Here is a 54473-nt window from a genome sequence, read left to right on the forward strand (position 1 = left end):
AGTCGGGCTTTTTGTGTTATTGGGGTTGGCTGATGAGAACCGGGGTTCGATCCGGAGGAGCTTTAGGGCTGGGTCTGGGGCTTTGCCGGGCTAAAGCAATCCTGCCACCCCGACAGAAAAGCTCGACGAAAGTCGGGCTTTTTCTGTTATTAGGGGTTGGCTGATGAGAACCGGGGTTCGATCCGCAGGAGCTTTAGGGCTGGGTCTGGGGCTTTGCGGGGCTAAAGCAATCCTGCCACCCCGACAGAAAAAGCTCGACGAAAGTCGGGCTTTTTGTGTTATTGGGGTTGGCTGATGAGAACCGGGGTTCGATCCGCAGGAGCTTTAGGGCTGGGTCTGGGGCTTTGCGGGGCTAAAGCAATCCTGCCACCCCGACAGAAAAAGCTCGACGAAAGTCGGGCTTTTTGTGTCATTGGGGGTTGGCTGATGAGACCGGGGGTTCGATCCGTAGGAGCTTTAGGGCTGGGGCTGGGGCTTGGTGGGGCTAAAGCAATCCTGCCACCCCGACAAAAACGACAAATGGTGCCATTGGAAGACAAATGGTTCCATTTTTCATTTTAATTCCTTTTTTATTACTATAGCAAGGCTTCCTGTAAAAAATTCCCTTTAATTAAAGAATCACTATATCAGTGTTTTTGAGCTTATTTTGAGTCAAAAGGCAAGAATATGGGAATATGTTGAAAGGATTAGAACCATGTCCCCGCTTTTAAATATTTTCTTTTTTTCAACCGATCTTGATTTTGATAGAAATACAAATTTCTGCAAGTTTTAACAGGAAGGATAAAACCTTGGTGGCATTTTGAGTTGATATTTTATTTCCTTTGATCAGTTCAATTTCTATAATATTCGAGATTATCTCTTGTTGTTCTTTGCTAATGTTTTTAATGACCTCTGCTTCTTCAAAATTCTCTTTTGTATTAGAGTACTGAGATACATAAACGATCCGAACCTCATCTTTCAAGTGACTTGTAAAGTCGGCATTGCTATATACAAAATCTTTATTCAAGAACAACGAAGCAACTTTTAATTCTATGGAATTGTCTGTACCAAGAAAAATAAGAGCGGATTTTAAGAAACATTTCGTAAGCTTTTTTAAACTCTGCTTCTGCTGTACATCAAGTTTATAAACATCATTAAGTTGCGTGCCTAAGATGTCAATTCTATTCTCACAGTCTGTTTTTACTGAAAGATAGTCTTCTTCGTTAATAATACCTTTTACTAAAAGTTCCCTTGCATTAGCAACTCGTTCTATCATTTTATGTAATGATCTATTGATATTGGTTTTATCAATAGATTTTTGTTCATACAATTTGCTGTAAATCTTTCTGATAAGATCTTCGAAAATTGGAGTATATTCCAAATTTGGTTTTAGCAAACGAATCCCTGATAATAAGTTTTCATTTACTTGATCTGCCCTTACTCGATAACCACAAGAAGAAGAACAATGATAATAAAAGTACTTTTTAGACCTTCCCTTTGAACCACTTCCAGATATTTTTTTTGAACAAAGAGGGCAACTGAGTATTCCTCTAAACATAAGCTCACTATTCGCACTTTGTTTAATGTATTTTTTGTTACGTCGTTTAATTCTTGATTGTACTTCATCAAAAAGTTCTATCGAAATTAAAGGATTATGAATACCTTGAACTTCTACTATAGTTTTTCCATCTAAAGAAGGAACTCTTATTTTACCACATAGACCGGATTTTTAAGTATATTGAAGAATGCATTTAAACTACATTTTAACCCACTTTTAAGAACGGCTTTGTGGTAAGAACGAACTGATATATTTTCATCGAAGTCTCGAAATGCCTTTTTGATCAATGTTGCCTCTGGCTCACGGGGAACTATTGTTTTTGTTCCGTCTGGTAACGATATATTGAGATAACCTACAGGTGCTCGCCCCATATATCGTCCTTCCTTTTTAGCTTTGTGTATACCTTGCTTAATATTTAAAGATCTTCGGTCATTCTCTACTTCTGCTGTGACGATGTACATCGCCAATAATACTTTGTATCGACATGTCCAGAGGTTGGTCTGTAGCTTGGGATTCAATTCCAATCTTTTGAAGTTGGGTTATTGTGTAATATGCATTTGCTGTATTCCTACTAAATCTATCCCAGCGAGTAAATAGAATAAGGTTTGGTCTTGTAGATCTATTCAGGTTTAATTGTTTTATCATGGTAATCCAAGCCGGCCTTCGAAGTTTTTTGCTGAATGGTCTTCAAATATGGTCTGGACAATTTCAATATGATTGTCTTTACAATATTTGTTTAATTTTTCTTCTTGGCTACGCTGAGAATATACTTTCTGTGCCTGTTCGTCTGTGCTGACTCTGATGTAGATGATTGCTGATGTCATGTCTTTCTCATGATAACGTTAAAGTCCTCAAAGAGAATCAGCCCAGCGTTAAATAAGACACTCTTATTTACAACTCGAATACGGTTTTCCGTAATCGAGAGAGCTTTTATTTGGTTATATTTGTGTGAATTGCAATTTGTTACTTAGTAAATTGTAATTCAATCACCATTAATAATAACCTTGTGAATGAATTTGATGTAACATATGAAAATAACTTTACCCTCTCTTGAGTCAACTCTCTATCAAAAAACTGGAAGCAAAAATATTGTAAGGCAACTATTAGCCTCAAAGCGATCAATACCTATAAATGTATTGCAGGAAAATCGCTTTTACTCAGTGATAGAAGACAATGGGAATAAAATCTGTCTCACTACCAAAGAAGAATATATTCCCGAAGAAATTGAATATGCTCTTTTTACTAATGTGCTCCCTAGTAAACAACGGCTTGAAGAAGGTAAAATAGTTATAAAGGGGTGGGCGAAACACCCTCTTTTAAAAGAGTACTCATCTAGTGAGATTTTACAATCATGGAAAAATGATTTTGTATATAAAGAAGAAGATAAAAGCGAATCAGGATTAAGACAACCTCAGATTGCTGCATTACATATGATAATGGGACATCTGAAACTTCCATTGGATGCTGCAACAGTGGTAATGCCTACAGGTACAGGTAAGACAGAAACTATGTTGGCTACTCTAGTAGCTAACAGGTGTGAAAAGCTTTTGGTTACGGTACCTTCTGATTCTTTACGAAATCAAATAGCTGAAAAGTTTTTCAATTTAGGATTACTAAAACAATTTGGTATAGTTGGTGAAAAGTCTTTATATCCCATTGTTGGGGTTATTAAGAACAAATTCGAAAGTACTGAAGAGGTTGCTGAATTTTTAGAGGAATGCAATGTAGTTGTAAGTACAATGAGTTGGCTTACCAATCAAAATAATGAGATTCAAGATATTTTCGCCAAAACATTTAGCCATATATTTATTGATGAAGCTCATCATGTGAAAGCATCTTCGTGGAATGAGTTCCGGAATAAATTCGACAAGGAAAAGATTATACAATTTACAGCGACACCATTTAGAAATGATGGTAAGAGACTGGATGGGAAAATTATTTCCAACTTCCCTTTAAAGAAAGCACAAGAACAAGGTTATTATAAAAAGATAGAGTTTATTCCTATCCGTGAATATGAGAAAGAAAAAGCGGATCAAGAAATTGCAAAGGTGGCTGTTGAACGTTTACGTTCAGACTTAGCGGATTCTTACAATCACATTCTTATGGCTCGTTGTGCTACCAAAGAGCGGGCAAAAGAAATTTTTAAGTTATACCAAGTTCATAAAGACCTCAACCCTTTAGTAATTTATTCGGGAGTACCTAATTTTAAGAAAACTTATGATAAGATACTTCAAAAGAAAACGAGAATAATTGTTTGTGTGGATATGCTTGGTGAAGGTTTCGATTTGCCAGAATTGAAAATAGCTGCATTTCACGATATTAGAAAAAGTCTTCCCATTACATTACAATTAGCAGGTCGTTTTACAAGAACTAAATATGATGAAGAACTTGGTGATGCATCTTTTGTTGCCAACATTGCTGATCTCGACGTAAGGGCAGAATTAGCTGATTTATATGCTACGGATGCAGATTGGAATGAAATTCTTTCAGAAGCGAATTCAGGTCAAGTGAATGAACAGGTAGAATTTAAAGATTTCATGAGTGGTTTTAAAAAATTGGACAATGCCAACATTCCTTTTCAAAATATCAGACCTAAGCTAAGCACAGTTGTTTATAAGAATAAGACTAATGCCTGGAATCCGGGTGATTTTCAGAAAGGAATTTCCGGATATGATAATCTTGAATTTAAATTTCATGATGTCAATCGTGAGCATAATATGCTTGTGATAGTCATAGGTAAAAGGCTTGATGTAGAATGGGTACATGATAAACGGGAAATTTATGATATACAATGGGACATAATTATAGTTTATTGGGAAACCAAAAATAATCTTCTGTTCATAAACAGCTCCGACAATGGAAGCCTTTACACCGAATTGGCTCAAGCAATAATAGGCGATAATGCTGAGCTTGTTAAAGGAATAGATGTTTTTAAGACTTTCTATAATATCAAAAGAGTAAAACTGCAAAACGTTGGATTAAGACAGTTTTTAGGCAAAAATATCCGTTTTAGGATGATGGTAGGAAGTGATGTTGGAGAAGCGTTGAGCCTAGCCGAAAAACAAAGAGGAGAAAAAGCCTTTGTTATGGGTACAGGTTTTGAAGTTGGTAAACCAGTTAATATAGGAGCATCATACAAAGGAAGGGTATGGACAAAACTCCAGGGAGATTTAAAACAGTTTAAAAATTGGTGTATAGCATTAGGAGATAAATTAGTGGATGAAAATATTGACCCTAATCAAATTCTTAGGGAAACACTTATTCCAACCCTCAGAACAGATCTTCCAAATGTATTTCCTGTATGGATAGATTGGGATACGGATATTTACCTCGATGTCGAAACTAAATATAACTTCATTATAGACGGAATAAAATACGACCTCTCCGATATAGAATTATGCTTGGTCAATCCATCTATAGGAGGTGAATTGTTATTTTCTCTTAAATCCGAAACACAAGAAGCTGTTTTCAAGTTGGAACTGTTTGAGAAGAAAGATGGTGAAGAGTCGTTTGCGGATTTTATAATAACTCAACAATCAAAAGAACCTGTAGAAATTCAGTTTGGACGCGCTAAAATTGATGGAGTTACTTTCTTTGAAAAATTCATTCCTACTGTTTGGTATGCTGATGGTTCTGCCCTTACAGGAAACGAATATTATGAACTAAAACAACAAATAGGCATCTATCCTAAAGATGAACTTATATTCTGGAATTGGGATGGTGTGAATCTAAGAAATGAAGCACAAGGCATACAACCTAAGAAAGTTGATTCAATTCAGTACAAAGTCATTGAACAATTAAGGCAAGAAGATTTTGATATCATCTATGATGATGACTATTCCGGTGAAATTGCAGATGTTGTTACTATTAAAGCACATAGTGATAAAATTGAAATTAAGCTATATCACTTAAAATTTGCTTTGGATGGTGTTGTCAGCAACCAGATCAAGAATTTTTATGAAGTCTGCGGACAAGCTCAAAAATCTGTGCATTGGAAACATAAATCAGGTAAGGAATTCATCAACCACCTCCTTAGACGAGAAACTAAATCAAAGAAAGGCTTATCCTGTTCCCGGCTTGAAAAGGGTAACAAAAATGATTTGGTAAAACTGTTAGGAATATTGAAAAACGAAATTCCTGTAGAATATGAAATTTTAATTGTCCAACCAGGGCTATCAAAGGCAAAGGCATCTGATGATATTTTAACATTATTAGGAGTTACAGCTACCTATATCAAGGAGTTTGCAGATATTAATCTTAAAGTAATAACAAGTATATAAATAAAATAATGGCACAGCATAAAAACCCATACATATCAAGAGTTCAAATAAAAAACTTCCGAAATTTCTTGGATGTTGATGTAGCATTAGATCACAAGCAGGTAATCATAGGCGAAAATAATGTTGGAAAAACCAACTTTTTAAGAGCTATCCAACTCATTTTAGACAAAGACTATTCTGATTCAGATAGACAATTAACTACTGAAGATTTTCACGATAGTATTGATAAACCAATGGAAAATGGAGAAGAGATTGAGATTAATTTGGAGATCAAGGGTTACGAGCATAACAGCAAACTTAAAGCACAATTTGTTGATGCTGTGATATCAGATGCTCCTCCAACATTACGACTTACTTACAAGTTTATACCTAACAAAGATGAGTTTGAGAAAATAATCAACTATAAGTATATTATTTTTAAAGGTAATAATGAAGAGTATAAATTCAGGAATGAGGATCGAAGTTATATTAATATTTATGTTATAAGAGCATTGAGAGATGTTGAAAGAGAATTAAAATCAAATAGGAATTCCCCTTTATATAAACTCGTTAAACAATATGAAATATCTTCTGACCATTTAGAAGAAATATCAGATGCCCTTAAAGAAGCCGCTGAAGGAATTTTAGAATTAGATGAAATTGTACATATAAAAGATACTCTTTCCAATCGCTTTGCCTCCTTATCTGGCCTCCAAACCGACCATCAAATAACATTAAGAACGTTTGATATTGATACCGAAAGGCTACTATACACCTTGCAGGTATATATGGGGTTAAAGGAAAGACCTGTTTCTGAACTAAGTTTAGGATTAGCCAATATTCTTTACATCTCTTTGATGCTTATTTTATTGAAAGATAAAACGATATTACCAATAATAAAACCTGAGCAGTTTGACTCACTGGTGGCTGAGGATGAAAAAGGAATATTGTCCCAATTATATGAAGCAAGTGAGAAGGGAAATTATATTTTAAAAAAAGAAATAGAAGACGAGGACATTGAAGCTTTGTACAATTTTATGGATGAACATAATTACAGGCACCAGGCATTTACAATTTTAGCAGTTGAAGAGCCAGAAGCACATTTACATCCAACATTACAACGATTGATATACCGAGAGGTTCTTCACAATAGCAATACCTCAGTGATATTCACGTCACATTCCACCTATATCACATCCGTAACACCACTGAACTATGTTGTTCATATTCGAAAGGTAGATAATAGCAGCAAAGTTTTTTCAACAGTCAATTTATCTCTTCAGGATAAAGAGAAAAGGGATATTGAACGTTATATTGATGCTAAGCGTGGTGAAATTTATTTTGGTAAAGGAATTATACTGGCTGAAGGTATTACAGAAGAATATTTTATTCCTGCTGCCGCAGATCTGATAGAAAAGCCCCTAGATAATTATGGAATCGTGGTTTGTAATGTTGACTCAACGAATTTTAAGCCGTATATCCAATTACTTAATACTCTTAACATTCCCTGGGTACTATTTACCGATGGAGATTATTATGAGATTGAAGAATATTTCGATAAAGAAGGAAAGCCTAAGACTAAACGAATTTATCATATAATAGACGAAACTACAGGGAGAGCTTGGGGATATAAAGGCAATGAAAATATTTTAAACATTCTCTCTACACTCGGAATTATAGCAGAAGATGAGAAGTTAGACGAAGAAGAAATAAGAGATAATGGCTGTTTTATAGGACAATACACTCTCGAAGTTGATATGATGAATAATGCTGATGAAGACGGAATTGAAATACTCAAAAACATCTATAACGAGTTGAAGTCGGGAGGAGATGAAATGCAAGAGAATTTTGAAGATGCTCTTGATACAGAATATTACTGGTCTGCTCTTAGAAAAATTGAAGGTAATATCAGTAAAGGGCGTTTTGCACAGCGATTAGCTGATGAATTAATTCTTCAATTAGTTCCAGATTATATCAGTGAGGGTATCGAAGCAATAGTCCAAAAAGTCAAAGATTCTTATGAATAGTTTGTTTTTTCAAGATTTAGAACTGATAAAAAAGGACGATAAGCAGTATGAAGCTTATCGGTCGATGGAGAATTCCGTAATTATTGCCGGTCCTGGAAGTGGTAAAACACGTGTATTAACTCTAAAAGCGGTAACGCTTGCCAAAAGCCATATTCATAAACCTTGTGGATTGGCTTGTATCAGTTTTAGCAGAGAGTCTGTGAGAGAACTAAAAAAGAGATTAAAAAGTTATGGCTATATTCCAAGTAGCAAGGATTTCATAGGAACAGTTCATAGTTTCAGTTTATTGCATGTAATCCAACCTTTTGCACATTTATATCCCCAATACAATGTAATATATCCTATTAAAATCCTTCCTGATGATATAAAAGAGAGACTTTATAATTCTGTACTTCAAGAATTGAATATTGAGAATGATCGAGATTTGTCTTTGGTCGATATTAATAAACACAGATCACTTTCTTTAAAAGGACGCAGTGAGATTAATATGGAGTCGTCCGATTTAATCGCAAAGGCTGCTGAAATCTATGAAGCAAAAATCAGAGAAACTGAATTCATTGATTTTACCAATATTATCAATCTCTCTGCTAAAATAATAAATGAACAAGAATATGTCCGCGAAACATTAAGAAGCCAGTTCCCTTGGTTATTAGTAGATGAATATCAGGATTTAGGAAAAGCCTTGCATGAAATGGTTCTTGAGCTTGTATTTTATGCCGGAATAAAACTTTATGCGGTTGGTGATACGAATCAGTCTATTTACGGATTTAATGGAGGATATCCAGATTTTTTACTGGAACTTACCAGAAATGACAACATAAAAACTATTGAGCTTGTTTCTAATTATAGAAGTTCTCAACACATTATTGATGCCTCAATTGAGGCACTAAACCCCGTCCCTCCCTATCCTAAATACGTTGCAGGTAAGAGAAAAGATGATATTGCAGACTTCACTTTTATTACGTGTGAGGAAGAGATGGAGGCGCAATACGAAGTAGTGGCAAAAAAAGTGATATCCAATTTATTAGTTAAGGGGACTCCTTTAAACGAAATTGGGATTATTGCAAGTTCTAATGCGCAGATTCATAACATGGCTAATTACATGCAGCAACAAAAGATTCCTTTTTTCATTGTAAACTGGAGTTTTGAGAATAGTGCTGTCGTTGTATGGCTGCAAGACTGTGCATCATGGTGTAGCAACAAAAACACACAATCTTTTGAAGAATTATTTAAGTTCTGGAAAAATCTGGTAAATAACCATCAGGATCTTCGTGAAAATTGGGAGAATATCCGATTGAAATCACTCTTTTATAGAGTATTGACAGGAAGCATATCCAAAACTAACGTCTATGATTGGCTAACTTATACTATTAATAACTTAGACCTGAAAGATACACTAATTGATTCAGAGATTTATCCTAATGAGGTAGGAAATTTAGAGGCGTTGCTAAATGAAGCCAAACTCCGTAATTTAAAAGATGTAAATATAACACGATTTGCAAATTTGGGATTCCCAGAGGATCAGGTTACTATTACTACAAGACATAGTTCAAAAGGCTTAGAGTTTGAAGTTGTTATCCTCTTAGGAATGGAGGAAGAACATTTTCCAAGTTTCTATCATTTAGGAAATGAGACTGCTTTGGCTGAGGATCAGCGCCTATGTTATGTATGTGTTAGTCGGGCAAAGACGACTTGTATACTTCTGAGATCCCGAATTTTTACTATCCAGACAAGAAGAGGTCCTTGGAAAAAAGAATATGAAGCATCGCGTTACTGGAAAAGTTTGTATAATCGATTTGGCAATGAGCAAAATACTTTTACTAAGGATGCTTATCCATTAATTCAAGAGAATTAATTTTATGCTATCTAAAGAACTATATACCAAATACGACCTTCTTCTTCCCTCAAAATTCGACGGAGGTTATTTGGTTATTACTCTTTATGAAAAAATCAAAAGCCGTGAAATCGAAGATTACTTCACACAAAAGGAAATTAACGAAATTCTGACGGATCTAAAAGCTGAATTTAATCTTGATTCAATTCGTTCATGGAATAACATTAAAGACAACCTTTTTCATTACTTCCTGCGAAGTCATCCCGATGAGCCGTGGAAATATTATCTGACAGACTACGCTAAAAATGTAGTGGATTTGATGATAAGCAAATTAGAGAATCCTTACAAGAATCATCCGCTAAAAAAAAGTGTACAAGATTCATTTATAATACGGCATGGTGAAATAAAGACTATTGAAGAGCTTGAAAGAAAATTCGGAAGAATATTTATACAAGGCTCAAAGAAAATTATTACAGATCATTTGGAAGCATTAGAAGATGAATTGAGAGAGGCTTACAAAGAATTAAATGATATTCTCCGAAAAGAAGACGAACAAAGTGCAACTTCTTTAGTACGAGAGTTTACTGTTGTTTTTAGAAAGTTCGGAGAAAGAGCAGAAGATATTACCGAAGCCATTATTTCCAAAGACCAATTTCTTGGTAATTTACTAAATGTTGTAGATCATTTTTATCGAAACATGGAAGATGATGGAAAGTTTAATACCGACAATGTACAGAAAAGTAAAAGTGATTGGGAAAAAGCACAGGAAATGTACACAGATATCAGAGAGTTTTTCACTTCGGTAGATAATAAAGTTTACATTATCCGCAGACAAATCAACCACGCCAGTGAGAAATTGACGGAGTTACAGGAACAGTTTTCTTCCAGAGCTTTCTTTAGACTACAAATAAAAAAACTACACAGGACAGTGCTGGAAAGTTCGCAATACACTGCTGATGGGGTAAGGTTTAACAGTAATTTCCCACTAAAGGAATTGGTATATGAGCCTGTCCGAATGTTATACCCAAGATATTACGAGTTTGAGTCCCCAAAGCCCAATATCATTGTAAATGTTGAAGTTGATGAAACCTATGAACGTAATGAAAAACAAAAAATAGTAAAAGAAATCAACCGTCAACAACTCATCAATCAATGGGTTGATAAAGCCAAAGATATTCTGGAGAGCAAAAGGCAATTGTCTATAGATGAACTTATGAATAGTATAGTGGATGAAGAAAAAGATTTGTCTATTGCTTATCAGGTAGCATCTCGTATAACAGCTTATACTTCAGAGAATAACGATGTATTTATCGATGTAGAACAAAAAATCATTTCCTTGTCACAACAAAACCTATCCCTATGGAAAACGAAAATTATGAAGTAATCGGTTATTCTTTTCTGTCAGAGGAAAGTGTAGAAAAGCATTTTGCGGATATCAATATTCTGTTGTTGTCTGGTAAGCATATTGACCATAAATATTACGCAGAATATACCGTATTGGAAAGCTATGAATCACAGTGGAGAAATTTTTATAGTAACTTATACAAGCTTAATCTTGTTGCTGATATCTCTGATAGAAGTAGATATTATTATCTTGATTTCACGGAAAACGGGAAAGGAAAATTAAGCGATGCAAACCGTAATAAAGAGCTTACTGAATTACAAACACTTATTGGACTGACACTTTTGGATATGTATTACCAAAAGTATTTTGACGAGGAAAAGATTATTCGCTGGAACGACATCAAAACACAAATACTGGAGAGTGACCATCAGGAAGCATACAAAAGGATTTTGTTCAATGAGATAAGGGATTCTTATGATGAAAAAGAATGGAGTACAGTAGAAAACAAATTTAGCAAAACGATAGACAGCTTTGATAAATTAGGCTGGGTAGAAAAGCAATCAGGTAGGAATGAAGATTTAGTCTTTGAAATAAGACCTGCTATTCACCGTTTAACCAAATTATATCAGGAGGAGCTTCAGAATTTTGAGTCATTTAGCCAACAACTTAAAAATGATGAAGTGTTATGAGTTATCCAAGAATTTACTCCTTATCTACCGTCGGTATTCTGAAACACTATATACACGACTACCTCTTTCATCCAACAAGAACGGATTTTGTTGGTGCAAACGGTGTCGGAAAATCCATTATTGCTGATTTACTCCAAATGATTTTTGTCTATGATAAAGACCTTATCAAATTCGGCACTGATGGGGTAAAGAGAGAAGAACGACAAATCAATACCCTTCCATATAAAACAAAATGTGCCTATTGTTTCTTGAATATCGAAGTAAATGCTGGTAAATTTATTACCATCGGAATACAGATAAATAACCAGAAAGGAAAACGTATCATTCCTTTTGTAATTACAAAACAGGCAGATATAAGCCTAAAAATAAATGAACTGGCTCTTGAAAAAGAAGAGCTTATTTTCGCCAAAGATTTGTTAAAAGTAAAAGAAACTGGAGCGAAAGAAATAGTGGACATACAGGATTTGGCAACATTCCTTTATGAAAAGCATGGACTTCGATTGAACTTCTTCAGTAACAATGAAACTGTCAACACTTATTACAAATTCCTTTATGACAAAAATATATTACCTCTAAATCTCAGCCAAGACAAAAATCTAAAAGCTTTTGCTAAGGTCATGCAATCCTTCTCAAAAGCTAAAACACTAAATTTAAGTGGTAATCAAGCTTCCAGAAACTTAAAAGAATTTCTCTTTGAAGAATCCGATGAAGATATTCTTGTCAATTTTCAAAAAGAGCAAGCCGAGCTGGAAAAGATATTGAGAGAATATGAAAGTCTGAATAAAGACATTCAAAATCTGTCAAACAAGCAAAAAAGGTTAACCAATTTACGAGAATTGGAACAGTCCCACAAACTAAAATTCAAATATTTTAAAGACGCAGAATTACAAAACGCCTATATAGAATTAAAGCAATTAGAACAAGGAGAGTCAGAAGGAAGGAGGCTGATAACGAACCAAGAAACTGAATTAACTGAACTAAAAACGGCTATCGAAAATCTTCCAGAGGAAGAAGAAAAAATAAAAAAGAGTTACGAGGAAGCGGATGAAAATTTTAATATGTTCAACCGTTATCAAGATTTATCCATTAGTATAGAAAAGTTGGGTAAAGAAGTAGATGAACTTAAAATGTTTATTCGTCCTGAAGTGGATGATAGCTGGACGAATGAGATACAAAGAATTGATATTTTAAGCAGAAATAATGAAATTATTAAAGAAGAAATCACTTTTGTAAAACCTTATCTGGAAAAGTACAAAACACTTGAAAAAATTATCCAAAACCGCAAAGAACAATTGGAGATTTTGGATGAATTAAAGTCATCCTTAAAAAAGGAAAAAGAAACCAATGAAAAACTATTAGCATTATTGCAGGACAATGATGAAAATGGACTTTTACATTGGTATATTAAGAATCTACCCTCGTTAGATAATGAACAATTGCAGACGGTTTTGTATTACGCAACCAAACCTATTTCTGAAATTTCTAATCCTAACAATTCATCTCAATACATCAATCCTGATGAGCTGATTAATAATTTTAAAACAATCCCATCTGAAGAAGGTTTTTGGTTAAAACTGGGGGCATTAAACCAATTTATACAATTTAACCCTGATGCAGTGCTATTGGGAGACAGAACAAACCTGGAACAATCTGTACAACATTTAATTCAAAGTTTGAACACCGAAACCAGCTTCATAAATACCAAACTGCAAGCATTGGAGAATATCGTAGATGGAAAGCCTTACGATTTAAGTCTATTTGATTATTTCTTTGATGTCTCTATTGCTGTTTTTAGCAATATTGAAAGATTAAAAAATGCTGTAGCCTGTATTTTACAGATTGATGAAAAGACCTCTCAATTGCAATTACAAAAGAAAAGAGAGGAAGAAGAACTATTGGAAATCAAAAGTCTATTTAAAATTGAATATGATGAGCCGGAAGTCGTAAAAAAGGAATTATTGAGGGTTCGTAAAGAATGGAGTGAGAAGAAAGACCAGTTTTATGAACAAAAGGGAGCTAAACAAAGTAAGTTCAAATCTCTGGAAAGTAAAATACAACGTGATAAACAGGACTTGCTGATGATTATTAGTAATCTGACTAAGAAACAAACAGCATTCACTATGCTTAGTAGTTTTTATTATCAGCATTTTAAGGAGTCTGTAACAGACTTTTCATTAATAGCCAAAAACACTGAGGAATTGCAACAAGCCTATAATGGGCTGTGGGAAGAATATAAAACAGCATTTATTGGCATTTCGAATTCATTTGAAGAAACCGGGGATGAGAAGAATCCAGCAGTACAATTAACGATTAAATACCAGGATTTTTCATTCAGAGTTTTGGAAGAAGCATTATTGGGCAACAAAATCAAATCTACTGATGATATCACTACTGCGTTAGATGAAGCTAATCAAACCCGAACAACCATAGCTAATGGAATCAGGGATAATATGATTAAGATATTCAGTAAAACTACTGAGCGATACGAAAAATATGATGATCAGGTAAAAAGAATAAACGCATTCTTTGTTGATCGAAAGATTAGTAATAAGTTTTATTTCAAACTCGAATTTGATGGGAATAAAGAAATAAAGATTGATTATATCAAGCAGATAGCTTACGAGGTTCGTAATACAGCAACAAACGGAGAATTACAGTTTGGACAATCTATATTAGATTTCATTGAAGATTTTTTCAGGAAACAAGCAAAAATCAAAAACAAAGTTCCGATTGATAAATTACTAAATCCCAAAACATACTTTGAACTTTCAGCTAAGCTCACGGATCAATTTGGAACAGAAGTTCCCGGTAGTACAGGAGAAACTTATTCAGCTATTGCGTTACTGGGGATCGCAAGGCTTTCTGCCGTACAAAAGGAAAAACGTAATGGTTTAAGGTTTATCATTTTGGAAGAATTAGGAAGTTTGGATAATACCAATTTTAATACCTTTCCTGCTATCGCAGAGGAATTCCAATATCAGATAATAACAATGGCTCCTCATACATTCAATATCGGATTATCTGATGAATGGTATGCCCATCATTTGATTAAAGGAAAAGAGGATGAAAATATCAACTATTGCCCTTCAGCTTCCTATTTTAAAACAAAGGACAACAACGAAGATTTGAATATCTATATAAACAGAATAGAAAAATGAATTGGATTGAGTTAAGGGCATTAAATAATCTATATATAAATGGCGAGATAAAGCTAAATGATACCTTGGTAAAAAGTGGAGAGATCAATTATCTTATCAATTCTCTCAGAACACTTGACAGAACGCACGATAAGTTTTTTGTTTTAGAGGGCTTTGCAGAGCTGTATGAAAAAGATTATTTGGAGAAATATCACCGTTATGAAGCTTTTTTGTTAGATAATGAATTATTAAAACCTCAGCTTCGATTTGAAGAATCTGATATTCAAATTCTAATAGGGATAAAAGAGGATATGGACAATGGAAATTTAGAGCCATTGCGAGAACAGATTATAAAAAATGAAGCAACCGTCAGAATTGTATCTCTTATGTTTTTCAAGAATGAGAAGTATCTATTAGGAAAAGAGGCTTTGATCAATGCTGTTAAATTACTTTTGGATATTGATGAATTAGCTGATGATAAAGACTTACAATACAAGTATGTGTTGGAATGTGCTAATCCCAAGTGTATTGTGCTTTGTGAAAACATTGATTTTTTAAAGCGCCCTACATTGGCTCGCGCTAATAATATAGAATTATGGTATGCTGGAGGTAAGAATGTAAATAAACTGGATTTTTCTGATACAAGGGGACTACCTATTTATTATTCCTGTGACTGGGACTATGATGGTTTATTCATCATTTATGCTTTGGTAAAAGAAAAAATACCCAACATTCAACTACTTACGCCAAATGGTACTCCAAAAGGTATCATCGAAACAGAGCATAATAGCAAATGGGAGAAGATCAAGGATAGAAATATTGAATATCTATTAACAGGTAACCAATCGGATATTATGAAAAAGTTAACAGAGCTCAATCAATGGATAATTGAAGAGTCTAATGATTTACTTAATATGCTTAAGGAATTTTTCCTAGATCAAGTAGATTAGTTTTTGTGACTTATATGTAGCTTGTTAGTGTATGAGATATAACGTTTTAACATCTATTTTAAGCTTTAATGCGTTTTTTTATGCAAGAACGAAATTTTAAAAGATCAAATCATCCTCATTTTCGGAGACCAATTTCCTTAGATCTTCCAGAAAATGGTTCGAAAATTGTCCCGACAAGACGACAGAAAAAGCTCGACGAAAGTCGGGCTTTTTGTGTTATTGGGGGTTGGCTGATGAGAACCGTGGTTCGATGCGCAGGAGCTTTAAAGATGGGCTTAGGAGCCGATAAGCAAAAGGCGTATGAATGAGTAAATACAATGGAGCGCTATTTACACACATTTAAAAGCTAGATGCTGTTAATGAAACTTTCCAACGACTATCTCGAAAAACAAGGCCATCAATCTTTACTGGTGGAATAGAAGCGAATTCGTGTAACAAATTAAGGAAGCGCCGTAAATCGATTGGTACGGAAGTTCGAAATGGAAATTAATCCCGCTCGCCCTATCCGACTTTAATTGATATTAAGAAAACTGTAAGCCAAGAGAATAAATATCAAAAGCAACATAAAGACACTGTTAGCAATGAAGATCAAAACTCCCCTTAGGATCGTTATTCTTTTCCTGCTTTTGTAAACCTGATGATGTGCTACAAAAAAATAAAAGACGGTATAACAAATGATTAAGAAGGCGATGATGCTAAAAAGCGTATCTAAAAAAGGATAACTTACACTTTCAACCACGGTTTGCATCGCTGTTGTGAGCAGCGTTATAACCAATAAGAAGGAAAAATAGTGCAATGTAAAAATGCCGTGATCAAAATACCACCATCGTTTCTTGTTGTGAAAAACCCATAGGAACAAAGCAAAAAGAGGTAAATAGATGAAAAGAGCTTTCGGAACAGCTTTTGAAAATTTGTCAGATATTTTATCTTTAAGCTCACCCCTCGTCACACCTTTTTTGCTCAACTCGAAGAATTTAACAACAAATGGGCGGAAGAGTTTACCGAAGAATCTGTTTTCTTTTTCAACAGACTTGTCATAATCCTCTAGAGAACTGGAGCCGATAAGAGATTCGTTTTTTCTGTCACCTTCTTTTTCCTTCTCTATTTTTTCTATGGCAATTTTCGATTGTTGTTCAGTGAGAAGTCCTTGTTCTTTTAGTTGCAACATTTCCTTAATTGCCCCATTCCTGGATTCTTCATTGCTAACAGCCGATGTGAAATATTCATCTTTTTCCGTTTCGGATTTTTTTTCTGAAGGTAAAATGCTAAGAAAGAAAAATACAATAAAACTCACAAAAATGTAGAGTTTTACGGGAGGGACAAATTCTTGTCTCTTGCCTTCTAGATAGGTGTTTGTTAGCTTTCCTGGTCTGAAGATTAGATTTTTCATAGTTCCCCAGAATTGCCCATCGTAGTGCGTGAAGTCTTCTACAAAATGCGTGAATAGATAATGAAAAGGTTGGCGGGTTTGGATATTTTCTTGCCCACAGTGGGGGCAAAATCTTTGTTCGACTGTACGTCCGCAATTAAGACAATTTTTATCGGCTCTTCGTTTTCCGTGGCTCATTTAACAGATTTCGAGAAAAAATACAAAAACACTTCAATAAAAAGTGATATAAATAATTGAAAACAAGCAATGTGATTTGTTTAAAATAAAGTGTTTTAAGTTGTTGATAGTCAGTATTTTCGATTGCTTGTGATGGTTGTTAAAAATTGAGAGTTATCCCGTTTCAAAGATATTATATTTTCTGCATTTCTGGAAATTTAAGCGAAAATAGATTATAGAATCCCTGTGAAATGGTACCGAAAGAAGCTGCGATTGCTAATGTGATCATTTAATTTATCAGTATACAAATCTGAGTGTTGCTTTTGCGTTCTTCTCCGGATTATATTACGACATGTGCTATAAGGAACCGTATGTACCATGTCAACCTATGTTAACGATCTTGATTGGGCAGAGGTCAAACAAGCTCTCTAATCGAAAATTTCATGTAAAGACTTGAATTTACCGGTGTAGATCAGCGCAAGAACGCCAAAAGTTAAAACACCGTTAAAAGAGCATGGAAAACAAGTTTAGGTATCAAATATCAACCAAAAAGTTATCCGCTTTTGTCTAGGTTAACAAGTACTTAGAACTATTGTTCGACAAAAATCGTCGGAATAAAATCTTGGCCAATCCCCAAAAAAACGGAGCAGGAACGTGGTTCAGTTTCCGGTGTTACGGCGCTAACTTAAAGCCCCAGTTGATACATGATGGGAAGCCGAGCAAAAAATTAACCAGCTACCTGTTAATATTAGACCATCATTAGCTAAAATAATCGAAATAAGACAGCCGTAAACTGTCTACTTTTAGCATGAACGATTAACCACGAAGTTACTGAGTTGAATACATTGGTTTACAGGTTTTTATTGGGGTGTAGGACAACGTTCAGAAATTTGCGTCCATAGAAACACGCAGCAGAGATGTTGTAGCGACATCGTACATGCTATCAAGCCTTAAGCACCCAACCCGTCGAGGAAGACGTCTCCTAAACCAAAGCATACAAACAGTTACTATCGTGCTGAAAATAATGTAAATATGAAAATGCATAAAGTATTCTTGCGTGTTATTTTGCTCGCTGTTGTGTTGAACAATAGTTTGGGGAGTGCGCAGGCACAAAGTGGTGACCAGATACTGGATGGTATCGGCGAAACGGGAATGATTGCGCGCTATGTCTTTGATGGCGATGTAAGAGATTGGTCAAGAAACAACCTCCACGCTACCTATCATGCTGGTGAAGCGAGGTTTGTGCAAGATGAACAGTTTGGGAAAGTGTTATCGCTTGCTGGTGGAAGCAACGATTATTTGAGCTTGCCCGCAGAGGCATTGATGGATCTGGAATCCATCAGTATCTCCGGCTGGGTTTTCTTACGCTCGGATCAAGCAGGACAATACTATTTCGATTTTGGACAAGACAAAGGGCGGCATTTTTTTGCCGCGCCGCTAGGAACAAAAACACAGAAAGGCTTGCAAGTGCAAATTGAGGTCGGAAAGGGCAGCACGAAAGCGATGGTGTCACCGAATATAGCCATCAATAAATGGGTACACTTAGCTGTCGTAGTGGATATACCGTCAAAGTCATTAACGATGTATGTCGATAGCAAGCCGGTTGGCGAAACGAAAGATATACCGTCGGAGTTGACCGCGGTCTTCGGACAAGCAGACGCAAAAAAACAACTTTTTATTGGCAAATCGTTATTGCCTGATCATCCTGCTATAAAAGGCATGTTGCACGACTTTAGAATCTATCGGGTGCCCTTGAGCAGAAAGCAGATTGCCGGTATCTATTACAACGCGTTGAAAGATCTGCACGAAGATTCGGCCAATATGGGTAAAACCGAAGATGACCTGCCAAGCTTTTCGCTCAGCAAAGCACAGCTTTACAATGCCTACTTGCAACATGTCGGCAATGTAGCCGTGGAAACGGAAATTGGAGAGCTTCCTAGACTGCCGAGTTATGTGGCAGGTACATATAAAGATAAGATGGTTGGGCCGAAAGTGCGTGTGATATGGCCATCTCCTACCGATAATAGTGCGGTGTTGGAGGCCGGAACCTACACCATTACAGGCCGTGTGCCGGGTACGGATCTGCAACCCAAGGCTGTCGTTACTGTCAAAGGTAGAGGCAAATCCAAAACGCCAAGTTCCAAGTTGGCCGCATTTGATTTAAATCAGGTTGCGCTGAATGTGGATGCACAGGAGCATGAAACGAAGTTTATTGAAAATCGCGATAAGTTCATCTCCACATTAGCCACGACAGACCCAAACGCCTTTCTGTATATGTTCCGTCATGCTTTTGGGCAGCCGCAGCCGCAAGGTGCCAAGCCGCTGGGCGTGTGGGATAGCCAAGATACCAAGCTACGTGGACACGCAACAGGGCATTACCTGACGGCGATAGCGCAAGCCTATGCCAGCACGGGCTACGACAAAGCGCTCCAAGCAAACTTTGCGGATAAGATGGACTACATGGTCAATACACTCTATGACCTGGCAGAATTGTCGGGCAAAGCGAAAGAGAATGGGGGCATGGCCATTGCCGACCCTACAGCCGTGCCTACAGGACCCGGAAAAAGCGAATACGACTCAGACCTAAGCACCGAAGGAATAAGAAACGATTATTGGAACTGGGGGACGGGATTTATTAGTGCTTATCCACCGGATCAGTTTATTATGTTGGAGAATGGCGCGAAATATGGCGGACAAAAAAATCAGGTGTGGGCGCCTTACTATACCCTGCACAAAATTTTGGCCGGCTTGATGGATATCTACGAAGTGAGTGGAAATGAAAAGGCGCTTGCTGTGGCTACCGGAATGAGTGACTGGGTTTATGCTCGTCTCAGCAAGGTCCCGACTGAGACACTGATCAAAATGTGGAATACCTACATCGCGGGCGAGTTCGGGGGGATGAACGAATCCATGGCGCGTTTATACGCGATCACGAAAGATCCAAACTATTTGAAGACAGCACAACTATTTGATAACATCGCGATGTTTTATGGCGACGCTGAACATGCGCACGGGTTGGCAAAAAATGTGGATACCTTCCGTGGTTTGCATGCCAATCAGCACGTTCCGCAGATTGTAGGCAGTATCGAGATGTACAAAGTTTCGAATAACCCCGATTACTATAAGATAGCCGATAACTTTTGGTACAAAGCTGTTCATGATTACATGTATAGCATCGGTGGTGTCGCCGGCGCTCGCAACCCTGCCAACGCGGAATGTTTTATCAGCCAGCCTGCCACACTTTATGAGAATGGTTTTTCTGCAGGCGGACAAAATGAAACCTGCGCCACCTATAATATGTTGAAATTGACGAGCAACTTGTTTCAGTTTGACCAGCGTGGCGAATTGATGGATTATTATGAGCGCGGCCTATACAACCATATATTGGCTTCCGTTGCTGAAGATAGTCCGGCAAACACCTACCATGTGCCGCTAAGACCGGGTTCGATCAAGCAATTTGGTAATCCGCATATGACGGGTTTTACCTGCTGCAATGGTACAGCGATAGAAAGCAGTACGAAGCTCCAAAATTCCATTTATTTTAAAAGCAAAGATGATCAAGCATTGTATGTTAACTTATTTATTCCTTCCACGTTGGAATGGACGGAACGTAATATTGTGGTCGAGCAAACAACAAGTTTTCCGAAAGAAGATCACACGCAACTGACCATTAAAGGCAGTGGTAAATTTGATGTACACGTGCGTGTACCAGGCTGGGCGACTAAAGGTTTCTTGGTAAGCATCAACGGTAAGATGCAAAATGTTGACGCCACCCCAGGGACGTATTTGAAATTAAGCCGCAAATGGAAAGATGGGGACGTTATCGAATTGAAAATGCCGTTCGCATTTCATTTAGACCCGGTAATGGATCAGCAAAATATCGCAAGCTTGTTCTACGGACCAATATTGTTGGTTGCACAAGAACCAGAAGCGCGAAAAGAATGGCGTCAGGTAAGCTTCGACGCGAACGACATTGGGAAATCCATCAGCGGAGATCCACAGCAATTGGAATTCACCATTGATGGTGTGCTGTTCAAACCTTTCTATGAAACCTATGGTCGGCATTCGGTTTATCTCGATGTTACGTTGAAATAGCAGCGCGTATGACGAGTGTTGTAGAAACCTTTGTCTCCGCAATACGCCTGCTGTATTTCGCGTGTGCTAAAACAAAAACGACGTAGATAGAGGAATAGTTTTAATAAACTTATAAAATGCGTTTCGATCGGCGTATCTTTTGAAGATCTATGGCTTCTTCGAACTGAAAATGTAGTTGTTTATACAAAATATTTGTTTAGTTAGTCTTGTTTAAGCCGCCTATTTCCCCATGATAGTGCGGCTTTTCTATGTTTGTACGGTTGCTAATGCGTTTTACTACGTTTTTAGTTGTTATGTTACTTAAAAACCTGACGAATTCTGAATTTTGGTTAATATATGATTGTGATGTGTCAATAATTGGTCTCTATCGTCTGTTTAATCTGTCGAAATTAGACTTTACAAATTTTGAGTAACTAACTAAACGACAAAAATCAATGAACAAACGAAAAATTGCTTTTTTAGCAGCAAGTTTATTCTTATCAACGGGTTTGTTTGCGCAAACGCAGTTGAAAGGTAGAGTTGTCGATCAAAGTGGAGCGCCAATCCCCGGTGTGACCGTCACGTTAAAAGACGGGACTGCTACGCAAACAGGGGCAAACGGCGATTTTTCCATTACCTACCAGCAAGCTGGATCCTTAAATGTCACAGCAGTAGGTTACAATCGTAAGCAGGTTAGTATATCTAATCAAACAAACATCGAAATTATCTTGGATTCTGATGCCAACGATTTGGATGAGGTCGTTGTTACAGCAATGGGAATCTCTAGAGAGAAGAAATCTTTGGGTTACACCATTCAGGACGTTAAAGCAGAAGAGCTCACAAAGGCCGGGCAGATTAGCGTGACGGGTTCTTTATCGGGCAAGGTTGCCGGTTTGCAGGTTAACCAGTTTGGTGGAACGGTGGGCGCTTCGTCGCGGATTTCGTTAAGAGGAAATTCATCGCTCAATGCAGATCAGCAACCGCTGATTGTACTGGACGGAATTCCAATTTCGAACGATACGCAGCGCTCGGGCGATAATACCTACAGCGGTGTCGATTATGGATCAGGGATTAACGATATCAACCCCGAAGATATCGAGAGCGTCACCGTGCTGAAGGGTGGCTCGGCAGCATTGTATGGTATGCGTGCCGGGAACGGAGTAATCTTGATCACCACCAAATCCGGGAAAAGTGGCGGTAAAGGGATTAAACTAGCCTATGATGGCAATATGACCATCGATCAGGTTTCTACATTGCCCAAGTATCAAAACTTATACGGCCAAGGCTACAATGGTAGTGAGTTTCACTTTAATCGGGATGGCAACGGCATGTCTTATCAAGACTACGCCATAGCGAATTCTTTCGCTTACGTCGATGGAACGGGAAGCGGCGGCGGTGTATACGACGGGTTTGACGAGTCGTGGGGGCCTCGGCTAGATATTGGCTTGAAGTTGCCTCAATTTGATAGCCCTTTGGTCGGCGGCGTACGTCAGGCAACAGACTGGGTGTCACAACCCGATAACGTTCGGGACTTTTTTCAACTGGGGCGCTCCATGAACCATAACCTTTCCGTGATGGCCCAAACCGAAAAATCAAGTACACGTGCATCGCTCTCCTTTCGGGATCAAATAGGAACAGTACCAAATACCGATCAAAAAAGGTATGGCGTTCAATTGAATACCAACATGACGCTGTCGGATAAGTTTTCCTACGACTTGAGTACCAACTACACACGTACAGAAAGTGACAATATTTTAAGTCAAGGGTATGATGGTAATAACCCGATGAACGGTTTTATCTGGTTCGGTAGGCAAGTAAATAATGCAAGCCTGCGCAATAGTTGGGACGAGAAAGATGAGCGAGGGAACTACACCTACAATAACTGGAACACAAATTACCACGTCAATCCTTATTTTAATATTAATGAAAATACCAATGCCTACCAGCGTGATCGCTTTTTTGGGAAGACCTCCCTGTTTTATCAACCGGTAGAATATTTGAAGATCGAAGGGCGTGCTGGTTTAGACTATTATAATGCGAAAACCTTTGAGCGCAACTATTTCAACAGCGCTTACCCATTTGGAGGCTTCCGCAATGCTAAAACCGATAATTCGGAGCTCAACTTAGATTTGATTGCTACCTTCAATAAACAAATGGGCGATTTCAACCTGATGGCTTTGGCCGGAGCCAACTATCGCAATCTGCAGTGGGATCGTTCGATGTTAGGCGCAGATGCGTTGACCGTGTTGGGTGTCTACACCATAGCCAACAAAGCTGGTGATGCAATAACCGAAATGGACCATAGCCATATCCGTTCAAATTCTGTCTACGCCTCCGGATCCTTAGGTTGGAGAGATCAGATCTATTTAGACGTGAGTGCACGTAACGATTGGAGTTCAACAATCAAGGACGATTTCTTTTATCCCTCAGCTAGTTTAAGTTGGCTTCCTACCACCACATTTGAAAGTTTAAAAGGGGATGTGTTGAGCTTCTGGAAATTGCGTGGTGGATGGGCCGAGATTGGATCGGCAACAACGGCTTACCGTAACCGAAGTTATTACTACCCGCAGCCACAATCGTTTAAAGGAGTCGGACAGTTTTATAAAACCATGATTTATCCCAACGAACAGCTTCGTCCAGAAAGCATCCGCACCTGGGAAGTGGGTACAGAAATTGGACTTTTCAACAATCGGGTAAACGCAGACATTGTCTACTACTACAAGAATACGCGAAACCAGATTATGGAAATCCGCACCTCTAATACAGTAGGCTTTAGCTCGATGTTGCTCAATGCTGGTGAGATCGAGAACAAAGGGATCGAAGTACAATTACGCGGAGATATCATCAAAAAGGAAGATGGCTTTAATTGGTCAACGACCATTAATTACGCCAAAGACCAAAGTAAAATCATCGAGTTGTATCCCCAACTGGATTTAGATGTATACCAGATTGGTTGGACCTGGGGTATCGCCAATCAAGCGAAAAAAGGCGAACGCTGGGGAACCTTGGTAGGGCCGGGATTTGATCGTGTGGAAGAAGGAGACATGAAAGGTGCCATTAAAGTAAACAACAGAGGTTTGGTTGTCAATAAGAATGCGCAGAACCTCGGGAATGTCACACCAGATTTCTTAGCCAGCTGGCGCAACGATTTCCGCTATAAAGATTTTGCTTTTGGCTTCCTGTTAGACCTGCGTGTCGGTGGCGACATCTGGTCGCAAACGATGAACCATAGCTATGTGGCCGGTGTGGCCGAAATTACGGCTGAGAACGGAATTCGTGAACGTGCGATCATTGCTGGACGCGATGTGATGACAGACGAACGTTTTGTGATGCAAGATGCGAACGGGAATTGGGTTGAAAATACCATAGAAACCGACGCGCAGACTTGGTATGAGAGCGGGGGTATTGCGGAGATGTATGTGTTTGATGGTTCATTCTTGAAAATCAGAGAGGCCTATCTTACCTACAATGTGCCGAGTCGTTACTTGCAACGCGTGAAAGGTATTAGCCGTGTCAACCTCTCGTTGATCGGCTCCAACTTAGCGTTATTGTGGACACACAAGTCAAACACCATGCGTCTCGATCCGGAGACGGGAGGTGTATCCAGTGATAGCAGAGGAGTCGGCCTGGAGCAGGCATCCGTACCTGCGGCACGAAGTTTTGGACTGAAATTAGGCGTTACATTCTAACCTGATGCAAAAGATTATGAAAAGTAAAATTAGTAAATTCATTATAGGAGCCTTTGTACTAGCAGCTACAACGGGCAGTTGTACCAAGTCATTCGAAGAAATTAATACCGATCCGGACGCTTTTGAGGAAGTTCCGCCGACAAACTTATTAGCCAACGTGTTGCGCAATACGGGCGAGTCTTTTGGTGGCGATATTGATGGCTATGGGACCTTCGCCGGGTACATTGTTAAAATACAATATTTAGATTACATGGCAGGCCTTACACCGACCAATAATACTTATGGGAATCGTTGGGCAGCTTGTTATTACAATATCACGCAGTTGAACGAATTGCTTGCTATTACAGAGGAAACGGCAGATATTGATAAAAACGTCCGTTATGTAGCGCGCATCTGGCAATACTACATGTGGTCTTATCTGCTCGATGGTTGGGGCGATATCCCTTACAGTGAGGCGCAGCAGGGAGCAAAAGAGTTGGGTAGTATTGTTCGTCCGAAATACGATAAGCAGGAAGATATCTATCCGTCGATTTTAGAAGGACTGAAAGTGCTTGCAGATGAGATGGCCGAAGATCCGGGTACAGATGCTGTGGGCGATGGCGATTTTATTTATGAAGGTAATATGGGTAAGTGGCAGAAGTTCTGCAACGCGTTGCGTCTGCGGATTGCTATGCGCATCTCCGGTGTGGCTCCGGACTTGGCTAAAAGCACCATTGAAGAGATCTGTGCAGATCCGATGGCTTACCCATTGTTGAAAACAAATGAGGAGAACTGTTACCTCACTTATCCCGGAGCCGCTCCGTACTGGGAGCCTTGGTATACCACGGGCTACACCGGTGATCGTCGCGTCGACAATTTCGGTATGGCCGATATATTTATCGATCATCTTAATGAAACAGCAGATCCACGTATCGCAAAGGTTGCTAATGTTGCGGCGGATGGCCAATATCGTGGTTTCCAAAATGGTGCAGCCGCAACACCGCCCGATTTGCGTGACATATCCTTTATTGGTGATAAATACATGAAAGATGCGGTTGGTTTTACGCCTTTTTATAAATCTTGCGAAACCTTTTACATGCTTGCAGAAGCCGCTCTATTGGGTTATAATGTTGGCATGACGGCACAGGAAGCTTATGAACAGGCGGTGCGTCTTTCTATGCAGGATAACCAGATTCCTGAGGCGGCGATCACGACTTACCTTGCAGGCGCAGGGATGTGGGATGGAACGAAAGAACGCATCTGGTGGGATATGTGGGTGGCGCTGTTTAAAGAGAATTTTGAAGCGTGGAATCTCTACCGTAGAACGGGTATACCATCTACCAATTATCCTTCTTTAAATTCGGTTTACGGCGATGCGCACAACGATCAGCCCTTCCGTTTGCCTTACCCTAATAATGAATTCTTATACAATGCGGAAAACGTAAATAGTGCGGCAGCAAACGTGGCCGATTTCGTCTGGGGAGAGCAACTCTGGTGGGATCAACGTACCGGAGTTTATTAGATCATCAACTAAACCTGAGATAATTCAAGCCGTTGCATCCACTCGATGTAGCGGCTTTTTCATTTCGTAACATGACGGTGATTGGGTTGTTGTTCGGGTTTTATAGATAAGTCATCTATCGTTAAGTATGGATAAAGACTTAATAACATGGTGTGGTCAGCTTTTGTAAAAGCAGAAAGCGTGCACAGCTGTAAAGAAGGCACGCTTTCAACGTTAAAACAAAAAGTAACCAAAGTCTTATTTTCCGTCTTTCACCAGTTTGATAGTCGTTGTTGTATTTGGAATAACATAGCGACCTTGCTGATCTTTCTCAAACTCTTTCAGACGGTAACCCCTGTTTTCTGCTATGTTAAGCAACAGATTGGGGGTGAAGGTAGGGTTGAGCGTTTGTAGACTAAGTTCGATTTCTTTGCTTTTCGGATCATACGTTAAAGCCGTGATTTCTCCTGCATCCATCGTCAACCACAGCTTTTCCTCTGCAAGAAATACGCGTGCTTTAGCCGCGGTGGTGATAGCAACGTTGATCTTACCCTGGTTCTCGCTCAGTTTTCCACTGAAGGACAGCCAGCCAAATTCAGGGTGCTTGATAATGTAGGTGCCCGAGTTTACGGCATAACCGTAAAAGCCAGATCCATAGTCGCCAGAAATGCCGTCATTCGCTAATGTCGAAGGGTAGGAGTGGAATGCGCCCGGAGCAAAGCCATCTTGTGTGACATTGGCTAGCGCGCCCATCATTCCGGCATGGCCGATACGGAGCAGGTAGAAATCGTCGGGATGCTCCCGGTAGTCCGCCAGGACAGGGATCGCATTTAATGCCGACCCATAATGATGGATTTGCCGTTCAATTCGAGCAAGCTTGCCGCCGTATACAAAATCCCAGTAGCGCCTCGCACTACCGTTGTACCCCCAGTGTGGTACAGTAGGCATGTAGGCGAGGATAGCGTTTAAGGTAACCTGCGCTTTCTCATCAAAACCGAAATATTTGGACCACACGTAGACCTCTTCTTGGCCTGTAGAATCCCAAGGCATCTCACTTCCAAAAGGATAGTTAAGCGTTTTCCAGTGCAAAGCCCTTTGTTTCATCAAATCTTCCAGCTTTTGGGCAGCTTCTGTGAGCCCTTCTTTCTTCAAGTCAAAGAGGATAAGCAAAAAGATACTGCCTTCCATCTGCCCAAATTGTGCGTAATGCGGTGCTTTTTCGACCATCGCAACCGTCGTTTGAAAGGCACGGTCTAAATAGGTTTGCCAATTTTCCTCCGCTACGAGCTGCTTGTAGTTTCGTGCTAGACGGTAAAGTACCCAATGCGCTGCTGCCACATGCGGATAGTTGTATGATCGCCCAATATTATCCGCTTCTTTCTTAGGCCATGCCGCCCAGGTCTTGTAATTGATGGAATCACTGTAGGTGCCCTTCGGGAAAGAGTCGGGTTCATAATAGAATAAGCTTTTTACAACAGCATATTTGTTTTCACCATCTTTGTGTTGGATCCTGCCAAAGAGCGTCTCCTTAGCAAATCGGTTGAGTTTGTTGATTTCCTCCACATTAGGCTGCAACAGCTGTTTCATCATTGCTGCCAACCAGCTTGCGGCGCCGGCTTCATCACTTAATCCGGCAAACCAAGCGTTGCGATGCTGCGTCACAGGTGTTTTGGTTTCGTAATCGTAGGTGATTACCGACGGTGAGCGACCAAACGGATCATTCGGGTTTTCATACCATTGGCTGGTTGTCAAGAAGTGTCCCAAGTCTTTTACAACCTCTTGTTCGGGTTTGATGACCTTGTATTGAATGGTTTGCACCAAACCATCGTCATAGGTGATTTTCAGTCTTGCACGCCCCCAAGTATTTCCTTTAACCAGGTAACTCGACCATTTACCTGCCGTTTGTGGCAAGTTTTCCAACGTCAATGCACCGGCCGGATAGACCTCCATATCTTTTACTTTCTTTCCATACTTAAGAAACAGTTTCGCAGGGTTGTCCAACGGCACGAGATAACCGGGTGCGCCAACGGCGACCGGTCTTTCCTGGCGAACAAGCTCTTCCTCGATCTGCTTGATACTCGGCGCTAATACAAAGCGCAAGGCATAGCTTTTTGATTCACCGGGGTTTAATACCACAGAACTGGGCTCATTCCATTGTTCAACACCTTTCCACTCATGTTCTGCGTAGGCTTTACTATGTATCGTCCATTCATGGAACCCTTCAAAAGTGATGCTTCTCGGTGTGGGGTCGCTGTTTAATGGCGTATAGGCTTCAAAAGCTGCATTTTCGTGAGGCAAAACGAGTAGGCTAGGCCCTTTGCCGTGCAAACGATTCACCTGCAAGTAGCCCGCATCTTTCCCGATGTATGGATCAAAAAATACGTTATCGGCATGAGCGCTATCCAGACTTTTCCAATCCATATTATTGTTAAAAATCATCGGAATCCCAAGGCCGCCGATTTCATAGGATTGTTTGCTCTTATTTTTCAGCACGAAGCGTAGGCAAAGGTTGCCACCGCTCTCTTCCCAATAACGCGTAACCTGCAGCGGTACATCGCCTAGGCTTGCCGTGATGTCGGCGGCGGCCAATGTCTTGCCGGATGTTTTCATTGGCGTGACGGGTTTGCGAACCGTAGCCGATGAATAAGTAGTCCACGATGTTCCGTCAACCGTACGCAGCGCTAAGGTGATATCGCCTAAATGGTAAAATTGATCACGATCCCGCTTGGTTAATAGCTCATCTGGTGTATAATCAAAGTGTTGATCATTTTTTAATTTCAAAGAAGCGGCGGTTTGCGATGTTTTTAGAAGACTGATGTTGAGCGCAGACAGCGAGAAGTTCGTGCTGCCATTTTCTACTCCAAGTGTCGCAGGTTGTTTTTTTACGTTTTCCCAAAATGGATTTTGCGCATACAACTGTTGCGCTATCGGCGCCTGTAAGAGCAGTAATATAAAGGGGATTTTTAGTGCGTTGCGCATAGACATGATTTGTGTTTTTAATGATGGTTATTCGTTGTGGGATAATCCAAGAGAACATCAGCAAAAATAAAGGCTTCCGTTGGCCTTTTTTTGTCGGATATTGGCTTTCATTCTTCGAAAATTAACCCAAATATTAAATTTGCGGGTTTTCAGTCGTGGCTTGCTGTTTTCCTGCTTCGGGATTAGGCAAGAATGAATAAGATGGATTCTTTCCTTAATTACAACTTTACAGATTAAGTATACGATTCAGTATGAGTAAATTGTAAACTTAATGAGTAGAGAAAAGTGTTTTTTAAATAGAAATAGCGGAGTATTTTGTTGAATTAAGTAGCTATTGTATTCAAAAACAGGAGAAATTTAAGTTAGTACATTGCTCAGCAAAATAGTTAGCGAATTTTAACGAACTATAGCCTTATTTTCACCAGAATGAAGATAAGCCCTTGTTAATATTGTGTTAATATCGTAACTTTCAATCATACTAATCAGGAGTGTAATAAAAAGATTCTTAAAATCTAATACGTTCTACTATGAAAATGATTCAATTTAATGTGCCGTCACCGAAGGATAAATCAGTGTATGTGCAAGAAGATAAGCTGTCCGATTTTTACCCCTATTTTCATAAACATGAGGAGTACCAATTTATGTGGATCGTGAAGGGTGAGGGTACATTGTTTCTTGCCGATAGCTTTCATCCCTTCCGTGCAGATGATATTTTTCTGTTGGGTCCGAATCAGCCACATGTATTTAAGCGAAATGCCGACAGCCTAGAACATCCTGAAGTGGAATCGGTATCCATATTTTTTAATCTTAAAGGTTCCTTATCCAGCCTTTTTAATATGCCTGAATTAGGAAATATCCTTGCATTCATTTTGCAAAATACCAACGGATTTAAAGTTCCGCATGCGTATACCAATCGCATAAAACGTCGAATAGGGTTATTGAAAAAAGCGGATATGATGGATCAATTGATGAGCTTCTTTTTTCTTTTAAAAGAGCTCAGCTTGGTGTCGCATGAGCTAAAGCCGCTTTCGGTCACCACGGTGCTTAATAAAGACGATGGCTTCTTGCGCATAAATGATGTGTGCCGCTATATAAAAGATAATTTTAGAAGAAGCATCACCCTGGAAGAAGCTGCTGACCACGCAAACTTAACACCGCAAGCATTCTGCAGATACTTTAAGAAGCATACCGGACTTACGTTCGTGAGTTACCTCAGTGAGCTGCGTATCCAAGAAGCATGCAAGTTGATTACTGCACAACGGTATGAGAGTATTGGTCTGGTCGCCTACAACTCTGGCTTTAACAGTATCACTAATTTTAATCGTGTTTTTCGTTCTGTAACCGGTTTTTCTCCCAAAGAATATTACAGAAGGTATAAAAATAATGTGTAATGGTCGAGACGTGTTAAAATGTGGTGAGATTTGGTTCAATCTCGCGTAGCAAAAACCTTAAATAGGCCATAGTTTTGAAAAAAACAATTATTATTTATGGCTAATTTAAATTGGAGCGGAATTTTTCCGGCAATGTTAACACCATTTCATGAAGATGGTGAATTAAATTTTGACATGCTTGCCGTCAACATCGAAGCACAGATTGCCGCAGGCATCGAAGGCCTAATATTGGCAGGATCTCTGGGAGAGGCAAGCACATTGACAACGGAAGAAAAATTTGAACTATTAACGTATACCCTACAAGTAGTAGACGGGCGCGTACCTGTTCTACTCAATCTTACAGAAAATACAACCAAGGCAGCTGTGGCATTTGCACAGAAAGCGGAAGAATTAGGCGCAGATGGCTTAATGGTACTTCCGCCGATGCGCTATAAAGGTGATGACCGCGAAGTCGTAGCTTATTTCAAAACCATAGCACAGAGCACGCAGCTCCCAATATTAATTTATAACAACCCCGTCGACTATTCGACCAACGTAACATTGGATATGTTTGAAGAATTGTTGCAAGAGCCGACTATCCAGGCGGTAAAAGAATCCACCCGCGACCTTACCAATATCACGAGATTACGCAATCGCTTCGGCGATCGCCTTAAAATATTAGGTGGTGTAGATACCATCTTCCTAGAATCTGTGGCCTTAGGCGCAGATGGTGTTGTGGGTGGACTAGTGGATGCATTCCCGAAAGAAACGTATGCCATTTACGATCTGGTTAAGCAAGGCCAAATTAAAAAAGCCTTAGATATTTACAGATGGTTTATGCCGCTCTTGGAATTGGATATCCATCCAAAATTGGTGCAATATATTAAGCTGGCAGCAAGCAAAGTAGATTTGTGTACGGAGCATACACGTGCTCCACGCTTAGCACTTATTGGCGAAGAGAAAGAAAGAATAACTAAAATAATTGACGATGCATTAGCATCTAGACCTCAACTTTAATTTTTATGCGTATTGAAATGTCCAATGAACAAATCCAAGCTATCGTTCAAGATTCACTAGTTGGATACCAGTATCTGCAAAGCATTTCATTGGCTGAGCGTGCGGCATTGATGCACGCTATTGCCGATGAAATCGAAGCGCTGGATGACGAACTTATCCAAACGGCCTATGCAGAATCAGCGTTGCCGTTACCTCGGCTGCAAGGCGAAAAGGGAAGGACGATCAACCAGTGGCGTTCTTATGCAAATGCAGTGAAAACCGGTATTTACGCCGAAGCTCGAATCGATAAAAGTGATGGCGCTGCCAAAGCAGATATCCGAAAATATAATAAAGGGATAGGGCCTGTCGCCGTTTTTGGTGCAAGCAATTTCCCTTTCGCTTTTTCAACGGCGGGCGGTGACACAGCGAGTGCTATTGGCGCTGGATGCCCGGTAATTGTAAAAGAACATCCGGGACATCCGAAAACCTCGCAACTGATGGCCGACGCCATCTCGCGTGCACTCGCTAAGTTTGGTGCACCGGCTTCCGTATTTGGCTATGTACATGGCGAAGGAAATGCGGTAGGTGAAGCCCTAGTGCTGCATCCTGCTGTTAAAGCTGTTGCGTTTACCGGATCATTTCGTGGCGGAAAAGCCCTTTTTGATTTAGGCGCTAAGCGGGAAGAGCCTATTCCTGTTTTTTCGGAAATGGGCAGTGTAAACCCTGTTTTTGTATTGCCTGCATATTTGGAGCAAAATGTTGACACATTTGCTACACAATACATCGCTTCATTGACCTTAGGCGTAGGGCAGTTTTGTACCAACCCAGGATTGCTTATCGCCGTTAAAGGGCCGGTTTTGGATCAATTGAAGACTTTGTTACAAAAAGAAGTGCAGCAGGTTTCTGAAGCCACGATGTTACACCCTGGTATCGCGAGCGCCTATCAATCTGGAAAAGATAAGCTTGCCAATCAATCTGCTGTCAGTCTCTTGGGCGAGGGGATAGAAGGCGACAGTAAATCGGCTGTAGCTGCGGTATTCTGTACGGAAGGGGCCGCATTTTTGAAAAATCACGCGTTGGCGGAAGAGGTTTTTGGCCCAGCAGGATTATTGATCGAATGTGCCGATGCTAGCGAGTTGAAAGACGTTATGGAAGACTTGGCCGGACAACTGACAATTACCTTTGCCGCTACTGCAGCCGATGTACAACAGCACCCAGCACTGTTCAAAATAGCACAGGAAAAATGTGGACGACTGCTTTTCAATGGTATGCCTACGGGTGTCGAGGTGGTGTATGCGATGCAGCACGGCGGCCCATATCCATCGACAACGGATAGCCGTTTTACCTCTGTTGGTCCAGATGCTGTGAAGCGTTTTCTACGTCCCTTGAGTTTCCAAAACTGGCCCAATGAATTTTTGCCAGCCGAGCTTCAAGATGAAAACCCGCTGCAAATAGAACGGATAATTGACAACAAAAGGGTCTTAGCATAAAGGTAAATGGAGTACAGCAGTGAATACTTGTTTTGCGCGTTACTGTGCCTTATTTGCTGCGATTTGAAAGGATGATGATAAGTAGATAGATGAAAAAAACTTTTTTTTGTATAGACGCACACACCTGCGGCTGCCCAGTGCGCCTCGTCGCAGGTGGCGCTCCTTTACTTCACGGAAATTCCATGATGGAAAGACGACTCCATTTTATGGAAGAATACGACTGGATCCGTAAGGGGCTTATGTTCGAGCCGCGGGGGCACGATATGATGAGCGGAAGCATGCTTTACCCGCCTGTTGATCCAAAGAATGATAGTGCTGTGTTGTACATCGAAACAAGCGGATGCTTACCGATGTGCGGGCACGGTACCATTGGAACCGTCACCATTGCTATTGAAGAGGGGCTTATCATACCGAAGATTCCCGGAAAATTACGCCTAGAAACACCTGCTGGCCTCGTATTAATAGATTATAAGCAGGTGGGCCCGAAAGTGGAGACGGTAAAATTGACGAATGTACCTTCGTTTTTGCACAGCGAAGATCTGCTTGTAGACTGCCCTGACTTGGGTGAAATTCGTGTGGATGTAGCCTATGGTGGAAATTTTTACGGCATTATAGATCCGCAAAAAAACTTCGAAGACATCCGTAATTTTTCGGCGAGCCAGCTTATCCACTATGGTAAGATCATTCGCCAATTGTTGGATGAAAAATATGAATTTATTCACCCAGCAGATCCCAATATCTTCGGATTGACCCATATTCAATGGACGGGCACGCCAACCAAGCAAAACTCTACCGGTCGCAACGCCGTATTGGTAGGTGAGAATGCGCTCGATCGTTCCCCCTGCGGCACAGGAACCTCTGCACGCATGGCACAGTGGTATGCCAAAGGCAAATTGCAGACAGGGCAGGAATTTGTGCACGAGAGCTATATAGGTTCTCAATTTATCGGTAAAATCGAAGAAACGGTGACCGTAGCTGGAAAGCCTGCCATCATCCCTTCCGTGGAAGGCTGGGCACGTATCATAGGATATAATACGATCATTATAGATGATGATGATCCATACAAAGAAGGATTTCAAGTAATGTAAATGTATATAATAAGATAATAGCATCAAGTGGAAACGAATAAAGGAACTGTAGTGGTTATTGGTGCTGGGATAGCAGGTCTATCATCAGCTTTTTATTTAGTGCAAGAAGGATGGAAGGTCATCATTCTAGAGAAAAATACGTTAGCAGATAATTGTTCATACGGCAACGCCGGCATGATTGTTCCGAGCCATTTTACGCCTATGGCGGCCCCAGGTATTGTTGCGCAAGGAATAAAATGGATGTTTGATAGTAAAAGTCCGTTTTATGTCCGCCCCAATCTCAGTTGGAACTTGGTCAATTGGGGGATTAAATTTTTAAAGCATGCCACCAAGCAACACGTAGACCGGCATGCCGAGGCTATTCGTGATCTGAATCTATACAGTAGCACCTTGTACGATATCTGGTCTGCGCAACCAACATTTGATTTTGAGTTGGAACAATCAGGTATTATGATGTTGTATAAAAGTAAGGAAGTGCAACATGAAGAGATCGAGTTGGCTAAGCGAGCGCAAGATCTGAACCTCGACGTTGATGTGCTGGATGCCGCCGGTGTGCAGGCATTAGAGCCCGAGTTGAAACTGGATGTATTGGGCGCGGCTTTTTACAAATGCGATGGTAAGCTATACCCTCCTAAACTGATGAGCCAACTAATTGCATATTTGACGCAGCATGGTGTGGAATTTCATGAGCAAACAGCCGTCACGCACTTCACGACCTCTTCGCATAAGGTGAAAGAAGTGGTAACCAGTAAAGGCAGCTTCAGCGCCGACGAGATCGTCGTCACGGCAGGGGCATACCTGCCACAGTTGACATCGAAATTAAGCTTAAAAACACCGCTGATGCCCGGTAAAGGCTATTCGTTTATGTATAGTCCGCAAGAAGATAAAACATTAAAACACGCAGCCCTTTTGCTGGAAGCACGCGTCGCCGTGACGCCCATGAATGGGCAGATTCGTTTCAGTGGTACCATGGAGCTGGGCTCTGCCGATGACAAGATTAATAGCAATCGCGTGAAAGGTATTGTAGAGGCTATACCGAAATATTTTCCAGAATTAGAAGTGCCCTATCCGGAAAATAAGATTTGGTTTGGCTATCGTCCATGCCCTCCGGATGGATTGCCCTATCTCGGTCGCACGTCCAAACTCTCCAACGTTACTATTGCAGCCGGTGGCGGCATGATGGGGCTTAGCTTAGGTCCTGCTTTTGGAAAAGCCGTCGCTGATATTCTTTCTGAACGCAAAACAGCAACCGATATCAGCACTTTTAACCCGGATAGATTCGATTAACCCTAAACTCACCCCCCATAAAAATTATGATATCCTTATCTGCATTAACCAAAAAGTCTATACTCTGTCTTTCGTTACTGTTCTCCAACGACATACTAATGGCACAATCTACTGATTTATACGCGCATACTACCCCTATAGAGCCTCTTATTGTCCAATATGGGCATGACGTACAGGCAATAAACTATTTTTATGGTCCTATGCCCAAAGGCTGGGGTAATCAATCTGCCGCAGCATCTCCCGAACAATTAGATAGGATGTTACAGCTCGACCAATCTTACTTAGATAAACTGAAAGCTTTTCCCTATAGCTCCTTGGAAACCAACGGACAGGTTGACTTTGTGCTATTGAAGCGGAAAGTAAAACAGGATATCGAAGAGTTAACAGAAAAAAAAGAAACCTATCAGCGGTTGGCAAAATACCTCCCGTTTGCACAGGATATTTATGCGTTCGAAAAGTTGCGCCGTCGGGGTACCGCTATCGATGGAGAAGCTGTTTCAAAAAGCCTTTATGCTGCTGCAGGGAAGGTAGAGAAAACAACTGCACAGCTGGCATCACTTCCTTCGTTACCTTCGCCCGATGCCAACTTTCTTACAGCTATTTTAGCCTCGTTGAAGTTACGCCTGGCGAGTTCATACGACTTTTACAACGGCTACGATCCGATGTTTACATGGTGGGGGCCGGCACCCTACAAACAGCTTGCAGAAAAGCTCGATGCCTACGAGAAAGTAATAGCATCCAAGAGTGATTGGAAGGTTTTTGATGACGGCAGTATGATTGGCGGAACGCCTATCGGACGCGATGAATTGAATAAGCAACTAAAAAGTGAAATGGTAAACTATACGGCTGATGAACTCTTAAAATTGGCCGATCAAGAGTTTGCCTGGTGTGAAGCCGAGTTGTTGAAAGCTTCGAAGGAAATGGGTTTTGGCAATGATTGGAAAGCAGCACAGGAGCAAGTGAAGCAGTCTTACGTGCCGGCGGGTCATCAGCCTGAGCTGATATTAAAGCTGTATAATGATGCGCAAGAATTCATCAACAAAAATGAATTGATGGATATTCCAGCATTGGCCGATGAAACATGGGGCATGATCATGATGACTCCGGAACGCCAATTGGTTAACCCATTTTTTACGGGAGGGCGTGAAATCAGTATCTCGTATCCCACTGATGGGATGACGCAAGACCAAAAGCTGATGAGTATGCGCGGAAACAACCCTTTCTTTTCGCGAGGCACGGTACAGCATGAGCTCAACCCCGGCCATCATTTGCAATATTTTATGAACAGAAGGCATAAGCCTTACCGCGAGCGTGCTTTTAATACGCCATTTTGGACGGAAGGTTGGACGCTTTACTGGGAATTATTATTGTATAGCAAAGACTTTGCGCATACCCCCGAAGAACGTATAGGCATGCTTTTTTGGCGTATGCACCGCTGTGCCCGTATCACCTTCAGTATTAAGTTTCATTTAGGTGAATGGACGCCACAGCAATGTATAAATTACCTGGTTGATAGGGTTGGCTTTGAAACAGCAAATGCGCACGGTGAGGTCAAGCGCTCGTTTGAAGGGAGCTATAGCCCGCTTTATCAATTGGCCTATTTGGTGGGCGGACTACAGCTGATGAGTATTAAAAACGAACTGGTGGACACGGGCAAAATGTCCTACAAAGAGTTTCATGACCGTGTGATCAAGGAAAACTATTTGCCTATGGAGATGTTGCGTGCAATTATGACTGACCAAAAGCTTTCGCCAGATCATGAGACGTCGTGGAAATTTTACAACTTTAAGTAGCTCCATGGAAAGCACGAAACCATCTTTTAATAAATCAATGAGCTTGCTTGACGCCACGATGTTGGTGGCGGGGAGTATGATCGGATCGGGGATATTTATTGTCTCTGCAGATATCGCTCGCAATACAGGTTCGGTGGGCTGGATGATGCTGATCTGGGTAATCTGCGGCTTTATGACCTTGACGGCGGCCTTGACCTATGGCGAGTTGAGTGCCATGTTTCCAAAGGCTGGCGGGCAGTATGTGTATCTTCGCGAGGCCTACAACCCGTTGGTCAGCTTTGTTTTCGGTTGGACGTTCTTCGCCGTAATCCAGACGGCAACGATTGCCGCGGTTGGCGTTGCTTTTGCCAAGTTCACGGCATACCTTTTTCCTTTTCTGGATGAAGATGTTTATCTCTTCGTATTGGGCGACTATCGAGTTTCTTCGGCACAGGTATTATCTATTGCCGTCATCGTTGTACTAACATCTATTAATTCACGCGGCATAAACAGTGGAAAGCTTGTGCAGACGACACTCACACTTGTGAAAATTGTCAGTTTATTATTGCTGATTCTGTTCGGCTTTATAGCCTTCAAATATGAAGTCTGGAATAGCAACTGGCTAGCTGCTGATATCTGGAGTCTGAGAAGATTTCATGTAGATGGCACATTTGAAGATTACAGCACCTTTGGTGCTTTTGGCGCTATCTCTGCGGCATTGGTCGGCGCCCTGTTTAGCAGTGATTCTTGGCATTCTTCCTCATCTGTAGCTGGCGAGATCAAAAATCCACAACGTAATATTGGCTTAAGTTTGGCCCTCGGCACAACGATCGTCACCATTATCTATATTCTTACCAATTTAATGTATACTTGCGTGCTGGATCTACATCAAATGGTAAATGCACCGAAAGACCGCGTTGCGATGAGTGCTGCGCAGGAAATTTTCGGTCCTTTCGGCATCACGATTATTGCAGTAATGATCATGATCAGTACATTTGGGTGTAACAATGGCATCATCCTGTCCGGGGCACGCGTGTATTACTCAATGGCGAAAGATGGCTTGTTCTTTAAAAAAGTAGGTGGGTTAAATAAGAATGCTGTACCGGCCTATGCCCTGTGGCTGCAGTGTCTTGTCGCCTCACTTTGGTGCTTGAGCGGCAAATATGGCGATCTCTTGGATATGATAACATGTGTGGTCGTCGTGTTCTACGTTTTGGCTGTTGCCGGCGTTATCCGCCTGCGTTATACCCAGCCGCACTTGCCAAGACCCTATAAAGCATTTGGCTATCCTTTCCTACCTATCATGTATATGCTGATGGGTACGGCCTTTATCGTATTGATGCTGATCTATAAGCCGAATTATACGGTGCCGGGTATCCTTATCGCGCTGGCCGGCGTACCTATTTTTTACGTTGTTAATAAAAAACGAAACCATCATGTTTAATCGATATTTTTATTTGTTGACTTTCTGGCTGCTGAGCAGCGCAAATTGCTTTGCACAAGGAACTATGGAAGATTTTAAACGGGCAAAGGAGCTCCGTGGGAAAATTACGAATAAGGTCTATCATGTGCCGACGCAAATCAAATGGAATGAACAAGGCGACTTACTCTGGTACGAAAAGAATACAGCTACGGGCAAGCAGTTTGTACTGGTCGATCCGAAATCGGGGGCTAAGAGTACGCTGTTTGAACTTAACGCGTTGAGCGAAGCCCTGAAAGCGGCACTCAATAAGCCTGTAGCTGGAGCTTCCCTGGTGAGCGATCAGATCAAATTGATTAATCGCGATCTATTGGAATTTACCTACGATGGCTATGTATGGTCTTGGAACCGATCGACCAACAAACTCGATAAGAAAGAAAAAGAAAAGAATGACCGCCGCGGCGGATATTGGGGGCAACGATTTGACGATAGCAAGGGCGAGCCTATCGCTTCGCCGGATAGCTCGCTACTGGCCTATATCAAAAATAGCAACATCTATATTGCAAAAAAAGACAATCCAAAATCGGAAAGGCAACTGACATTTGATGGAAGTCCAGGCGATTATTACGCGGCACACATCCATTGGTCGCCCGACGGAAAAAAGATCGCTACGAGCAAAGTAAAAAAGGCCGAGCTGCGTATCCTGACGCTTCTAGAATCATCACCAACGGATCAATTGCAGCCCAAGCTGCAGACCCGGGATTATCCAAAACCCGGCGATGCAATATCGCAATATAATCCCGTGATTTACAACTTGGAGACCAATCAGCTTCTTCCGGCAGATCATAGACTGATTGATAACCAATTTTCTATTAGCCGGATTGATTGGCGCGACGATAGCCGTGCGATTACTTTCGAGTTTAATAAACGTGGACATCAGCAATACGCCGTACTGGAGCTTGACGCTACAAAAGGAAGCAGCCGCTATTTGATCAATGAGCAGAATAAAACATTTATCGATTACAGCGGCAAGCGTTTTCGCGAAGATATTCAAGACGGAAAAGAAATGATCTGGGCATCAGAGCGTGATGGTTGGAACCATTTGTATCGTTATAATGGCGAGACTGGCGAAGTGATCAACCAGATTACAAAAGGGGATTGGGTTGTGCGTCGCGTCGTTAACGTGGATGACGTAAAGAAACAGATTATTTTTGAGGCCAGCGGAAAAAATAAGAAGCAAGATCCCTACTTCATCCAGTACTATAAGGTCAACTTTGATGGGAGCAACTTGCAGGAATTAACGCATGAAGATGCCAGCCACAGTGCTACTTTCAATAAAGACCACAGTTATTTTGTCGACGTCTACTCGCGCATCGATCAAGTACCGACGGCAGTTTTGCGAGATAGTCAAGGTAAGGTTGTATTGGCTTTGGAGACCGGAGATGATACCGCACTTCGCGCAGCAGGATGGAAGGCGCCAGAGGTATTTACATCGAAAGCAAGGGATGGGAAAACCGATATCTGGGGCATCATTATCCGTCCGACAAATTTTGATGCGAATAAGAAATACCCCGTGATCGAATACATCTATGCCGGACCGCACAGTTCCTTCGTGCCCAAAACATTTATCCCCAATCCAAGTGGTATGCAAGAACTCGCTGAATTAGGTTTTATTGTTGTGCAGATTGACGGTATGGGAACCTCCAATCGCTCGAAGGCTTTCCATGATGTGTGCTGGAAAGACCTCAAAGATGCAGGGTTTGCAGATCGTATTATCTGGATGAAGGATGCTGCGAAAAAATATCCGCATATGGACTTAGCGAATGTTGGTATTTATGGTACATCTGCTGGTGGCCAAAGCTCAACAGCTGCCGTTTTATTCCACCCCGACTTTTACAAAGTTGCGGTCTCTTCTTGCGGATGTCACGATAATCGCCTAGATAAAATCTGGTGGAATGAACAGTGGATGGGCTGGCCGATAGGACCTGAATATGCGGCTTCATCCAATATCGATCATGCCGGAAAGCTACAGGGCAAATTGATGCTTATCGTAGGTGAGCTGGATGATAATGTTGATCCGGCCTCTACTTACCAGTTGACCAATGCATTGATCAAGGCAAATAAAGATCACGAATTGATCGTTGTGCCCGGCATGGGGCACTCCTCCGGAGGCGACTATGGTGAGAAGAAACGTCGTGATTTTTTTGTGAAGCACTTGATGGGGGTTAGCCCACCATCTTGGACCATAAATTAGAAATTTCATATCATTTTTTTATCCCCCGATCGATAGACTTTTTGAAAAGGCTATTGATCGGGGGATTTTTCTTTGCATGGGTCTACAAGAGGTCAAGATATGACGGTCATTTATCAAAATGCGAAATAAACCTTACGCCTGTAAAGTTTATTTTTGAAGACCTGAGTAATCTGTTATGAAAATCCTTTTATATTCGTGCTTTATACTATCTGTTCTTTTTGTGCACAGCGCGTTTGCACAAAAAATGGCGACTTCAGCTGGCGTTGGGAACCCCGTTTTGCCCGGCTATTTTGCAGACCCTACCATCAAAAAAATTGGAGATACTTACTACCTATATGCCACCACCGATGGAAATGGCGGCGGGTTTGGCCCATCGCAGGTATGGACCTCGAAAGACTTCGTACATTGGGCTATACAGCCCATGAACTGGCCTAACACCCATTGGTATTGGGCGCCAGATATGACGCGAGGGTATGACGGTCGTTATTATCTGTACTACAGCCAGCCTGTCGAGCTTTTTGGAGCGGTGTCTGACACGCCCGTCGGTCCCTGGACTTCTCTTGCCGCAGATGATAAGGCTATTGTCCCCAACTATATGATTCCTGGCGTCATCACGCTCGATGGACAAACGTTTACAGATGATGATGGAAAGATCTATATGTTCTGGGGCACCTGGGGTATTTATCCGGAACACGGCTGCGCCGTTGGTTTGCTCAATCAGGATATGAAAACATTTGAGCGCATAGCGCTTATCCCCAATACCGTCGCCAAAGATTTCTTTGAGGCGCCCATCATGTTCAAGCGCGAGGGCATCTATTACCTGCTGTACTCTTCAGGGCATTGTGAAGATCATACCTACCGCGTGCAATATGTAAAAAGTAAAAGCGGTCCATTCGGCCCCTACGAATATCCGGAGGAAAATCCAATTTTGGTAACGAATGAGGATGGTAGCATCCACGGGCCAGGTCACAATGGCGTGATCGAAGAAAACGGAAAGCACTATATTGTTTATCATCGTCATAACAACCCACATGAAGGAGGTGGTTTTCACCGACAAGTCGCAGCGGATGAACTGTTGTTTGATGAAAAGGGGAACATAAAAAAGGTTGTCCCAACGCATGAGGGAATAGGCTTTTTAGGGAACAATACACGTCCTTTCAAGGATCTGGCTTTCGGTAAAACGGTGTCTGCCTCGTCGGCTTACAGTGCAGATTTTAAGCCAGAATTTGCTGTAGACGATAATAATGGGACGTTGTGGCGAGCCGCCAATAATGCAGGCGAGGCCTGGTTGCAGATTGATCTAGAAAAGCAAGAGACGGTTCAAACGGTCTTGCTCGAAATGGAATACCCGACCTACGCCTATCAATATACCGTAGAAGTATCGGTAGACGGAAAGCAATGGAGCATGTTCTCTGATCAGCGTAAAAATGATAAATGGGCGAGCCCCATTATTGCTCTGGGAAAAGCAAAAGCACGCTATGTGCGGCTCACCATCATGAATACACAGGTTGTGGGCCTACCGCGTGGCGTTTGGAATGTGAAAGTTTACGGAGAAGATATCGGCACGCAAACGCGGTGGTCGTCTGTGCAGGAAATGCCCGCGTTACAGCAGATGACACATGGCGATCTATTGATGTTGGATGCGGCAGAGTATATTGCCGGCAATAGCCTGAATACGCTGGAAAACAAAGGTACCCTTGCGGGAAAATGGCAAGCCAGCACGGCAGTGTCCGTGAAAAATTATCAGGGTAGATTAGCGTTCTATTTTGATGGTGCTAATAAACTACAGTCTGATTTTGCTGTGCCCGAAAGTATGAACGGCAATGCCGCCTACACGGTAAGTATGTGGGTCAACAATCCGGAAATTAGCCGTGTTGAACCCATTATATCCTGGTCGAGGCCTGGGCATGATCTTACCCTAGCTACGTATGGCTACGGGGCTGATAAGACCTCGGGCGTGGTGCGGCATGGCGGATGGGCAGATATGGGGTATGATGATCTACCAAAGGCCAACCAATGGCAGCATATTGTGATCAGTTTTGACGGTTATATGGAACGCCTGTATGTAAATGGTGAACTAGTAAAAGAGCAAAACAAGATGTTGTTCGTTCGGGGGGATGCGCAGTTTACTGTTGCGGGATTGGCCGACGATTTCTTTTCGGGATACCTAGCATCGCTGCACGTGGCGAACAGAGCGTTAACAAGCGAAGAGATAAAACATGCTTTTACCGCCCTATCTAAAACGACTTCCGCGCTGTCTATTGAGACTGCAGATTTGCCATTGGGTAAGCTTTCATCGCTACCCCTCTATGGCCGCGATCTAGAGGAAGGAACGGCTGTTGACGCGATGGGGGAAGTACAGGTAGTCGACGGTCGCATAGGCTTGTCCAACAAAGGATTGGTCATTCCGCAATTAGGCAAATTGTTAGCTCAAAATCAATATACAATGGTGCTAGATATGCATGATGGTAAAACGTGGAAGTTGATTGTTGTCAAGCGGGAAAAGGGAAATACCATCTGCTATGTCGATAGTCAAGCTGTTTCAAACAGCTTCTTGCTGAAGAATGGTAGGTTAGCTGATGATATAGCTGTATGGAATATTCCCGTTATTCACAGCCTCCAGCTTTTTTCTGAGGTGAAATCTGATCAAGGCATTGCCGATATGTACGATGCTTGGCAGGAAATGATCAAGGCCGGGATCGTAAGAAAACCCCTTGTTGCGGCAAAGCCACCTTATCGCATCAACGACAAGCAGCTGTTTGCGGGCATACAAGGTGCAAATCACGGGCTGCGTTACCTGTTGACGTATGGACTGCAGAAATCCGGATGGAGCGCGGCTCCGCATACGCTTTTTGATTATGATAAGCAGGTAAAATATGTAGAAGCAATGGCGAAGGATATATTCGGTAATGTAAGTAGCACAGCTTCTTTTGCCCTTTCTACAGAAAAGCCAGTTAACATTCCTGCTGAAGCATATTCGTTTAATCGAAAGGATACCCAAGAACTGCCCTTTTGGAATGGGATGACGTTGCCAGCCGCGGCAGATAGCATGCAGGTAGACGTTCTCGCCGCTGATGGTGTATGGCGCTTAGCGTCAAAAGATACCAAATGGGGAGGAAAGGAAACCTTGGGTCCATTTCTATACAAAAAACTTTCAGACGATTTTACCATAGAGGTGCAAATTGCTGATGTGGCCGGTAAGTCGACGGGAACGCGGACGTCTAGCGAAGCGGGGCTCATGGTGCAAGATGCAGTAAACCCATCGGCCTACATAAACAATGCAGTACTGACGGGATGGAACTTGGGCAACCTCGTGCGAAGCATCAGTTCCTCTGTCTATAAGGAGGCAAATACCGGCGCAGGTCTAGATTACCAACCCTATCTGCAGATCCAAAAAGTAGGCGCTTTATTTTATTTACGTTGCTCGAAAGACGGGATGCATTGGATAGATCTGCCCAATAGCCCTTTTGTTCGCCCTGATCTGGCCAACAAAATGTTGCATGTGGGTATTTATCAAGTGGCCAACAATAATCAACTCGGTTATGGGCTTTTCAAAGCGATAAAGGTATGGAAAATAGCACTCTGAAGAAGGGAGAGAGCGATCTGCTAATCCTGTCGTTTTAATTAAATGTCACTTGGACAATATCAAGTTTGTATTGGTGAATTTCTGCGTATTTATCTTCTTGATGACTCATTAGATTTGTTTCATAAGCCTTTTTATGTTGATGGGAACTCTTAACGTCTTTTTTGACGGAGTGACTGCGAATAAATACTAATCAAAACATATTAATCAAGATGAAAAACTGGAAATTTATTTTACTCTGTAAGACTTTCCTGCTGATGACCACGATGCTGCACGCACAGCAGCGAACGCTCAGCGGAACGGTTAAAGACGTGCAGGGACAACCGATCGCCAGAGCTACCGTCAGGGTAGTTGGAGGCGACCAAGCCATTTCGACGGCGGAAGATGGCGGATTTAGTCTGTCGGTGCCACAGGGCGAAGTCAGACTTACGGTTACGGCCATCGGCTTTACAACAAAAGAAGCCGTTGTGGTGAATGCCGAACATGTCCAAGTCGTGTTGGATGGCAATGAACAACAACTGGAAGAAATTATTATCCAGACGGCCTACGGCACCAGCAAAAAATCCTCATTTACGGGCTCGGCTACGACCATCAATGCTAGGCAGTTAGAGAATGTAAATACCTCGAATGTGGCGCAAGGGTTGCAAGGCTTGTCAGCAGGGGTACAGGTAACCAATACATCCGGACGTCCAGGGGCAAATCCCAACATCAGCATTCGAGGTCTTGGGTCACTGACCGCAGATACCGGACCGCTTTATGTCGTTGACGGTGTACCATCTGACGTAAGCCTTAATTCCTATTCACCTTCCGATATCGAATCGATCACGGTGTTAAAAGATGCGGCAGCAACGTCGCTGTACGGTTCTCGCGCGGCTAACGGAGTGGTCCTGATTACCACGAAAAGAGGAGCAACGGGAACACCTAAGGTGAGCGCGCGTGGAGGATGGACAACCAGCGACTTTGCGGTTAAATTCCCGGAAAAAGTATCGCCAGCAAAACAGTGGGAATTGGCTTGGGAAGGCTTGTATAACGATGCCGTAGATTTTGACAACCTTTCTGATCAAGCAGCTCGCGAGTATGCGACCAATCGTGTCCCCTCCGTGTTTTGGAATAAAACGCCGCTTAATTTAAGCGATGGCACGACACGGGAGTACCGCTCGGGTTGGAACATGGATTATCCGGTGGGATTGGACGGGAAAATAAAACCAGATGCACAGCGTCTTTGGGATTTTGATATTTTTAAAGAGGCATTTGACTATCGATTGAAACAAGACTATGGTGTCGATTTCAGTGGCTCTCTTGGTGAAAACAACTCCTATTTTACCTCCTTTTCTTACTTAGGTGACAAAGGTGTACACATCAGCGATAACTTTAAACGCCTTACCGGACGTATGGCGTTAAACTCCAAGATGAATGACTGGCTAACGGTTAGCAACTCGGTGATGTATATGAATAGCGGCGATAAAAATGGAGGGTTTGATGCGCGTGTATTTCGGGTGATGCCCAGGGAATATTCGGCTTACCTGTGGGATTATGAAACAAATAGCTACGCCATCAGTCCTTTTACAGGCCAGCCGCAGCTGGAAGAAGGTGTTGCTACGGGAAGAGCCTGGTGGCCGCGCTGGAGCGCGTTTGGCGCGCTAACCGAGAATAAGAATAGCCAAACCGATAATTTGCAAACGGTATCTGCCTTAACCTTTCGGTTATTGCCCGAGCTTTCACTGAAAACAACATATTCCTTCCAGTTGATCGATAATTTCTACCATATGTGGAAAAGCCCTGAACGCGAGAATCAACTGCTGCCTTCGGAAGGCTATGTACAGCGCGATGCGTCCCGCAGTTACTCCCATACGTTAAATAATGTACTGACCTACGATAAAACATTTAACGACTTACATCATATCAATGTATTAGCAGGACAGGAAATTTATTCGTACACGACCTCGGCCTCCGGGGCAACTCGCTTCGGCTTAGCCTTACCTTACTTTACAGAAATTCCCTTAGCATCTAATGATCCTACAGCCTGGTCTAGCTATGGTAAATATGGCTTGGCAAGTTTTTTTGGAAAGGCCGAGTATGATTATCAGCAAAAATATTTTATATCGGGTAGTATGCGGACAGACGGGTCTTCCCGATTTCACCCTGACCATCGATGGGGACAGTTCTACTCGTTGGGCGGTGCATGGCGCGTATCGGAAGAATCTTTTATGACCGGTGCCAAAACTTGGTTGCAAGATTTGAAATTGAAAGCTAGCTATGGCGAAGTGGGGAATGACCGCGTGGGGGGCTACTACTCCTACATGGGCCTTTACGGACCAACAAGCTATGCCGGTGGCGCTGCCGTTTCCCTCACACAGATCAACAACGACAATATCAAGTGGGAAACAAACATACAAACCAATATCGGCGTAGAATTTATGCTTTTCAATAAGCTGTCGGCAAGTGTGGAATATTTTGCGCGAAAGTCGAAGGATCTTTTACTAAATCGCCCCCTAGCTCCATCTCTTGGTATGGATTTCCTTTTAGAAAATATCGGCGACGTGCAAAACAAAGGGTGGGAGTTCGATATAAATTACACACCAATCCGTTCCGATAATTTCGACTGGAGCGTAAACTTAAATGCGACGACCTACAAGAATGAAATCACGAGTCTCCCGAGCAAAGAAACGCAGATCAACCAGGGTGTTGCTATCTTTAAATGGCGGGAGGGCGGATCACGATATGATATCTACGCACCAGCTTACGCAGGCGTTAATCCAGAAAATGGACGTAACCAGTGGTGGAAATATGATTTCGATCAAAATGGAGAGATTACGGGAAAGACAGCTACAGAGAATTACAATGAGGTGAATGTGGATCAGCAACGGTTAAATCAAGGATCTGTACTGCCTGATGTGTATGGCTCGTTGACCAACAACTTCCGGTTCAAAAATGTCGATCTGTCTTTTATGTTGTACTACAGCTTTGGCGGAAAAATGTACGATTACAATTATTCAGAGAGCAATGTGCTACGGGAGAATTTTGCGGCCTATGCTAATCTGGATGATCGCTGGCAGCAAGCCGGTGATGAAACCGATATCGCCAAAATCTATACCTATCGTACGTTTGACGCATTTGCGAATGCCCGCTACAGCGATCAATACATCTTCGATAACGATTTTGTGCGGCTTAAAAACGTGATGATAGGTTATACATTACCGGCCAGCTTGACCAATAAATTGAGGCTTTCCGCTTTACGTCTGTACTTCCGTGGTGATAACCTGCTGACCTTCGGCAAAGCAAACAACAGGGGCACGGATCCAGAAAACTTTGGCTACGACAATAGTTTAGGATCGCTGATCGGTGTGGTTGACGCAACATCCGGTGTGCCGACCTTACGGAGTTATACAGTTGGATTAAACATCTCTTTTTAGATGGTTTCAAATTTTAGATGATCGATTATGAACGTATTAAATAGAATAAAACTTTTGAGTTTAGCAAGTGTGCTCATGCTAGCAACATCCTGCGATTCTTTTTTAACCGAAGAGCCTACTTCGGATTTGACAAACACGACCGTTGTACAAGATGTTACCGGATTGAATCTTTTACTACAAGGTACATATCGCCTTATGCGCGATGGAAATAACAACCCGGCAATTTCCAGTCCTCTAGGCTTAAAACTGCTGTCTACGGTTACCGGAGTGGACATGATGGTTAACCAAGAGCAAGTCGGTAACAATTGGTATTTTCATGTCTTCAGCAATCAGCGGTATGAAGCGACCAGCGCCGTGCCTGTTACGATTTGGACAGCGATGTATAAAGTGATTAATAATGCCAACATTATTTTAGATCATGTCGATCAGATTCAAGGCAACCAGCGCGAAATTGATGCGATTAAAGGCCAGGCATTAGCGCTACGAGCTCGATGTTACTTTAATCTCGTGCGTTTGTATCAGCATACCTATAGCCTTGCTAAAAATAAACCTGGTGTGCCGTTGCAACTGACCGCAGATTTAGAGCCTAAAACGAGAGCTTCTGTAGAGGAAGTCTATGCGCAAATCGTTGGTGACCTTACCCAGGCCACCGAGTTGTTGGCCGACTATAATCGACCGAGCATCAATTATTACAATCAGGATGTTGCACACTTTCTGCTCGCACAGGTCTATTTAACCATGGAAAACTGGGCTAAAGCCCAAGAAGAAGCCAACAACGTTCGCACAGCATATGCATTAATGACTATTGGCGATTATGCCGCAGGTTTCTCCACGCCGAACAAAGAGTGGGTGCTGGGATACGAACAAGGTACGCAAGATTACTGGTGGTATGACTCGCCGGCCTGTTGGTTTGACTTTGGACAAAACAATGCGCCTTGGCAAGCCGAGCAGGTGTTGCCGTCGAATAACTTTGTTACGGTAATTATGGCGGGCGATCCGCGCCTGTTGGTCATTGACAATCCCCTATACCCGGGTAAATATGCGGCGACAAAGTTTAGGGAGCTGCGTGACGAACCTCCTTACGGAAACCTTTATGATCTGCGTGCGGCAGAAATGTATTTGGTGGAAGCCGAAGCTGCAGCAAGACAGGGTGACGTGAGTACGGCTTTGCAGGTCTTGAATATACTACAAAATGAACGCGGTGCCTCGGTAACCACTACCAGCAGCCAGACAGCTTTAGTCGATGCCATTCTGTTGGAACGGCGTAAAGAAATGTGGGGAGAGGGGGTGGAATGGTTCGATATTCTTCGCTTGCAGCTGCCCGTCGAACGCACCTTAGCGCAAGGACATTATCAAAACGTCAGTATTCCAAGGAATTCCAATAAGTTGATTATGATGATCCCTGAAAAGGAGGTTATCAACAACACGTTGGTTGTTCAAAATCCAAATCCAGATCAAGTGCCAGTTTTTGTACCTTAACACTTTAAAATAGCCTACACAAAAGACCGGACACCTACTTTTCCGGTCTTTTATATTTTGGGCAGAGCCTTTGCAGCAATGAATTAATTCTTATATTTAAGATATGAAGATCGCTTTTTTTTCCACACAACCGTATGATCGCCTTTTCTTTGAAAGAGAGAATACCGCAGGCAAGTTTAACTATCAATTTTATGAAACGCACTTGGGGCCACATATCGTTCGAGCAGTGGAGCGGGTAGATGCGGTCTGTGTCTTCGTGAATGATAAGGTAAATCGGGAAGTTATCGCTGTTTTGGCTGAAAAAGGTGTACGCCTAATTGCCTTGCGTTGTGCGGGATTTAATAATGTAGACCTAGCTGCTGCAAAGGAATACGGTATTTCCGTGTGCCGCGTGCCTGCCTATTCGCCAGAGGCGGTAGCAGAACACACGGTGGCGATGTTACTGACCTTAAATAGGAAAACACACAAAGCATATAATCGGGTGCGCGAACAGAACTTTTCCCTAAATGGCTTGCTAGGATTCAATTTGCACGGGCGTACCGTTGGAGTTGTGGGAACAGGTAAGATCGGCAAAGCATTTTGCCGAATCATGCGCGGTTTTGGCTGCAGATTGCTGGCGTTTGACCTTTATCAGGATGATGAACTCGTGCAAGAGGGATTGCATTATGTACCGCTTGACGAACTCTATAGGGAAGCGGATATTCTTTCGCTACATTGCCCCCTAACAGAAGATAATAAGCACATGCTGAATAAACAATCACTCGGACGTATGAAGGATGGGGTGATCGTTTTAAACACCAGCCGCGGAGGCTTGATCGATACGGTGGCAGTTATCGAAGCGCTCAAAAGTCGTAAACTTGGCGGCTTGGCGATCGATGTGTATGAGCAGGAAGAAAAGATCTTTTTTAGGGATCTAAGCAATACCGTCATTGAAGATGATACCTTGCAGCGCTTGATGAGTTTTCCGAATGTGCTCATTACGGCACACCAAGCGTTCTTCACCGATGAAGCTCTGGGACAGATTGCTCGAACAACATTAGCGAATGTCGAGAAGAACTTGCAACAGCAGGTTCGCGAGGGGGACCCGGCGTTTCTTTTATAAAAGCAGCAGCTTGATGTAAACTGGATTGCAGCACAAAAGCCTACAAAGGGGTGAGCGCACAATTAACGACAATCCTATGCAATACTCGCTGCTCTCCCATAATTTATGTTGACAGCATTTACCTTCCTAGGTATGCGGGATGTGTTCCTCATGTTGGCTTTTTTGGTTTCGGCATATGGCGACAACACATAATATTCGTATTTTTAGCATTACACAACTAATCAATCTATAACGCTACGTATTTAAAATCAATGCTATGATCCAAAAGCTAATGAAATTTGCAAGCTACCTTTCGCTTGTGCTACCAATTCACCTCTATGCTCAGGCACAAAAGATATCCAAGCCGAATATTATTCTGATCGTGGCCGACGATTTGGGATATGGAGATTTGGGAAGCTATGGCAACAAAATTATAAAGACACCAAACGTGGACAAAATAGCGGCGCAAGGTATCCGATTTACCGATGCCTATGCTGGGGCAAGCGTTTGTTCGCCGTCCAGAGGCACCTTGCTGACCGGAAAGCATACAGGACATGCGCGTATTCGAGGTAATATGACGCGTAAAGGCGGTGTAGAAGGTTTAAAGGATGGTGTTCCCGTTCGTCGCCCGAGTTTACTGGAGAGCGACACCACGTTTGCGCAGATCTTACAACAAAACGGTTACCGAACTTTTCTTGTCAATAAGTGGCATGTTGAGGGGTTTAGCGAAGCGGCATATCCGCAACGCAAAGGCTTTGATGAATTTTCCGGATGGTTGGTCAGCGAACCTAAAAGCCATAATCACTACCCGGAGATCCGTTTTAACGGCGATAAGCCTTATGCTATAGAAAAAAATAAGAATGGGAAGCAGCACGTACACGCCACCGATATGACGACCCAAGAGGCGGCAGCTATCATCAAACAGAAACATGAGAAGCCGTTCTTTCTGATGATCGCGTATAACGCTCCTCATGTTCCGCTTCACGCGAAAAACACGGCGTTGTATGACAGCCTGAATCTACCGCCGCAAGATAAATCCTACGCCGCACTGGTTTCTCATCTTGATGAGGGAGTGGGCGCCATTGTACAAGCAATGGAAGAGCAGGCTATTACAGATGAAACAGTGCTTATTTTTGTGTCCGATAATGGCGGGTCGCGAGAAGCAAAATTACAGCAACTCGTACAAAACGGACCGCTTCGCGGCATGAAGTCGGATCTTTACGAAGGTGGGATACGCGTGCCACTTATCATAAATTATGGTGCTCCGCAAATAGGCAAGATATCCACATTCCCAAACTATTTCCCAGACTTGTATACGACTGTGCTGGATATCGCAGGTGTACAGCATGCCGGGGAAACAGATGGCATCAGTTTGCTACCGGAAATATTGGCACCGAATAGTCAACGTGCAGAAGATCGTTATCTCTATTGGGAACAGTACCCCACAAAAGGCATTGCGCAGGCTGTGCGATGGGGCGACTGGAAGCTGTTAAGCCCCGGAAACGATAAAGCTGTGGAGCTTTATAATTTGCGAAGCGACATCGGCGAAACGACAAATGTAGCCGCAAAGCATAAAGACATCGTAGAAAAATTACAGACCTTTCTGCAGGAAGCTCACGTACCTTCTGAGTGGTGGCCAGTTAAATAGATGTAAGTACTGTTATTTTCTAATCATTATTATGCGGTTTTGAGTAGAGGTACTTCTCGATTCAGTAAATCCATTGTCAGTGTCCCCTTTATTCAAACCGCTTAAAACTAAACAGATCTCTATAGAGACTTTAGTATAAATGTCTTCTATCAATCGAAATACGAACAGATACAGAGGTTTTGTCAGCAAAAAGTCTAAAAATTTAGGTTGAATAATTTTTAATGTAATAAAAGTTGTTACATTAAAAGAGACGGCCTATATTTGTATCGAAATGAACAACACACGCTTTGCCACGGCTATTCATATTTTAACACTTTTAGATCACAATCCGGAGGTGTGGTTGACTTCGGAATGGATTGCAGGAAGTATTAATATAAATGCTGTAGTTGTGCGGAAAGAGTTGGGTGTGCTTCAAGAAGCTGGTTTGGTAATCAGCCGTAAAGGAAAGGAGGGAGGTTCTATGTTGGCCAAGCAGAGCATAGATATCACACTTGATGCGATATACGATGCCGTTCGAAATGCCGAGGTTTTAGGGCGAAAAAATCAACATACCAACCCCTTATGTCCTGTAGGCAAGCAAATCAATACTAGGCTGGACGGTTTATTTACCGAAACTGACACACTGCTTAAGCAGTTTTTGGGAACGAAAACGTTGCATGATTTTTCGCGGCAGTTCGAGTAAAAATTTTTGACATTAAATGTAATAAAAGTTGTTACATATATACAACATATTCTAAACACATATAATTAATAAGACATGAAAATAGGTATTACAGGAGCTACAGGCCAGTTAGGCCGCTTAGTTATTGAAAAATTAAAAGAAAGAACAGCCACAACGGATATTGTTGCTTTGGTAAGAAATACAGAAAAAGCAGCTGACCTTGGGGTAGATGCGAGAGCCTTCAATTACGATATCCCTAATGAATTGGCTGCCGCGCTAACGGGTGTCGACAAATTGTTGCTGATCTCTGGAAATGAAATTGGCAAGCGACAAGCACAGCATGCGCATGTTATCGCTGCTGCGAAAGAAGCCGGCGTAAAGCACATCGTGTACACAAGTTTACTGCATGCAGATCGGTCTACCTTAAGTTTAGCGCCGGAACATCTCGCAACAGAAGAAGCCTTGAAAAATTCAGGGATTGCTTACACCATTTTACGCAATGGATGGTATACCGAAAACTATACCGGTTCGATTTCTGGATCCTTGGCCGCTGGTGCATTTATCGGTAGCGCGGCAGATGGGAAGATATCGTCTGCTTCTCGTTTGGATTTTGCAGAGGCAGCAGCTATCGTGCTTACGAGTGCAGATCAAGAAGGTAAGGTATACGAATTGGCGGGCGATAGTTCATACACCTTAGCGGAATTAGCTGCGGAGCTTTCCAAGCAACAAGACAAAGATATTCCATATGCAGATCTTCCGGAACATGAATACGCTGATGTGCTAAAAACTTTTGGTGTACCTGAAACATTTGCCTATGCAATTGCAGGATGGGATGTTAGCGCTGCCAAAGGCGACTTATTCGACGACGGTAAAGCACTCTCCAAATTATTGGGACGCCCAACGACGCCATTGGCAGACACCATAAAGGAAACCTTGGCAGCTTTATAACAATAAAGGGAGCATGGCTCCCTTTATTGTTATAATTACTTTTGCTTCGCTTATAAGCGTACTCAAATTTCAGGGTGTAACCCGTCGCGGTCCCGAGCTTAGGGACAAAAGAGTATTGCGTAGTGCGTACAGTGTATTGCGACAAAGTGAGACCCGCTACATAGTAGTTTCTGCTGTTAGATATTAACCTACACGCATGCGATTCCAAAAGGTCATAAACTCCTTATAATATTGCTTCCAATCTTTATTAACAGCAAAGTCGCCTCAGTTTTGTTGCGTCTGTAGAGATTTGCCTGAGCACGATCTACTAAGGATGCAACAAAAATAAGCGACAGGGTTTTGGGTACTTTTGCCCCACAAAAGTACCGCCCCCGTCCCGGGCTTAGGGACAAAAGAGTATTGCGTAGTGCGTACATTGTAATGCGACAAAGTGAGAT

Annotated in this window: 30 protein-coding genes; 25 read left to right on the top strand and 5 right to left on the bottom strand. The window is 41.8% G+C overall.

Features of this window, described 5'->3' with window-relative positions; all coding sequences use genetic code 11:
• Positions 1-724 precede the first annotated feature (724 nt).
• The 3 genes from DI53_RS19625 to DI53_RS20745 all read right to left on the bottom strand — a co-directional run bounded on the left by DI53_RS19625 (position 725) and on the right by DI53_RS20745 (position 2361).
• Positions 725-1537, bottom strand: coding sequence for a recombinase zinc ribbon domain-containing protein (locus tag DI53_RS19625; RefSeq protein ID WP_131555262.1), 813 nt, complete (start codon positions 1535-1537; stop codon positions 725-727).
• Positions 1538-1683: 146 nt separating this feature from the next.
• Entirely contained in the window at positions 1684-2055 is a 372-nt protein-coding gene (locus DI53_RS20470; RefSeq protein ID WP_169741995.1) for a serine integrase family protein, read from the bottom strand.
• A gap of 123 nt (positions 2056-2178) precedes the next feature.
• Complete coding sequence (locus tag DI53_RS20745) at positions 2179-2361, bottom strand: recombinase family protein (protein WP_052072380.1); 183 nt, start codon at positions 2359-2361, stop codon at positions 2179-2181.
• A gap of 204 nt (positions 2362-2565) precedes the next feature.
• On the opposite strand from DI53_RS20745, the gene DI53_RS12185 reads away from it, so the two are divergent.
• From DI53_RS12185 to DI53_RS19645, 7 genes are read left to right on the top strand one after another with little or no spacing between them, the layout of a single operon-like run.
• Complete coding sequence (locus tag DI53_RS12185; protein WP_037499774.1) at positions 2566-5817, top strand: DEAD/DEAH box helicase; 3252 nt, start codon at positions 2566-2568, stop codon at positions 5815-5817.
• Positions 5818-5825: 8 nt separating this feature from the next.
• The gene (locus DI53_RS12190) at positions 5826-7823 is read left to right on the top strand and encodes an ATP-dependent nuclease (protein ID WP_037499776.1); all 1998 of its coding nucleotides are present in this window, start codon (positions 5826-5828) and stop codon (positions 7821-7823) included.
• Positions 7816-9678 (top strand): UvrD-helicase domain-containing protein, encoded by a 1863-nt coding sequence (locus tag DI53_RS12195; RefSeq protein ID WP_037499778.1) that lies wholly within the window; start codon positions 7816-7818, stop codon positions 9676-9678. The genes DI53_RS12190 and DI53_RS12195 overlap by 8 nt, the downstream gene beginning before the upstream one ends.
• Positions 9679-9682: 4 nt before the next feature.
• Positions 9683-11041 (top strand): hypothetical protein, encoded by a 1359-nt coding sequence (locus DI53_RS12200; RefSeq protein ID WP_037499780.1) that lies wholly within the window; start codon positions 9683-9685, stop codon positions 11039-11041.
• A complete protein-coding gene (locus DI53_RS12205) occupies positions 11017-11691 on the top strand; it encodes a condensin complex protein MksE (RefSeq protein ID WP_037499782.1) in 675 nt (224 codons plus the stop codon). Before DI53_RS12200 ends, DI53_RS12205 begins: the two co-directional genes overlap by 25 nt.
• Positions 11688-14849: a hypothetical protein gene (locus DI53_RS12210; protein WP_037499784.1), complete on the top strand. Its 3162-nt coding sequence runs from the start codon at positions 11688-11690 to the stop codon at positions 14847-14849. The genes DI53_RS12205 and DI53_RS12210 overlap by 4 nt, the downstream gene beginning before the upstream one ends.
• Positions 14846-15778, top strand: coding sequence for a hypothetical protein (locus DI53_RS19645; protein ID WP_052072381.1), 933 nt, complete (start codon positions 14846-14848; stop codon positions 15776-15778). Before DI53_RS12210 ends, DI53_RS19645 begins: the two co-directional genes overlap by 4 nt.
• Before the next feature lie 511 nt (positions 15779-16289).
• On the opposite strand, the gene DI53_RS12225 is transcribed toward DI53_RS19645, so the two are convergent.
• Positions 16290-17345 carry a DUF3667 domain-containing protein gene (locus tag DI53_RS12225; RefSeq protein ID WP_037499787.1) on the bottom strand — a complete coding sequence of 352 codons (1056 nt, stop codon included), beginning with the start codon at positions 17343-17345 and terminating at the stop codon, positions 16290-16292.
• A gap of 1011 nt (positions 17346-18356) precedes the next feature.
• Here DI53_RS12225 and DI53_RS12230 point away from each other — a divergent pair.
• The 3 genes from DI53_RS12230 (at position 18357) to DI53_RS12240 (ending at position 26588) form a co-directional block, all read left to right on the top strand.
• Positions 18357-21419: a beta-L-arabinofuranosidase domain-containing protein gene (locus DI53_RS12230; RefSeq protein ID WP_037499789.1), complete on the top strand. Its 3063-nt coding sequence runs from the start codon at positions 18357-18359 to the stop codon at positions 21417-21419.
• Between the two features lie 434 nt (positions 21420-21853).
• The gene (locus DI53_RS12235) at positions 21854-25087 is read left to right on the top strand and encodes a SusC/RagA family TonB-linked outer membrane protein (RefSeq protein ID WP_037499792.1); all 3234 of its coding nucleotides are present in this window, start codon (positions 21854-21856) and stop codon (positions 25085-25087) included.
• Between the two features lie 16 nt (positions 25088-25103).
• Positions 25104-26588 (top strand): SusD/RagB family nutrient-binding outer membrane lipoprotein, encoded by a 1485-nt coding sequence (locus DI53_RS12240; protein WP_117624888.1) that lies wholly within the window; start codon positions 25104-25106, stop codon positions 26586-26588.
• 237 nt (positions 26589-26825) lie between these two features.
• On the opposite strand, the gene DI53_RS12245 is transcribed toward DI53_RS12240, so the two are convergent.
• Complete coding sequence (locus DI53_RS12245; protein ID WP_081939445.1) at positions 26826-29552, bottom strand: DUF5695 domain-containing protein; 2727 nt, start codon at positions 29550-29552, stop codon at positions 26826-26828.
• Positions 29553-30073: 521 nt separating this feature from the next.
• On the opposite strand from DI53_RS12245, the gene DI53_RS12250 reads away from it, so the two are divergent.
• From DI53_RS12250 to DI53_RS12320, 15 genes are all read left to right on the top strand, one after another.
• On the top strand, positions 30074-30937 hold the full coding sequence (locus tag DI53_RS12250; protein WP_037499797.1) for an AraC family transcriptional regulator: 864 nt from the start codon (positions 30074-30076) through the stop codon (positions 30935-30937).
• 96 nt (positions 30938-31033) lie between these two features.
• The gene (locus DI53_RS12255; RefSeq protein WP_037499800.1) at positions 31034-31933 is read left to right on the top strand and encodes a dihydrodipicolinate synthase family protein; all 900 of its coding nucleotides are present in this window, start codon (positions 31034-31036) and stop codon (positions 31931-31933) included.
• Positions 31934-31938: 5 nt separating this feature from the next.
• Positions 31939-33402, top strand: coding sequence for an aldehyde dehydrogenase (NADP(+)) (locus DI53_RS12260; protein WP_037499804.1), 1464 nt, complete (start codon positions 31939-31941; stop codon positions 33400-33402).
• Positions 33403-33491: 89 nt separating this feature from the next.
• Positions 33492-34490 carry a 4-hydroxyproline epimerase gene (locus DI53_RS12265; RefSeq protein ID WP_037499807.1) on the top strand — a complete coding sequence of 333 codons (999 nt, stop codon included), beginning with the start codon at positions 33492-33494 and terminating at the stop codon, positions 34488-34490.
• 27 nt (positions 34491-34517) lie between these two features.
• Positions 34518-35777: an NAD(P)/FAD-dependent oxidoreductase gene (locus DI53_RS12270; protein ID WP_037499810.1), complete on the top strand. Its 1260-nt coding sequence runs from the start codon at positions 34518-34520 to the stop codon at positions 35775-35777.
• A 26-nt stretch (positions 35778-35803) separates the two neighbouring features.
• Positions 35804-37570: a DUF885 family protein gene (locus DI53_RS12275; RefSeq protein WP_037499813.1), complete on the top strand. Its 1767-nt coding sequence runs from the start codon at positions 35804-35806 to the stop codon at positions 37568-37570.
• 4 nt (positions 37571-37574) lie between these two features.
• Positions 37575-38993: an APC family permease gene (locus DI53_RS12280; protein WP_037499816.1), complete on the top strand. Its 1419-nt coding sequence runs from the start codon at positions 37575-37577 to the stop codon at positions 38991-38993.
• A 64-nt stretch (positions 38994-39057) separates the two neighbouring features.
• Entirely contained in the window at positions 39058-41223 is a 2166-nt protein-coding gene (locus tag DI53_RS12285) for a S9 family peptidase (RefSeq protein WP_241462419.1), read from the top strand.
• 244 nt (positions 41224-41467) lie between these two features.
• Positions 41468-44809, top strand: a complete 3342-nt coding sequence (locus DI53_RS19650; protein WP_169741996.1) for a family 43 glycosylhydrolase — start codon at positions 41468-41470, stop codon at positions 44807-44809.
• 209 nt (positions 44810-45018) lie between these two features.
• On the top strand, positions 45019-48219 hold the full coding sequence (locus DI53_RS12295) for a SusC/RagA family TonB-linked outer membrane protein (RefSeq protein WP_081939446.1): 3201 nt from the start codon (positions 45019-45021) through the stop codon (positions 48217-48219).
• Between the two features lie 27 nt (positions 48220-48246).
• Positions 48247-49698: a RagB/SusD family nutrient uptake outer membrane protein gene (locus tag DI53_RS12300; RefSeq protein WP_037499822.1), complete on the top strand. Its 1452-nt coding sequence runs from the start codon at positions 48247-48249 to the stop codon at positions 49696-49698.
• Positions 49699-49801: 103 nt separating this feature from the next.
• Positions 49802-50800 carry a 2-hydroxyacid dehydrogenase gene (locus DI53_RS12305; protein WP_037499825.1) on the top strand — a complete coding sequence of 333 codons (999 nt, stop codon included), beginning with the start codon at positions 49802-49804 and terminating at the stop codon, positions 50798-50800.
• A gap of 256 nt (positions 50801-51056) precedes the next feature.
• A complete protein-coding gene (locus DI53_RS12310) occupies positions 51057-52427 on the top strand; it encodes a sulfatase-like hydrolase/transferase (RefSeq protein ID WP_037499828.1) in 1371 nt (456 codons plus the stop codon).
• Positions 52428-52698: 271 nt separating this feature from the next.
• On the top strand, positions 52699-53109 hold the full coding sequence (locus DI53_RS12315) for an RrF2 family transcriptional regulator (protein ID WP_037499831.1): 411 nt from the start codon (positions 52699-52701) through the stop codon (positions 53107-53109).
• 75 nt (positions 53110-53184) lie between these two features.
• Positions 53185-54036, top strand: a complete 852-nt coding sequence (locus DI53_RS12320) for an SDR family oxidoreductase (RefSeq protein ID WP_037499834.1) — start codon at positions 53185-53187, stop codon at positions 54034-54036.
• Positions 54037-54473: the final 437 nt, after the last annotated feature.

Origin of the sequence: Sphingobacterium deserti, assembly GCF_000757725.1 — a bacterium.
GTDB classification, from domain to species: Bacteria; Bacteroidota; Bacteroidia; order Sphingobacteriales; family Sphingobacteriaceae; genus Sphingobacterium; species Sphingobacterium deserti.

What these genes read in the sequence shown, in the direction of transcription:
- DI53_RS12280 (WP_037499816.1), top strand. Translation starts at nt 37,575, where the DNA reads ATGGAAAGCACGAAACCATCTTTTAATAAATCAATGAGCTTGCTTGAC.
- DI53_RS12300 (WP_037499822.1), top strand. Translation starts at nt 48,247, where the DNA reads ATGAACGTATTAAATAGAATAAAACTTTTGAGTTTAGCAAGTGTGCTC.
- DI53_RS12315 (WP_037499831.1), top strand. Translation starts at nt 52,699, where the DNA reads ATGAACAACACACGCTTTGCCACGGCTATTCATATTTTAACACTTTTA.
- DI53_RS19625 (WP_131555262.1), bottom strand. Translation starts at nt 1,537, where the DNA reads ATGTTTAGAGGAATACTCAGTTGCCCTCTTTGTTCAAAAAAAATATCT.
- DI53_RS19650 (WP_169741996.1), top strand. Translation starts at nt 41,468, where the DNA reads ATGGCGACTTCAGCTGGCGTTGGGAACCCCGTTTTGCCCGGCTATTTT.
- DI53_RS12285 (WP_241462419.1), top strand. Translation starts at nt 39,058, where the DNA reads ATGGAAGATTTTAAACGGGCAAAGGAGCTCCGTGGGAAAATTACGAAT.
- DI53_RS12225 (WP_037499787.1), bottom strand. Translation starts at nt 17,345, where the DNA reads ATGAGCCACGGAAAACGAAGAGCCGATAAAAATTGTCTTAATTGCGGA.
- DI53_RS12240 (WP_117624888.1), top strand. Translation starts at nt 25,104, where the DNA reads ATGAAAAGTAAAATTAGTAAATTCATTATAGGAGCCTTTGTACTAGCA.
- DI53_RS12265 (WP_037499807.1), top strand. Translation starts at nt 33,492, where the DNA reads ATGAAAAAAACTTTTTTTTGTATAGACGCACACACCTGCGGCTGCCCA.
- DI53_RS12205 (WP_037499782.1), top strand. Translation starts at nt 11,017, where the DNA reads ATGGAAAACGAAAATTATGAAGTAATCGGTTATTCTTTTCTGTCAGAG.
- DI53_RS12190 (WP_037499776.1), top strand. Translation starts at nt 5,826, where the DNA reads ATGGCACAGCATAAAAACCCATACATATCAAGAGTTCAAATAAAAAAC.
- DI53_RS12255 (WP_037499800.1), top strand. Translation starts at nt 31,034, where the DNA reads ATGGCTAATTTAAATTGGAGCGGAATTTTTCCGGCAATGTTAACACCA.
- DI53_RS12200 (WP_037499780.1), top strand. Translation starts at nt 9,683, where the DNA reads ATGCTATCTAAAGAACTATATACCAAATACGACCTTCTTCTTCCCTCA.
- DI53_RS12275 (WP_037499813.1), top strand. Translation starts at nt 35,804, where the DNA reads ATGATATCCTTATCTGCATTAACCAAAAAGTCTATACTCTGTCTTTCG.
- DI53_RS12310 (WP_037499828.1), top strand. Translation starts at nt 51,057, where the DNA reads ATGATCCAAAAGCTAATGAAATTTGCAAGCTACCTTTCGCTTGTGCTA.
- DI53_RS12245 (WP_081939445.1), bottom strand. Translation starts at nt 29,552, where the DNA reads ATGTCTATGCGCAACGCACTAAAAATCCCCTTTATATTACTGCTCTTA.
- DI53_RS12305 (WP_037499825.1), top strand. Translation starts at nt 49,802, where the DNA reads ATGAAGATCGCTTTTTTTTCCACACAACCGTATGATCGCCTTTTCTTT.
- DI53_RS12185 (WP_037499774.1), top strand. Translation starts at nt 2,566, where the DNA reads ATGAAAATAACTTTACCCTCTCTTGAGTCAACTCTCTATCAAAAAACT.
- DI53_RS12295 (WP_081939446.1), top strand. Translation starts at nt 45,019, where the DNA reads ATGAAAAACTGGAAATTTATTTTACTCTGTAAGACTTTCCTGCTGATG.
- DI53_RS19645 (WP_052072381.1), top strand. Translation starts at nt 14,846, where the DNA reads ATGAATTGGATTGAGTTAAGGGCATTAAATAATCTATATATAAATGGC.
- DI53_RS12195 (WP_037499778.1), top strand. Translation starts at nt 7,816, where the DNA reads ATGAATAGTTTGTTTTTTCAAGATTTAGAACTGATAAAAAAGGACGAT.
- DI53_RS12235 (WP_037499792.1), top strand. Translation starts at nt 21,854, where the DNA reads ATGAACAAACGAAAAATTGCTTTTTTAGCAGCAAGTTTATTCTTATCA.
- DI53_RS12320 (WP_037499834.1), top strand. Translation starts at nt 53,185, where the DNA reads ATGAAAATAGGTATTACAGGAGCTACAGGCCAGTTAGGCCGCTTAGTT.
- DI53_RS12210 (WP_037499784.1), top strand. Translation starts at nt 11,688, where the DNA reads ATGAGTTATCCAAGAATTTACTCCTTATCTACCGTCGGTATTCTGAAA.
- DI53_RS12260 (WP_037499804.1), top strand. Translation starts at nt 31,939, where the DNA reads ATGCGTATTGAAATGTCCAATGAACAAATCCAAGCTATCGTTCAAGAT.
- DI53_RS12250 (WP_037499797.1), top strand. Translation starts at nt 30,074, where the DNA reads ATGAAAATGATTCAATTTAATGTGCCGTCACCGAAGGATAAATCAGTG.
- DI53_RS12230 (WP_037499789.1), top strand. Translation starts at nt 18,357, where the DNA reads ATGAAAATGCATAAAGTATTCTTGCGTGTTATTTTGCTCGCTGTTGTG.
- DI53_RS20745 (WP_052072380.1), bottom strand. Translation starts at nt 2,361, where the DNA reads ATGACATCAGCAATCATCTACATCAGAGTCAGCACAGACGAACAGGCA.